The sequence below is a fragment of the Tenacibaculum sediminilitoris genome (assembly GCF_964513795.1).
Classification (GTDB): domain Bacteria; phylum Bacteroidota; class Bacteroidia; order Flavobacteriales; family Flavobacteriaceae; genus Polaribacter; species Polaribacter sediminilitoris.
In genome coordinates this window covers 1-52696 of the sequence record NZ_CAZEQR010000008.1, presented here as the reverse complement: position 1 = coordinate 52696, position 52696 = coordinate 1, and the positions used below count along the sequence as shown (strand labels likewise).

At 31.3% G+C, this 52696-nt stretch carries 48 protein-coding genes, 1 tRNA gene and 1 pseudogene; 29 read left to right on the top strand and 21 right to left on the bottom strand.

Annotation, left to right across the window (positions count from 1 at the left end):
- From ACKTSW_RS03405 to ACKTSW_RS03385, 5 genes and pseudogenes are all read left to right on the top strand, one after another.
- A pseudogene (locus ACKTSW_RS03405) lies at positions 1-2024 on the top strand (hypothetical protein); the annotation flags it as partial.
- Positions 2025-2169: 145 nt separating this feature from the next.
- Positions 2170-2328, top strand: coding sequence for a hypothetical protein (locus ACKTSW_RS03400; protein ID WP_408023867.1), 159 nt, complete (start codon positions 2170-2172; stop codon positions 2326-2328).
- 9 nt (positions 2329-2337) lie between these two features.
- Positions 2338-3582, top strand: a complete 1245-nt coding sequence (locus ACKTSW_RS03395) for a gliding motility-associated C-terminal domain-containing protein (protein ID WP_408023866.1) — start codon at positions 2338-2340, stop codon at positions 3580-3582.
- Positions 3583-3591: 9 nt separating this feature from the next.
- Positions 3592-4539, top strand: coding sequence for a PorP/SprF family type IX secretion system membrane protein (locus tag ACKTSW_RS03390; protein WP_408023865.1), 948 nt, complete (start codon positions 3592-3594; stop codon positions 4537-4539).
- A 52-nt stretch (positions 4540-4591) separates the two neighbouring features.
- The gene (locus tag ACKTSW_RS03385) at positions 4592-6460 is read left to right on the top strand and encodes an OmpA family protein (RefSeq protein WP_408023864.1); all 1869 of its coding nucleotides are present in this window, start codon (positions 4592-4594) and stop codon (positions 6458-6460) included.
- 212 nt (positions 6461-6672) lie between these two features.
- Here the strand turns inward: ACKTSW_RS03385 and ACKTSW_RS03380 are convergent, their stop codons facing one another.
- Both ACKTSW_RS03380 and der read right to left on the bottom strand, forming a co-directional pair.
- Entirely contained in the window at positions 6673-9447 is a 2775-nt protein-coding gene (locus tag ACKTSW_RS03380) for an outer membrane beta-barrel protein (RefSeq protein ID WP_408023863.1), read from the bottom strand.
- Positions 9448-9526: 79 nt separating this feature from the next.
- Positions 9527-10834, bottom strand: coding sequence for a ribosome biogenesis GTPase Der (der, locus tag ACKTSW_RS03375; RefSeq protein ID WP_408023862.1), 1308 nt, complete (start codon positions 10832-10834; stop codon positions 9527-9529).
- Between the two features lie 105 nt (positions 10835-10939).
- Here der and ACKTSW_RS03370 point away from each other — a divergent pair, with 105 nt between their 5' ends.
- Positions 10940-11452 carry a GTP-binding protein gene (locus tag ACKTSW_RS03370; protein ID WP_408023861.1) on the top strand — a complete coding sequence of 171 codons (513 nt, stop codon included), beginning with the start codon at positions 10940-10942 and terminating at the stop codon, positions 11450-11452.
- Here the strand turns inward: ACKTSW_RS03370 and era are convergent.
- Positions 11449-12330: a GTPase Era gene (era, locus tag ACKTSW_RS03365; protein ID WP_408023860.1), complete on the bottom strand. Its 882-nt coding sequence runs from the start codon at positions 12328-12330 to the stop codon at positions 11449-11451. The two genes, ACKTSW_RS03370 and era, sit on opposite strands and share 4 nt — an antisense overlap.
- Before the next feature lie 140 nt (positions 12331-12470).
- Between era and ACKTSW_RS03360 the strand changes: the two genes are divergently transcribed.
- The 10 genes from ACKTSW_RS03360 to ACKTSW_RS03315 all read left to right on the top strand — a co-directional run bounded on the left by ACKTSW_RS03360 (position 12471) and on the right by ACKTSW_RS03315 (position 22284).
- Positions 12471-12543, top strand: a tRNA-Met gene (locus tag ACKTSW_RS03360).
- Between the two features lie 428 nt (positions 12544-12971).
- Positions 12972-13418: a protein-disulfide reductase DsbD domain-containing protein gene (locus tag ACKTSW_RS03355; RefSeq protein WP_408023859.1), complete on the top strand. Its 447-nt coding sequence runs from the start codon at positions 12972-12974 to the stop codon at positions 13416-13418.
- Between the two features lie 22 nt (positions 13419-13440).
- Positions 13441-15405, top strand: a complete 1965-nt coding sequence (locus ACKTSW_RS03350) for a protein-disulfide reductase DsbD family protein (protein ID WP_408023858.1) — start codon at positions 13441-13443, stop codon at positions 15403-15405.
- A 501-nt stretch (positions 15406-15906) separates the two neighbouring features.
- Entirely contained in the window at positions 15907-16344 is a 438-nt protein-coding gene (locus tag ACKTSW_RS03345; protein ID WP_408023857.1) for a GNAT family N-acetyltransferase, read from the top strand.
- A 1-nt stretch (position 16345) separates the two neighbouring features.
- Positions 16346-17209: a sigma-70 family RNA polymerase sigma factor gene (locus ACKTSW_RS03340; RefSeq protein WP_408023856.1), complete on the top strand. Its 864-nt coding sequence runs from the start codon at positions 16346-16348 to the stop codon at positions 17207-17209.
- 56 nt (positions 17210-17265) lie between these two features.
- The gene (rpsU, locus tag ACKTSW_RS03335; protein ID WP_408023855.1) at positions 17266-17460 is read left to right on the top strand and encodes a 30S ribosomal protein S21; all 195 of its coding nucleotides are present in this window, start codon (positions 17266-17268) and stop codon (positions 17458-17460) included.
- A gap of 78 nt (positions 17461-17538) precedes the next feature.
- Positions 17539-18897: a sodium:solute symporter family protein gene (locus ACKTSW_RS03330; protein WP_408023854.1), complete on the top strand. Its 1359-nt coding sequence runs from the start codon at positions 17539-17541 to the stop codon at positions 18895-18897.
- Positions 18885-20018 (top strand): amidohydrolase, encoded by a 1134-nt coding sequence (locus tag ACKTSW_RS03325; protein WP_408023853.1) that lies wholly within the window; start codon positions 18885-18887, stop codon positions 20016-20018. The genes ACKTSW_RS03330 and ACKTSW_RS03325 overlap by 13 nt, the downstream gene beginning before the upstream one ends.
- Before the next feature lie 2 nt (positions 20019-20020).
- The gene (gene alr / locus ACKTSW_RS03320) at positions 20021-21175 is read left to right on the top strand and encodes an alanine racemase (protein WP_408023852.1); all 1155 of its coding nucleotides are present in this window, start codon (positions 20021-20023) and stop codon (positions 21173-21175) included.
- Positions 21176-21177: 2 nt separating this feature from the next.
- Positions 21178-22284, top strand: a complete 1107-nt coding sequence (locus tag ACKTSW_RS03315) for an alanine racemase (protein ID WP_408023851.1) — start codon at positions 21178-21180, stop codon at positions 22282-22284.
- A gap of 68 nt (positions 22285-22352) precedes the next feature.
- On the opposite strand, the gene ACKTSW_RS03310 is transcribed toward ACKTSW_RS03315, so the two are convergent.
- The 4 genes from ACKTSW_RS03310 to ACKTSW_RS03295 all read right to left on the bottom strand — a co-directional run bounded on the left by ACKTSW_RS03310 (position 22353) and on the right by ACKTSW_RS03295 (position 27356).
- Complete coding sequence (locus ACKTSW_RS03310) at positions 22353-23600, bottom strand: NAD(P)/FAD-dependent oxidoreductase (protein ID WP_408023850.1); 1248 nt, start codon at positions 23598-23600, stop codon at positions 22353-22355.
- A 51-nt stretch (positions 23601-23651) separates the two neighbouring features.
- Positions 23652-24659 (bottom strand): 4-hydroxyproline epimerase, encoded by a 1008-nt coding sequence (locus tag ACKTSW_RS03305; RefSeq protein ID WP_408023849.1) that lies wholly within the window; start codon positions 24657-24659, stop codon positions 23652-23654.
- 157 nt (positions 24660-24816) lie between these two features.
- Complete coding sequence (locus ACKTSW_RS03300) at positions 24817-26403, bottom strand: aldehyde dehydrogenase (NADP(+)) (RefSeq protein ID WP_408023848.1); 1587 nt, start codon at positions 26401-26403, stop codon at positions 24817-24819.
- A 32-nt stretch (positions 26404-26435) separates the two neighbouring features.
- A complete protein-coding gene (locus tag ACKTSW_RS03295) occupies positions 26436-27356 on the bottom strand; it encodes a dihydrodipicolinate synthase family protein (protein WP_408023847.1) in 921 nt (306 codons plus the stop codon).
- Positions 27357-27513: 157 nt separating this feature from the next.
- Between ACKTSW_RS03295 and ACKTSW_RS03290 the strand changes: the two genes are divergently transcribed.
- Together ACKTSW_RS03290 and ACKTSW_RS03285 are read left to right on the top strand one after the other, a co-directional pair.
- A complete protein-coding gene (locus tag ACKTSW_RS03290; protein ID WP_408023846.1) occupies positions 27514-28362 on the top strand; it encodes an AraC family transcriptional regulator in 849 nt (282 codons plus the stop codon).
- A gap of 97 nt (positions 28363-28459) precedes the next feature.
- On the top strand, positions 28460-29440 hold the full coding sequence (locus ACKTSW_RS03285) for a PorP/SprF family type IX secretion system membrane protein (RefSeq protein WP_408023845.1): 981 nt from the start codon (positions 28460-28462) through the stop codon (positions 29438-29440).
- On the opposite strand, the gene murI is transcribed toward ACKTSW_RS03285, so the two are convergent.
- The 8 genes from murI to ACKTSW_RS03245 all read right to left on the bottom strand — a co-directional run bounded on the left by murI (position 29437) and on the right by ACKTSW_RS03245 (position 37408).
- Positions 29437-30234 (bottom strand): glutamate racemase, encoded by a 798-nt coding sequence (gene murI, locus ACKTSW_RS03280; protein ID WP_408023844.1) that lies wholly within the window; start codon positions 30232-30234, stop codon positions 29437-29439. The two genes, ACKTSW_RS03285 and murI, sit on opposite strands and share 4 nt — an antisense overlap.
- A 70-nt stretch (positions 30235-30304) precedes the next feature.
- Positions 30305-30814: an OmpH family outer membrane protein gene (locus tag ACKTSW_RS03275; protein ID WP_408023843.1), complete on the bottom strand. Its 510-nt coding sequence runs from the start codon at positions 30812-30814 to the stop codon at positions 30305-30307.
- A 38-nt stretch (positions 30815-30852) separates the two neighbouring features.
- On the bottom strand, positions 30853-31674 hold the full coding sequence (locus tag ACKTSW_RS03270) for an OmpH family outer membrane protein (protein ID WP_408023842.1): 822 nt from the start codon (positions 31672-31674) through the stop codon (positions 30853-30855).
- Positions 31675-31735: 61 nt separating this feature from the next.
- Positions 31736-34279 carry an outer membrane protein assembly factor BamA gene (gene bamA, locus ACKTSW_RS03265; protein ID WP_408023841.1) on the bottom strand — a complete coding sequence of 848 codons (2544 nt, stop codon included), beginning with the start codon at positions 34277-34279 and terminating at the stop codon, positions 31736-31738.
- Complete coding sequence (locus tag ACKTSW_RS03260) at positions 34272-35024, bottom strand: isoprenyl transferase (protein ID WP_408023840.1); 753 nt, start codon at positions 35022-35024, stop codon at positions 34272-34274. The genes bamA and ACKTSW_RS03260 overlap by 8 nt, the downstream gene beginning before the upstream one ends.
- 3 nt (positions 35025-35027) lie before the next feature.
- On the bottom strand, positions 35028-35717 hold the full coding sequence (porG, locus tag ACKTSW_RS03255; RefSeq protein ID WP_408023839.1) for a type IX secretion system protein PorG: 690 nt from the start codon (positions 35715-35717) through the stop codon (positions 35028-35030).
- Positions 35718-35821: 104 nt separating this feature from the next.
- Positions 35822-36718, bottom strand: coding sequence for an NAD kinase (locus tag ACKTSW_RS03250; protein ID WP_408023838.1), 897 nt, complete (start codon positions 36716-36718; stop codon positions 35822-35824).
- A gap of 30 nt (positions 36719-36748) precedes the next feature.
- Entirely contained in the window at positions 36749-37408 is a 660-nt protein-coding gene (locus ACKTSW_RS03245) for a CBS domain-containing protein (protein WP_408023837.1), read from the bottom strand.
- Positions 37409-37467: 59 nt separating this feature from the next.
- Here ACKTSW_RS03245 and ACKTSW_RS03240 point away from each other — a divergent pair, with 59 nt between their 5' ends.
- Complete coding sequence (locus ACKTSW_RS03240) at positions 37468-38181, top strand: pyridoxine 5'-phosphate synthase (protein WP_408023836.1); 714 nt, start codon at positions 37468-37470, stop codon at positions 38179-38181.
- A gap of 2 nt (positions 38182-38183) precedes the next feature.
- Positions 38184-38951, top strand: a complete 768-nt coding sequence (locus tag ACKTSW_RS03235; RefSeq protein ID WP_408023835.1) for an alpha/beta fold hydrolase — start codon at positions 38184-38186, stop codon at positions 38949-38951.
- A 67-nt stretch (positions 38952-39018) separates the two neighbouring features.
- Here the strand turns inward: ACKTSW_RS03235 and ACKTSW_RS03230 are convergent, their stop codons facing one another.
- Positions 39019-39276 carry a hypothetical protein gene (locus ACKTSW_RS03230; protein ID WP_408023834.1) on the bottom strand — a complete coding sequence of 86 codons (258 nt, stop codon included), beginning with the start codon at positions 39274-39276 and terminating at the stop codon, positions 39019-39021.
- Between the two features lie 146 nt (positions 39277-39422).
- Between ACKTSW_RS03230 and ACKTSW_RS03225 the strand changes: the two genes are divergently transcribed.
- A complete protein-coding gene (locus ACKTSW_RS03225) occupies positions 39423-39809 on the top strand; it encodes a hypothetical protein (RefSeq protein WP_408023833.1) in 387 nt (128 codons plus the stop codon).
- A 22-nt stretch (positions 39810-39831) separates the two neighbouring features.
- Here the strand turns inward: ACKTSW_RS03225 and ACKTSW_RS03220 are convergent, their stop codons facing one another.
- Positions 39832-40281, bottom strand: coding sequence for a TlpA family protein disulfide reductase (locus tag ACKTSW_RS03220; protein ID WP_408023832.1), 450 nt, complete (start codon positions 40279-40281; stop codon positions 39832-39834).
- A gap of 103 nt (positions 40282-40384) precedes the next feature.
- Entirely contained in the window at positions 40385-40963 is a 579-nt protein-coding gene (locus ACKTSW_RS03215; RefSeq protein ID WP_408023831.1) for an NAD(P)H-dependent oxidoreductase, read from the bottom strand.
- Between the two features lie 293 nt (positions 40964-41256).
- Here ACKTSW_RS03215 and ACKTSW_RS03210 point away from each other — a divergent pair, with 293 nt between their 5' ends.
- The 4 genes from ACKTSW_RS03210 (at position 41257) to clpX (ending at position 45179) form a co-directional block, all read left to right on the top strand.
- Positions 41257-41604 (top strand): phage holin family protein, encoded by a 348-nt coding sequence (locus ACKTSW_RS03210; protein ID WP_408023830.1) that lies wholly within the window; start codon positions 41257-41259, stop codon positions 41602-41604.
- 132 nt (positions 41605-41736) lie between these two features.
- A complete protein-coding gene (gene tig, locus ACKTSW_RS03205) occupies positions 41737-43059 on the top strand; it encodes a trigger factor (RefSeq protein ID WP_408023829.1) in 1323 nt (440 codons plus the stop codon).
- A 131-nt stretch (positions 43060-43190) separates the two neighbouring features.
- Positions 43191-43850 carry an ATP-dependent Clp endopeptidase proteolytic subunit ClpP gene (gene clpP / locus ACKTSW_RS03200; protein ID WP_408023828.1) on the top strand — a complete coding sequence of 220 codons (660 nt, stop codon included), beginning with the start codon at positions 43191-43193 and terminating at the stop codon, positions 43848-43850.
- Between the two features lie 90 nt (positions 43851-43940).
- Positions 43941-45179 carry an ATP-dependent Clp protease ATP-binding subunit ClpX gene (clpX, locus tag ACKTSW_RS03195; RefSeq protein WP_408023827.1) on the top strand — a complete coding sequence of 413 codons (1239 nt, stop codon included), beginning with the start codon at positions 43941-43943 and terminating at the stop codon, positions 45177-45179.
- 70 nt (positions 45180-45249) lie between these two features.
- Here the strand turns inward: clpX and ACKTSW_RS03190 are convergent, their stop codons facing one another.
- Entirely contained in the window at positions 45250-46137 is an 888-nt protein-coding gene (locus tag ACKTSW_RS03190; RefSeq protein ID WP_408023826.1) for a leucine-rich repeat domain-containing protein, read from the bottom strand.
- Between the two features lie 130 nt (positions 46138-46267).
- Between ACKTSW_RS03190 and dnaG the strand changes: the two genes are divergently transcribed.
- A complete protein-coding gene (gene dnaG / locus ACKTSW_RS03185) occupies positions 46268-48277 on the top strand; it encodes a DNA primase (RefSeq protein WP_408023825.1) in 2010 nt (669 codons plus the stop codon).
- A 215-nt stretch (positions 48278-48492) separates the two neighbouring features.
- Here dnaG and nadE read toward each other — a convergent pair whose 3' ends face one another.
- Positions 48493-49281 (bottom strand): NAD(+) synthase, encoded by a 789-nt coding sequence (gene nadE, locus ACKTSW_RS03180; RefSeq protein ID WP_408023824.1) that lies wholly within the window; start codon positions 49279-49281, stop codon positions 48493-48495.
- Between the two features lie 91 nt (positions 49282-49372).
- Here nadE and gldB point away from each other — a divergent pair, with 91 nt between their 5' ends.
- From gldB to ACKTSW_RS03165, 3 genes are read left to right on the top strand one after another with little or no spacing between them, the layout of a single operon-like run.
- Positions 49373-50335: a gliding motility lipoprotein GldB gene (gene gldB / locus ACKTSW_RS03175; protein ID WP_408023823.1), complete on the top strand. Its 963-nt coding sequence runs from the start codon at positions 49373-49375 to the stop codon at positions 50333-50335.
- On the top strand, positions 50335-50673 hold the full coding sequence (gene gldC / locus ACKTSW_RS03170; protein WP_408023822.1) for a gliding motility protein GldC: 339 nt from the start codon (positions 50335-50337) through the stop codon (positions 50671-50673). The genes gldB and gldC overlap by 1 nt, the downstream gene beginning before the upstream one ends.
- 56 nt (positions 50674-50729) lie before the next feature.
- Complete coding sequence (locus ACKTSW_RS03165) at positions 50730-51068, top strand: hypothetical protein (RefSeq protein WP_408023821.1); 339 nt, start codon at positions 50730-50732, stop codon at positions 51066-51068.
- Between the two features lie 43 nt (positions 51069-51111).
- On the opposite strand, the gene folK is transcribed toward ACKTSW_RS03165, so the two are convergent.
- The gene (folK, locus tag ACKTSW_RS03160; RefSeq protein WP_408023820.1) at positions 51112-52242 is read right to left on the bottom strand and encodes a 2-amino-4-hydroxy-6-hydroxymethyldihydropteridine diphosphokinase; all 1131 of its coding nucleotides are present in this window, start codon (positions 52240-52242) and stop codon (positions 51112-51114) included.
- Positions 52243-52696 lie beyond the last annotated feature (454 nt).

The following is a 52696-nucleotide window of genomic DNA, read 5'->3' as shown; positions in this document are numbered from 1 at the left end:
TTGATGCTACGACAGGTGTTTTAACCTATAATGATGAAGATGGAACAGCAAACGCTATAGATTTGAGTGGAATGATTTCAAACTTTGAAACGTTAACAAGCATCTCCCAAGACGTAGCGGCAGGAACGATTAATTATGTAGATGAAGGAGGAGCAACTACTACCTTAGATATAGCAGCTTTAATAGCGCAACACGAAACGTTAACCAGTGCAAGTTTTGATGCTACGACAGGTGTTTTAACCTATAATGATGAAGATGGAACAGCAAACGCTATAGATTTGAGTGGAATGATTTCAAACTTTGAAACGTTAACAAGCATCTCCCAAGACGTAGCGGCAGGAACGATTAATTATGTAGATGAAGAAGGAATAACTACTACCTTAGATATAGCAGCTTTAATAGCACAACACGAAACGTTAACGAGCATGGTTCAAGATGATACTACTGGTGCGATAACCTATACAGATGAAGATGGAGGTATCAGTACAGCAGAGATAGTAAGTGCCGATGCAAATAACTTGGTACAAGTGGGGGTTGATGGCGGTTCGTTTATAGATGCAACAACCTTTACTGAGCCTTGGTTTGATCAAGCTACCGATACAGAAGCAACGCTTAACACCCAAAATATTTACCAAATGGGAAATGTAGCTGTACAAAAAATAGATAACCTAGCAGGCACATCCCTAGATGTAGAGGGTGTCGTACATGGTGGGACAGGACACACTGGAACTGTAGGGGCTAATTCTGCCGTTTTTGGTGAAAACAACCAAGCAACTGGAGTTAATAGTTTTGCTGCTGGATTTGGGAATATTGCTTCAGGAAATAATGCTGTTGCATTAGGTTCTGGTGCTGGTTTTGCTGCTGGTGGAGCATTTTCTAATAACGAAGCTGCAGGAGCATATTCTTTTGTCATGGGGCATGCCAATAAATTGTGGGGTACGGGTTCCGCTGTATTTGGTAATGGTAACCAAGTTGGAACTTCTTCAAATCAAGGTAACTGGAGCTTCGTAGCTGGGCTTAGAAATGCAACAAATTCAGGTAGAGCATTTATTTTTGGGATGGATAATGTGGTCAATAACACACCAAATGGTTTATACGAAGATTATTTATTTGGTGCAAGGAACACCGCTAATGGTGCGGGAAATTATTTAATAGGAAATGATTTACAAACCACCTCAGGGTTTCAAGTGGCTATTGGGCAATATAATGCGATTCAAACCACGGGTAACCCAAGGCCTGCTGATGATCAGCCAGCTTTAACAGAACCCGTATTTCAAATTGGTGTAGGTAGTACTGCCAATTTAAAAAATGCTATAACTGTATTATATAATAGTTATACCGGAATAGGTATAACCGGAACAGAAGCTACTGCTATACCTACTGAAATGCTGGATATAGGTAGTAATGGTGTAAAGATTCGCGATATTAATACGGCAGCATATACTGGTAATACCGCAACCGATAACGTGGTGGTAGCCGATGCCAATGGGGTGTTAAAAACTGTGGCTGCTGCTGGCTTAAGCAGTGTTAGTGAACCTTGGTTCGATCAGGTTACTGGTACACAAGCAACATCAAATACTCAAAACATTTACCAAACAGGTAAAGTAGGTGTTTTAACCAACAATATGTTGGGCACAACCGACTCTAATGTAGTGTTAGCAATAAATGGCGCGATGTTAACCACAACTTCTATTTATGCCGATTATGTATTTGAAGATTATTTTGAGGGTACTTCAAAATTAAACAAGGCTTATTCATTTAAATTATTAAGTGAGGTTGAAGATTTTATTAATAAAAACCGCCATTTACCAGGTATTACTAAAATAGATGCCCTGTCTAAAAATGAAAAAGGCGATTATGTTATAAACCCTACGGAATTATCTGTACAAGTGTTAGAGAAAGTAGAGGAACTTTACTTGCATACTATAGAGCAACAAAAATTGTTAGATAAAAAGGACAAAAAAATACAGGAACTTGAAACCCGTTTAGAACGTTTGGAAACCTTGTTGTTAAAAGAAAATTAATTTAATAATGGCTTTATTATAATACAGTCGAAAAACAGAACAAAAATGAAATTTAAAGTTTTTATAACTATAGTAATAGTTGTATTGAATATAGACATTATACTGGGTCAAAACAAAATTGGTATCAATACCACAACTCCAAACAATGCTTTACATATACCTCCGAACCTATACTTTTAAAGTACGCTATTCAGCCTGGGCAGGAAGTGTTATTGCAAACTATGACCCTACTGGTTATTCTGGATATAATGGTGACTTTGAAAGTATGTTGACAAAAATGAAAGTAGAGGTTTATAATAAATAATAAACAAATATGACAAAAAAAATCATTAACACAATACTCGTTATATGTATTAGCAGTGTAGCTCTAGGGCAAACTACTAATACAGGAGTATTGGTAGTTGGTAGCGGAACTATATTTTCTACGGTTGAAGATTTAGACAATACCAGCACAGGCGAATTTTTCAACGATGGTGATAGCTATATCTATGCTAATTTTAATAATAATGGCGTTGTGGATTTTTTTGATGGCGGTTTAACCCGTTTTATAGGGTTTAATAATCAAGATATTACTGGAGCTAACAGAAGTTATTTGTACAATGCCTTATTTAGTAATAAAGCTAGTGATGATCCATTCCACCTATATGGCACGATAAGCATAGCTAACGAGAGTAATTATGAAAGGGGTATTGTGAATAACGACGATTATAAGGGGCTGTTCATATACGAACAAAATGGTTACCATATTGGCGTATCAGATATTAGCCATACAGATGGTGTTGTTTTAAAAGAAGGTAATGTTGAGTTTAGTTATCCAATTGGAGATGGAGGTTATTACAGGTATACAGCTATTAGTGCTCCAGAATTGGAGTCAGATGGGTTTGATGGAAAATATACGTTCGAGAATTCCAATAACATATATCCTCATAATCAAAAAGAAGCTCATATTGAATTTATTGATAATACAGAATATTGGGTGTTAAATAGAACTTTTGGTACTTCAGATGTAGTAGTTACCCTTTCTTGGAGAGAAGAAACCACCCCTGCACAAATTTATGCACCCCCTCAAGAAAATACTATTAGAATTGTAAGATGGGATGAGCTAAACAACCAATGGGTAGATGAAGGAGGTATTGTTGATGTAGATAATAAAACCGTAACAAGCATAGTTTCAGGTTATGGTATTTATACTTTGGCTAGGGTATTAGATGTGAGTGTTTCACCTTGTGGGTTAACCATATTTAATGCTGTATCAGCTAACGGAGATGGAAAAAATGATTACTTTTTAATTGATAACCTAGATGATAGTTGTGTACAAAACCTTAGAGTTAAAATATTTAACCGTTGGGGAGTTAAAGTTTATGAAGCAGATAACTATGGGGTTGGAAATAATGTTTTTAGAGGTTATTCTGATGGCCGTTTAACAATTAATGAAGACAACAAATTACCAACAGGAACCTACTATTATATTTTGGAACTTGATTATCCTTTTGGTGATAACGAAACAAAATCGTATAAAACAACAGGGTATTTATATTTAACAAGTGATAAAAAATAAGCATTAGGCATGAATAAGGAAACAAATATAAAAAGCTATCAAACAAAATATATTTGGCTATTGGTATATGTTTTAAGTTTTGGGTATTGTCATGCACAACAAGACTCACAATACACTCAATACATGTATAATACACAAGTAATAAACCCTGCTTATGCTGGTAGTCGTGGTATGTTGTCTTTAAATGGCTTGCATCGTACCCAATGGGTTGGGTTAGAAGGCGCTCCTAGAACTTTTAGTTTCTCATTGAATTCTCCTATAGGTAACAAAGGAATAGGCTTAGGAATGGCATTCATTAGAGATGAAATAGGGCCTTCAATTGAAAACAATATTGCAATTGACTTTTCTTATACAATACAAACTTCTGAAAAAACAAAACTGTCTTTTGGATTAAAAGGAGGGCTTAATATATTAGATGTAAACTATGATAAGTTAGCTATTAATGATCCTAACGACCCAGATTTTAGAAATAATATTAATAGCAGAACTTCGCCAATGGTTGGGGTAGGGTTTTATTGGTATAATGACAATACCTGGTACATTGGTTTATCATCTCCTAACTTGTTGAGAACTAGTCATTATGATGACAACCAAGTTACAGAAGTTACAGAAGAAATGCACGCTTATCTTATGGGAGGGTATGTGTTTGAATTAAGTGAGTCAGTTAAATTTAAACCTGCATTATTAGTAAAAGCGATAACAGAATCTCCTTTAGCTATTGATGTATCGGCAAACTTTTTGTTTAATGAAAAATTTACCTTAGGAGCAGCTTATAGGTTTGATGCAGCTATTAGCGGTTTAGTAGCATTACAGGCAAGTGATAAATTGATGATAGGTTATGCTTATGACTATGATACAACTGAGTTAGGAAATTATAACTCTGGATCACACGAAATATTTTTAAGATTTGAATTTTTTACTAAAGTAAGATCAACAGTCAATCCAAGGTTCTTTTAATACAATAAACAATAACATGTTAGATAAAAAACTACTTTTTTTGTTGGTAATAATGTTTCTTTTTAGCTGGTCTAGTTTTTCACAAGAAAACAAAGTTAAAAAGGGAAATGAAAAATATAGTCAAGCAGCGTTTATAGATGCGATAGATATTTATAAAAAAGTGGCGGAATCAGGTTATAGATCAGCAGAACTTTTTGAACGCTTAGGAAATGTGTATTATTTTAATGCGAATTATAAAGAAGCTTCAAAATGGTATAACGAACTGTTTAAAGAAAATACTACTTTAGAGGCAATTCACTACTTAAGACATTCACAATCTTTACTGTCAGTAGGAGAGCAACAAAAGGCTAAAGAAAAATATGAACAATTTTTAAACCTGACAAGAAATGATGAAAAAATATCTCTTGATGCTCATGAACAACTTTTAAAAGCTTCTGGGAGGTATCATTTAACACCCTTAGAAATTAATTCCTCAGGAGTCGATTTTGGGAACACAATAGTTGATAATAAGTTTGTTTTTGCTTCTACAAGAGACACAATCTCTATGTTTAAAAGAATAAGTGCATGGGATGGTTTAGCTTTTATGGATTTATATGAAGCAAAAATGAAAGGTGATAGTATTATAGGTAAACCCGTTAAATTAAAAGGTAGTGTTAATACTAAATACCACGAAACTACCCCAGCTTTTACTAAAGATGGGAAAACTATGTACTTTACAAGGAATAATAAAACACCTGATGGTAAATCTAATCCTAAATATATAAGGTTAAAAATATACCGCGCTCATTTAAAAAATGGGAAATGGACGGATATAGAAGATTTATCTATTAATAATGATTATTTTTCTACAGCGCATCCAGCACTAAATAAAGAAAACACAAGATTGTACTTTGTGTCTAATAGACCAGAGTCTATAGGGCAAACAGATATTTTTTATGTCCCTATCCATAATAATGGAACTTTAGGAAAGGTTGAAACTATAGCAAATGGAATAAATACAGAAGGAAGAGAGTCTTTTCCTTTTATAACAGAAAATAACGAATTATATTTTTCTTCTGATGGGCATTATGGACTAGGTGGTTACGATGTATTTTATTCTAAGATCTATGAAGATAGCTTTGGAAGCCCTTTAAATGTTGGGACTCCTATAAATTCTGCTTTTGATGATGTTTCTTTTGCTATTAAGAAACACAAAGGATACATTAGTTCTAATAGACCTAATGGATTAGGTCATGACGATATTTATAGTTTTGTAGAAACCAAGGATATTAACGATTTGTTTAAAAGCAAAATTTATGGAGTTGTAACTAACCGTCATACTAAAGAGCTTATGCCTAACACAACTATAACCATAACAGATGTAAACAATAAGGTAATAACCACGATACAAACAAATGAACAAGGATATTATGACTATGAAGTAGATATCAACAAGAACTATATTATTAAGGCAACTAAGCTAGGCTTTGATGGAGATGATGTGTTTTCTAAAGCAGGTGAGAATGAACGTGAACATAATTTAGAGTTGACTCCTCATAAAAAAGTGGTGGTGCCTGGAGATGATATTGCTAAATTACTAAATATTATTATTTATTTTGATTTTGATAAGTCAAACATTAGACCTGATGCTGCAGTTGAATTGGAGAAAATAGTAGCGGTTATGAAAAAACACCCTGAAATGAAAATAGATATTAGGTCTCATACTGATAGTCGAGGAAATGATGCTTATAATTTAGCATTATCTGATAGTAGGGCTAGGTCTTCAGAAGCATATATTATAAATCGAGGTATTGATAAAAGCCGATTAAAATCACGGGGATATGGAGAAACTCAATTAGTAAATAAATGTGAAAATGATGTTTTTTGTAGTGAAGAAGAACACCAAGAAAATAGAAGAAGTGAGTTTATAATTCAGGAATAGTTTTTATAATGAAAATGCATAGAGTAAGTTAGAAACTTCTTAATACTCTTGAAATTATTTCAAGGGGGTACTGCAATAACTCAGACACATGAATACAAATTATGTTACTAGTACATTAATAAACCTTTTTTTCTTCAGGTTTTTATCACTTCAATAAAAAAAAGAAAACTCTTATCAGTTTAGATAAGAGTTTTGCTGTTTTTTAAAGAAAATTAAAAGTGGAAATTATGATCTCTAATTTTTCCTTTTTTTCCTAAACTATTAAATTTCCAGCTAAAACCTAACATAAAGTATTGTTGTAGCACGGTGCTTTCAGAGTCTTCAATATAGTTAGAGGTAGCTCTACGCTGCGCATTGGTGTTTTGATTCAATAAATCGTAAGATTTTAAGCTAATACTACCTTGGTCTTTTAGTACAGAATAGACTAAAGTAGCATTCCAAAACCAAGCAGCTTTATTAAAACCAATTACATTCGGGTTGTATGTGTATCGGATATCATTTCTCCACTCTAATTTTTTTGGAACGTTTGTTTTTGTTCTTATATTAATAGAGTGTCTGGTAAAGTTTTGATTTTGATTGTTATTTATATCGTATTTTGTATTAGAAAATGAAATTTCGTAACTCGTTTCTATCATTGCTAATTTATTCCAGTCTAACGTAACTCTAAAGTTAGGTCGTAAAGATGTGGTTTTAGCCCCTTCTTTTACATTATTTAAAATATTAAAGTTCTTATTGGCGCTTATATTTGTACGAGCTCTAAGGTTAATACTAGTAATAGAATCTAGCTTTATTTTTTTACTATAGCTAGCACCTCCCCAAATATCATAACCACCATCTGTATTTTCATAGGTAGTAGTTCTAACTAAGTCATCACTAATAGAGGTGTTGGTAATTACTTGGTTTTTATAAAGTGTACCATTTGCATAAAACCAAAATCCTGTGCGAGCTTGCCAGTTGAATTTATTGAAATTCATATATACTCTATGATTTTGTGTAGGCTTTAAGTTTGGATTACCTGTAACAATATTTGATGGATTGGTAACATCAGAAAAAGGTTGAATTTGACTAATGTTAGGAGAGTTGTTACTTAAATTATAGTCAAAATAAATAGAAGCCTTTGAGTCAAATTGATATCTGAAACTAGCATCTAAATCCAAATTGTTATACTCTTTTTGTAAGCTTAATTCAGGACGTAACTTGTCATTATTCTCTAATGTTCTATTGACAAAACCAGTTTGAAAGTTTAAACGCCATTTTTTAGTCCTGTATACCAATTCTAATGATGGAGTCTTAGTAATGTCGTTATAGGTGAAATCAGAGCTTAGGTCTGTGTTAAAATCACTGTATTGTAGCGTTGTGTTGTTAAAATCAAAAGTATTTTCTTTGTTTTCACGTTCATCACGCTGATAACGGTATTTGGTATCTAAAAAGAGTTTTTTAGTAACTAAAGGAAAACGATAAACTAATCGAGTAGTAAGCCCCATTAAATTGTTATCAATAGTGCTTTTTTGATCTCTATTTTCAGTACTAGGATTGTTTCCAAAAACTTCAATGGTAGACTTGTTAATTTCCTCAGTATCTGCTTTATCAATACGGTTGGTTATAGTAGCTTTGATAAAAGAACCTTTAGCTCCTAGTTTTTTGGTGATATCTAACCTGTTTTGAAAATTGTTTGCTAAAGATTTAGAGTATGCAGAACTTACATAGTTATTAGTAAGTATATTGTCTTCATCTAAAGACTCTTCCTGTCTGCGGCTACTTCCTTCTCTTTCATTAACAATAAAGCTGGGTTTAATATTGATTAAAAACGTAGAGTCTATTTCAATGTCAAAATCAGTGTCAAAACTATGATTATGGTTCTCATCATCAGAAGTGGTAGTTGAATAAGAGAAATATCTCCTGTCTGGAAGTGTATATTCTCTATTACTTTTCGATTCGTTGTTAGAAGTACTTCCAGAGTAAAAATAGTTGGCATTCACATCAAAACCTTTCCCGTATTTATCAGCATAAGTTGCTCCAGCTGTTTTTGATTTTATAATACCACTACCACCACCAAAACGTCTTCCGTTGATACTAAAACCACCGTTTCTGTTTATCCAAACATTACCGCCACCTCCAAACATTTTTTGAATTTCACCAAAGCTAAATCCTGGAGAATTAATGTTGTTGGTACTAGCCAATATACTAAACCGTTGATTATTATCAAAACGATTAACCATGGCAGCTCCTTCAAAGCGTTTGTCAGTTCCTGTACCACCAGATACTCTACCAAACCACCCTTTATTGTTTTCTTTTTTAATGGTTAGGTTTATGGTTTTATTGTTGGCATCTCCTTTTTCTCCAGTAAAAGCTTCAGATTTAGATTTAGTATCAGTAATCTGAACTTTTTCAATAATATCTTTCGTTAAATTTTTAGTGGTAATGCTAGGATCGTTTCCAAAGAAAGGTTTACCATTAACCAGTATTTTATTAACTTCTTTTCCGTTTACAGTAATTTTTCCATCTTCATCAACTTGAACACCAGGGAGCTTTTTTAAAAGGTCTTCAACATTAGCGTCTTTTTTAGTCTTAAAAGATTTTACATTAAACTCTAAGGTATCTTTTTTTATGGTTATAGGAGCCCTTGATTGAATAACTACTTCGCCCAGTAGGTTGCTTTCTTCTTTTAAGAATATAGTACCTAAGTTAAGACTGGAGGTTTTATCTAGTTGAATTGATTTTGAGTAGCTATCCATTCCAACATAAGAAATAAAAAGTTTTACATCTTTATTAAAAGATTTTCCTTCTAAAGAAAATTTTCCTTTGTTGTTAGAAATAGTGTACGTTACAATAGCGCTGTCTTTTACTTTTTCTAAATGAACTGTAGCAGCTTCTATGGTAGTTTTATCTTTTTCTGAGTTAATCGTACCAGTGATTTTAAACGGATATGATTGAGCAAAAATTGAATTAGTAAGTAGTAGGGTAAAAATAAAAAATAGTTTTTTCATTATGTTATAGCAATATGATTTTCAATGTGCTACAAATAAAGGGAAAAAACTACTTTTTAATAGTAAAATATTGTTAAACTTATTTCTGCCTGAAATAAATACTAATTGGCACTCCATTAAAGTTATAATGTTCACGTAATTGATTTTCAATATAACGCTTATAAGGATCTCTAATATATTGAGGTAAATTAGCAAAGAAAGCAAATTGAGGTGTATGCGTTGGTAATTGCATACAGTACTTTATCTTTATGAATTTACCTTTTGTTGCTGGAGGCGGATTATGCTCCATAATCTCTAACATTGTTTCGTTTAGCTTACTCGTTTGAATACGGCGTTTTCTGTTTTCAAAAACGTCAACAGCAGTTTCAATAGCTTTAAAAATACGCTGTTTAGTTAATGCAGAAATAAATACGATTGGAACATCAGTAAAAGGAGCAATTGCTTGACGAACTTTGGCTTCAAAATCACGCATAGTATTGGTCTCTTTTTCAACCAAATCCCATTTGTTTACTAAAATAATAACCCCTTTTCGGTTTTTCTCTGCTAACCAAAATATTTTTTCGTCTTGTCCTTCAAAATCACGAGTAGCATCAATAACCAATATAGCGACATCACAATGTTCAACTGCACGAACAGCTCTCATTACTGAGTAGAACTCTAAATCTTCTTTTACTTTCGATTTCTTTCTAATTCCAGCCGTGTCAACTAAGTTGAATTCAAACCCAAAACGATTATATTTTGTATCGATAGAATCTCGAGTAGTTCCAGCAATATTGGTTACAATATTTCTGTCTTCCCCAATTAGAGCGTTGATGAATGATGATTTTCCTGCATTCGGGCGCCCAACAACGGCAAAACGAGGTAATTCATCTTCTTTGTCTTCATTCTCATCAGGCTTAGGAATTTCTTGTGCTATGGCATCTAGTAACTCTCCTGTTCCACTTCCATTAATGGAAGAGATAGTATAGTAATCTCCTAAACCAAGGTTGTAAAACTCTACAGCATCGGCGTCACGCATTGCATTATCAACCTTATTAACTGCCATAAATAGCGGTTTTTCAACTTGGCGTAAAATTTTGGCAACTTCGGCATCCATAGGTGTAATACCTTGCTCAACATCAACTACAAAAACAATAATATCAGCTTCGTCAATAGCTAACTGAACTTGTTTACGTATTTCTCCTTCAAAAATATCATCAGAACCAACAATGTAACCACCTGTATCGATTACAGAAAATTCTTTTCCGTTCCATTCAGATTTTCCATAGTGACGATCTCTTGTTACTCCGCTAACAGAATCAACAATAGCTTCACGGCGTTTTACTAGTCGGTTAAATAAAGTGGATTTACCTACATTTGGTCTTCCTACAATCGCAATAATACTCATTTTGCAAAAAATTTGTGCAAAGATACAATTTAGTGGATGATTTGTAATGAATTTTAGAGAGTATATAGTTTTTGTTATATTGTTGGCACTTAATATGTTATTTTAATGGATGATAAATTATACAATCAGATTTTTTTAAAACCTCGTTTTCAATTAGAATATGAAATAAACTCTCAGGTTTTATTAGAAGAAATAAAGAAGCGTTTAAACGATGCTTCTAAGTACAAGATGAAGGTTGTAGATAATCATGTAGTGGTTGATGTGCCAGAAAGGGAATCGCATTTATGGTCTCCTCAATTGCATATTGAAATAGAAGAAGTTTCTAAAGAAACTTCACGTGTAAAAGGGTTATTTGGGCCTAAACCTCAAGTATGGACCTTTTTTATGTTTTTGCATTTTTTAGTAGGTACTGCGTTTTTGATTTTTGCTGTTATAACTTATAGCAATTGGTCGTTAAAAAAAACAACTATGTTACCTATAGTAATGCTGGTAGTGTTACCTATTGTTTGGATATCACTTTATTTGATTGGTAGTTTAGGAAAATCTACTGGAAAAAAACAAATGGATGAACTAAAAGAATATACCAAAGAGTTGCTACGAACAATAAAAAGGGGTTAATCTTTGTACCCAAATCGTTTTAATTGTCGTTCATTAGAACGCCAGTTTTTATTTATTTTTACATATAACTCTAAAAAAACTTTCTTGTCGAAAAATTGTTGAAGGTCTTTACGTGCTTCAGTACCAACACGCTTAATAGCACTTCCTTTATGACCAATAATTATTCCTTTTTGGGTTTCACGCTCAACCATAATAACAGAACGAATTTTTATAATGTTGTCTTCTTCAATAAAGCTTTCGGTTTCTACTTCTACAGAATAAGGGATTTCCTTTTTGTAATGTTGTAGAATCTTTTCACGTATTTTTTCATTAACAAAAAAGCGTTCTGGTTTATCTGTTAATTGGTCTTTTGGGTAAAAAGGTGGAGCCTCAGGTAAAAGTTCAATTATCTTGTAAAAAACACTATCGACATTAAACTTTTCTAGTGCAGAAATTACATAGATAAAAGAGTTAGGAACTTTCTTTTTCCAATACTCAATTTTAGTTTCAACTTCTTCTTGAGTAGATTTGTCAACTTTATTTAATAGTAAAATTACAGGAATCTTGCTATGAATTATCTTATTGAAGAAGGCTTCATTTTTTAATTCTTTTTCCCCCACTTCTACCATGTAAATAAGTACATCAGCATCATCAAAAGCAGATTTTACAAAATCCATCATAGATTCTTGTAACTCATAAGCAGGCTTAATAATTCCTGGAGTATCAGAAAAAATTATTTGATAGTCCTCATTATTCACAATACCTAAAATACGATGTCTAGTAGTTTGTGCTTTTGAAGTAATGATAGATAGTTTTTCTCCAACTAGGGCATTCATTAAGGTTGATTTCCCAACATTTGGGTTTCCAATAATATTTACAAATCCTGCTTTATGTATCATGATGCAAAGATAAGTTGTTTTAGGTAAGAATTGTTGATTTTTATAAGCTTGTTATAGAGTGTTTTAAGAAAAAAATAAAAAATAAATGTTTTTTTATTTGGATATAATGAAGAAAAGAATGTATATTTGCAACCGCAAATCGCGGGATAGAGCAGTAGGTAGCTCGTCGGGCTCATAACCCGAAGGTCGCAGGTTCGAGTCCTGCTCCCGCTACTAATTAGCAAATAGCTTCCAAGAATATGGAAGCTATTTTTTATTTCAATAAATTTACACTTTTTAATAAATAAGCTTAATTCAAGGGTTTGGTTTAGAAAATAATATTGTTGTTACTAATAACAAGCTAAAATTGATTCTACTACATGCATTATTGTTTTAAGGATGTATTATTTAAGTTCAAATGCTTTACTAAAGTATGTAGTAATCACATTAGTAAATAATGGGTTGTTCAGTTAATAATTCATTTAATATTATAATTTGATATTACAAAAACATTATTTTTTTAACTCTCGTATGTTTAATATATCAGGAAAATAGGGGGGTATAGTGTAAAAAAATAAATTATTATTTAATTATTCTTTATTAAGGATGAAACATCTTATTTTTACGGGCTTAACAAATTTTTTTCTAAACGTTTATTTAAAATGAAAAATTTAGTTTTTATTTTTTTTCTAGTGGTTTGTAACTTTTCAATGGCTCAAGTTCATGACCCAGTAAAATGGACTACCTCTGTAAAAAAAATATCTGATAAAGAAGCAGAACTTATTGTTACTGCATCTATACAAAAAGATTGGCATTTATATTCTCAAGAAATTCCGAAAGGAGGACCAATTCCAACGCTATTTACTTTTGAAGGTGATGGTAGATATCTTAAAAAAGGAAACACAAAAGAAGGAGATGGTCACGTAGTTGACGACCTAGTTTTTGAAATGAAAATTAAATATTTTGATTCTGAAGCAGTTTTTACACAAAGAATACGTTTAAAAACTGCAGATAAGTTTACTGTGAAAGGAACAGTAGAGTACATGGTTTGTACAGGAGAAAACTGTTTGCCTCCAACTGAAGTAGCTTTGAATTTTAATGTAAATTAATCCTTTTTTCAACCTAAATACGATGAAAAAAATACTAGCATTTTTGCTTTGTTTTACTGTTGGGTTTTCGGCAATGAGCCAAATTCACAATCCAATAGAATGGAAAACGAGTGTAGAGAAAATTTCTGAAACAACGTATAACTTAGTAAGTACCGCGACAATTCAAGGAAGTTGGCATTTGTATGCACAGGAAGTTCCTAGTGGAGGACCTATTCCAACAACTTTTACATATGATGATGACGGAGGAAAAATTAAAATTTTAGGAAATACTACAGAACCTGAAGGCGAAATCAAGTTTACTACACTCTTTAGTAAAGAAGGAATGAATATTAAATCCTTTGCTAACAAAGCAGTTTTTAAGCAAGAAATAGAGTTAATTGATGCTAGCGTAACTCAAATAAATGCCTTTGTAGAGTTTATTGCTTGTACTGATGAAATGTGCTTGCCTCCAAAAGAAGTAGATTTATTATTTGATTTAAACAAAACTACAGTAGCTAAAGCAGAGGAGGTAGTTTCAAAAGAGGAAGATGGAGAAGAAAAGAAAGGTCTTTTAGGAATCTTTTTTATAGCTTTTTTGTCAGGGTTTGCAGCATTGTTAACTCCGTGTGTATTTCCAATGATACCCATGACGGTAAGTTTTTTTACAAAACAAAGTAAAAGTAAATCACAAGGAATAAGAAATGCGATTATTTACGGATTATGTATTGTAGTAATATACGTGTTTTTAGGATCAGTAGTCACCACAGTTTTTGGAGCAGATGCTTTAAATGCGTTATCAACCAACGTGTGGTTTAACATCATTTTCTTTTTAATTTTGATAATTTTTGCAGTATCTTTTTTAGGAGCTTTTGAAATTACTTTACCAAGTTCGTGGGCAACAAAAGTAGACTCACAAGCAGATAAAGGAGGTTTAGTAGGAATCTTTTTTATGGCATTAGCGTTGGCTATCGTTTCCTTTTCATGTACAGGGCCAATCGTTGGAACTTTGTTAGTAGAAGCAGCTTCAAAAGGAGGAATAGCTCCAATTGTGGGGATGTTAGGGTTCTCTTCAGCTATTGCATTACCATTTGCATTGTTTGCAGCTTTCCCAGGATGGTTAAATTCATTACCAAAATCAGGAGGATGGTTAAACACAGTAAAAGTAGTATTAGGGTTCTTAGAATTAGCCTTAGCATTTAAATTCTTATCAAATGCCGATTTGGTATTGCAATTACACTTATTAGAAAGAGAAGTATTTATTGCAATTTGGATTGCTATTTTTGGAGCTTTAGCTTTTTATCTTTTCGGAAAAATACAATTACCACACGATAGTCCAATCAATCATATATCTGTAGGAAGATTAAGTTTAGGATTGATAGTATTATCTTTTACTATTTATATGATTCCTGGATTATGGGGCGCACCGTTAAATTTAATTAGTGCATTTCCACCACCACAACATTATAGTGAGTCGCCATACGGAGTAGGGTTTACGAAACAAGGAGTAATAAACTCTGGAAATCAAGAAAATATGCAAGAGAGTTTGCCAGAAGGAGCACATTTAATGCCTCCTCATGATATTATATCATTTCATGATTATGATAAAGGCCTAGCTTATGCTAAAAAAGTAGGGAAACCGGTAATGTTAGATTTTACTGGGCATGCATGTGTAAACTGTAGAAAAATGGAGCAAAATGTTTGGGTAAAACCAAAAGTTTTAGATGTGTTAAAAAACAAAGTAGTCTTAATTTCTTTATATGTTGATGATAAACGCCCATTAAAAGAACACGAGGTGGTTGAGTCTAAGTTAAACCCAGGAAAAAAATTAAAATACATTGGTCAAAAATGGAGTGAAATGCAAACCATAAAATACAAGGCAAACTCACAACCATTTTATGTGTTAATGAATCATGATGAGTCAAATATAACTAATCCTATAGCTTACACACCAGATGTAGATGAATACTATAGTTGGCTTGAAAAAGGAATTAATAGTTTTAAAAAGTAACAAAAAACACCTTAGATAAGTCTAAGGTGTTTTTTGTTATAATAAGTCTTGATAAAGTTGTATAAAATAGCATAAGAGGTTCTTTTATAGTAGTTGTTTTGAAATTACTTATAAAATTCATACCTTTGTATGATATGGTAGACACTATACACGAAAAAAAAAATCAACGAGTTTTTACATTCGACTACCTTGTGTTCCGTAATCAATCGGACAAATTTATTCCCCCAGGGAATCTAATTTATAAATAGCTTCTTTTTGAAGCTTAGATATTCTTTGAAACATTTTATAGAGTTATTTATCTATTTCTTATAAAATGTGTTCTTGCCCTTACGAATATCATTTCTTAGATAAACGTACACTTTTCGAAAAAGTATTTAATATTAAAAAAATAAAATCATAATAAATAGGCATAGTGTTTATTTATATTCTAGACTTTTAGTAGAAAAGCTAAAGAGTTTTGTAAACATTACACACTTATTCTTCTTATAAAAAATAAAAATTATGACAATAAAAACTTACGATGCTTTTAATCGTATTACCCCTTTAGAAATAGAAAGAGTAACAAACTTCCTATATAAGCATCTTGAAAATTATGGAGATGAAAAAACTGCGATTCGTAAAGCAATAAACTACGCAGCTAAAGAACGAACAGGTTTAGGAGGGTATGTTTTTACAATAGAAGATAAAAGTGAAATTGTAGGAGTTGTGGTGATAAATAAAACAGGGATGGATGAATATATTCCTGAAAATATTTTAGTATACATAGCCACTCATAATGAATATAGGGGAAAAGGAATAGGAAGGAAAATAATGACACATGCTATTGAAAACTGTAAAGGAGATATTGCTTTACATGTAGAAAAAGATAACCCAGCTAAGTTTTTATATGAAAAACTAGGGTTTACTACTCCGTATTTAGAAATGAGACTAAAGAGATAATATGAGACAGTTAAAAATAACAAAACAAGTTACCAATAGAGAGTCAAAATCTATTGAGAAGTACTTACAAGAAATAGGTAAAATAGATTTGATTACTGCTGATGAGGAGGTTGAATTAGCTCAAAGAATTAAAACAGGAGATCAAAGAGCGTTAGAGGCTTTAGTGAATGCCAATTTACGATTTGTTGTATCGGTAGCAAAACAGTATCAAAACCAAGGGTTACGACTATCAGATTTAATTAATGAAGGAAATATTGGGCTAGTTAAAGCGGCAAAAAGGTTTGATGAAACACGTGGATTTAAATTCATATCGTATGCTGTTTGGTGGATACGCCAGTCTATACTACAAGCTTTGGCTGAACAATCTCGAGTAGTTCGTTTACCATTAAATAAAATAGGAAGTATAAGTAAAATTAATAAGGCAGTTTCTAAATTAGAGCAAAGCAATGAGCGTATGCCTACACCTGAAGAAATAGCTAAAGTTTTAGATATGACAGTTTCTGATGTTAAACAGTCTATGAAAAATTCAGGAAGACATATTTCTATGGATGCACCTTTGAAAGAAGGAGAAACATCAAACTTATATGATGTGATAAGAGCTTCTGAAGCTCCTAAACCAGATAAAGATTTAATGCAAGAATCTTTAGAGTTAGAAATTAGTAGGAGTTTAGAAACATTATCTCCAAGAGAATCAGATATTATAAAATTATTTTATGGTTTAGAAAACTATCGACCAATGAGTTTAACCGAAATAGGAGAAACTTTTGATTTAACAAGAGAACGAGTACGACAAATTAAAGAAAAAGGAATAAGAAGGTTGAAGCAAAGATCTAGAACTAAAGTATTGCAAACTTATTTAGGATAAATTTCTATTTTATTCGATTGATTCAAAACCATAAAATAATTTTAAAAGATAGAATCATGTTAATAATACAGGTAAAAGAAGGTGAGAATATCGATAGGGCGATTAAACGCTACAAAAGAAAATATAGAAATACAAAAATATTACAAGAAATAAGAAAAAGAAAAGAATACAAAAAACCATCTGTAACTAAAAGAGAGCAATTAAAAAAAGCTCAATATAAAGAACAGTTTTTATTAGATCGGGAAAAATAAGACATGGATATACATTTTATTGACCTACTAATTTTTATACTCTATCTAGTTTTTATGCTTGGAGTAGGAATCTACTTTATGAATAAAAACAAATCTAAAGAGGATTACTATGTAGGAGGAAGAAATATGTCTGCAGGGCATATAGGTTTATCTGTTGTTGCTACTGATGTAGGAGGAGGTTTTTCTATAGGTTTAGGAGGTTTAGGTTTTTTAATGGGGCTCTCCGGTAGTTGGATGCTTTTTACAGGGTTATTAGGTGCTTGGATAAGCGCCGTTTTTTTAATCCCAAAAGTATACCCCATAGCTAAAAAACATCATTTTTTAACCTTTCCAGAATCTCTAGCCTTTCACTACAATGCTAAAGTAGCGCTAATGGCGGGAATTATTTCGTTAATAGGTTATATAGGTTTTACAAGTTCACAAATATTAGCAGGAGCAAAGTTAGCATCTGCTACATTTCCTTCAATATCCATAACAAAAGCAGTTTTAATTATGGGAGTAATAGCTGTTGTATATACAGTTATTGGAGGAATAAAAGCAGTGATTTATACAGATACTATTCAATGGATAATTCTTATGGTAGGATTGATAGGCATTGGAATTCCTATTGGTTATATAGAAGTTGGAGGATGGAGTGGTATTAAAGAAATTTTACCAGCCAGTTTTTTATCATTAACAAACGTAACGTTTGTTAATATGTTTAATTGGATAATTACGATTGTACCAATTTGGTTTGTTGGAATGACTTTATATCAACGAATTTATGCTTGTAAAGATGAAAAAACAGCAAAAAAAGCATGGACAATAGCAGGGTTATTTGAGTATCCAATAATGGCATTTATGGGAGTAGCTTTAGGGTTGTTTTCAAGAGTAGCCTATGAACAAGGAATGTTTGCGAGTATAGGGTATGCGCCAGGAGTTGAGTTAGATGCTGAATTAGGACTACCATTGTTGTTAAGAAGTATTTTGCCAGTAGGTTTAATGGGATTAATGATGTCGGCTTATTTTTCGGCAATTATGTCTACAGCAGATAGTTGTTTAATGGCAGCTTCAGGAAACTTAACAACAGATATTTTTGGGTATTTCAAGAAGAGTATCAGTATAAAAAACTCACAATTAATAACCTTTTTAATAGGAGGTTTAGCCATTGTATTAGCAACAAAAATGCAAAATGTATTAGAGCTAATGTTGTATTCGTATGCTTTTATGGTATCAGGTTTGTTAGTTCCTGTTTTAGGAACATTATTACTAAAAAAACCATCGCCAATAGCCGCTTTTTATGCTATGATTTCAGGAGGACTTACCACTTTACTATTAATTATTTTAGAAGTAAAACTACCTTTTGGTTTAGATGCAAATTTCTTTGGAATTACATTATCTGCTATCGTGTTTTCAATAATTCAGTTAATCAATAACCAAAAAACATGGAAAACCTAAAGGATACTTTAGAGAAGGTAAGAAAAGAATTACATAAGTTTCCTGAAGTTTCTGAAGAAGAATACGAAACTAAAAAAAGAATACAAACTTTTTTAGAACAACACACTTCTTGTGAAGTACTACCAGTAGCTAAAACAGGGTTATTAGCAATTTTTAATGGGGATAAAGAGGGAAAAATAGTTATGTTAAGAGCAGATATTGATGCCCTGCCCATTCAAGAGGTAAATACTTTTGAATATAAATCTGTAAATGAAGGGGTTTCACATAAATGTGGACATGATGGCCATACAGCAATTTTACTTGGAGTAGCAAAACTACTTACGAAAAAAACTTTGCCAAAAGGAAAGGTACTTTTGCTTTTTCAACCCTCAGAAGAAAATGGAAGAGGAGCGAAGTCAGTTTTAGAAGATTCATATTTTAAACAATTAAATATAGATTATGTTTTTGCGTTGCACAATTTACCTGGTTTTACTAAACGAGAAATAGTTGTAAAAGAAAATGAGTTTACTAGCAATGTAAAAAGTGTTGTAATTACTTTAGAAGGAAAAACAGCACATGCAGCGGAACCAGAAAAAGGATACAATCCGGCTAATGCAATTGCAGAAATTCTTCAGTTTGTAAAAAAAGAAACTAAAAATACACCCGAGGATTCTGATTTTTTCTTGGCAACACCCATACATCTAACTATGGGAGAAAAAGCCTATGGAGTATCAGCAGGATATGGAGAAGTACATCTTACTTTAAGAAGTTGGAGTACAAGTTTAATGAAAGAGAAACAAAAAAAACTTGAACAGCAACTTCAAAACCTTGAAGAAAAAGAAAATCTAAGTATTTATACTTCTTGGTTTGAAGAATTTTATGCAAACAAAAACAACAAAGAGGCTGTTGAATATATTAAATTGGCAGCAGCACAACTAAACCTAGCAATTAATGAAATAAATACTCCATTTAAATGGGGGGAAGATTTTGGTTTGTTTACGCAACAATACAAAGGAGCTATGTTTGGCTTAGGAGCAGGAAAAAATACGCCTGCATTACACAATCCAGATTATGATTTCCCTGATGAAATAACCATAACAGGAACACAACTATTTTATAATATTTTAAAAGAAGTTCAGTAATAATGACTCATACATCTTATTTAGAATTATCTGAATCAGCTATAAAAAACAATATTGATTTTATCCGTGGTATAATTGGTAATTATACCATTTTTTCGTCTGTGGTGAAAGGAAATGCTTATGGTCACGGAATTAAAGCCTACTGTATGTTGGCATACAAATATGGGGTAAGACATTTTAGTGTTTCTGATGCTAACGAAGCTTATGAAGTAAAAAAAACACTACCCTATGAAGATGTGACCATTATGATAATGGGCATGATTGAAAACAATCAGTTGCCATGGGCTATAGAAAATGAGATAGATTTTTTTGTTTTTGAAGAAGATAGACTACAAAATGCAATAGAAACTGCTAATAAATTGAAGAAAAAGGCTCGAGTTCATCTAGAAATTGAAACAGGAATGAATAGAACAGGATTTGTTCCCAGAGAAATTACAAAAATTCTTAAATATGTTGAAAAACATAAAGAGTTTATTAATATACATGGAATTTGTTCTCATTTAGCAGGAGCAGAAAGCATTTCTAATTATAAAAGAATAACAGATCAAAAGAAAAAATTTAAAAATGTAAAAAAGAGAGTAAAAGAACTAAATTTGGTTAGTCCAACATACCATTTAGCAAGTTCAGCAGCTACAATTCGTTACCCAACAACAAGGTTAGATTTGGTAAGAGTTGGTATTCTACAATTTGGTTTTTTTCCAACAAATGAAATATTAGTTCACTATTTAACCAAAGAAAAAATAGTAGAAAATCCACTAAAAAGAATTATATCTTGGAAAACACAAGTAATGGATGTTAAAACCATAAAAGCGGGTCAGTTTATTGGTTATGGCACATCATATTTTACAAATCAAGAAACTAAAATAGCGATTATTCCTGTTGGGTATTCTTCAGGATATAGCCGTTCTTTGAGTAATAAAGGAAAAGTTTTAATAAGAGGGCAAAGACATAAAATAATAGGAACTATTAACATGAATATGATGGCAGTAGATATTACACATGCTAATACTATTGAAAAGGGAGATGAAGTTGTATTAATAGGAAGTCAAGGAGATGTTGAAATAACCGTTTCATCATTCAACGATTCAATACAAATCATTAATTATGAATTACTAACACGACTTCCTGGAAATTTACCAAGGATAATAACAAAATAATTATGGCAGAATTAATTATATATTCTGAAAGAATAAAAGATAATATAAAGAAGTTAAGCAGTTTTTTTGAACAAAATCATATTGAATGGAGCTTGGTAACAAAAGTATTCTCAGGTGATAAAACATTCTTAAATGCAATTTTAACTCCTGATGTAACCGAAAAAATTAACTCAATAGGAGATTCTAGATTAACAAGTTTACGAAACTTAAGAGAGGTGAATCCAAACTTACGTACTATATATATAAAACCTCCCGCAAAAATTTATGCTGATGATGTTGTTGAGTATGCAGATATTTCTTTAAACAGTTCTTTGTCTACCATAGAGTCGTTAAATGAAGCAGCGAAGAAGAAAGATAAAATTCATAAAATTATTATTATGATTGAAATGGGAGAGCTAAGAGAAGGAGTAAAAAGAGATGATATTTTAGGTTTTTATGAAAAAGTATTCAACTTATCTAATATTGAGGTAATAGGTATAGGTTCAAATTTAGGTTGTATGTATGGGGTAGAGCCTACCTATGATAAATTGCTGCAATTATCATTATATAAAGAACTCATTTCAGCAAAGTTTAATAAAGATTTAAAATATGTTTCTGGAGGAACATCAATTACGTTACCGTTGGTAGAAAATGGAGTAGCTCCTAAAGATATTAATCATTTTAGAATAGGTGAAGCTGCCTTTTTTGGCGTAAGCCCGTTAGAAAACAAACGATTTCAAGATTTATACACCAAAACATTTGAGTTTTATGCCAATGTAATAGAGTTAGAAAAAAAGAAAATAGTGCCCGATGGTATTATTAGTGAAGCAAGTATTGGTCATACCTCAAAGTATAATGAAAGTGATATACAAGAAACATCTTACAAAGCTATTTTAGATTTTGGCTTATTAGATGTAGATAAAGATGATATTGAAGTAGAAGATAAAGACATATCTTTTGTAGGAATAACCTCTGATATGTTAGTAATTGATGTAGGCTTAAATAAAGATGCATCAGGAAAAGTAAAGTATAAAGTAGGAGATAAAGTTAAGTTTAGCCTCAGTTATATGGGAGTAGCAAGACTTTTAAGCTCTAAATTTATAGATAAAGTTTATGTAAAAGAGATTTAAAAATCTGTTTTTTATTGTTTGTTTTAAAATACTCAAGAGCTATTATTTTTGTGTCTTGAGTTTTTATTTTAGTTAAAACGTTCAACATTAAATGGAGTGGTATCTAAACTTGTTTTTTTATTAACAACAATTTCAGAAACTAATTTACCAGAAGCAGGCCCTAAACTCCACCCCATCATGGCATGTCCTGCAGCTACAGTTACATTTTTAAGATTTGAAAGCTTACCGATGTAAGGCAAACCATCAGGAGAGCATGGGCGTAAGCCACTTTCAACACTATCTATTTCTTTTTGAGAAATATTTAAATTGTTGTAATAACTTTTGCTAGCATTAACTATAGCATTTACTCTTTTTGAGTTAATTTTATTATTAATACCAGCAATTTCCATCATGCCACCAAAACGTGTAAACCCATTCATTGGAGTTACCGCAACTTTAGCCTCCGTTAAAATAGCTGGAATAGTAATGCCTGTATTACTTTTTACATTAATACGATAACCTTTACCTGCTTGAACAGGAATATTGATTCCTAATTTTTTAGCTAGTTTTTGTGTCCAAGACCCAGTAGTCAAAATAAATTCATCAGCAACAATTGTATTGTTTTTTGTACTGATCGATTTTACTTTACCATTAGAAACATAAAAATCTAGAACTTCTTCATTAAATAAAAAGGTAACATTATTTTGTTCTAAATACGACTTTAATTGTTTCATATATTCACTTGGGGTCATGTGAGCATCTGAATGGTAGTATACAGCCCCTTTTATATTCAATTGAATGTTAGGCTCAAGTTTTTGAGTTTCTTTTTGAGTTAAATGTTCAACCTTTAATCCTTCTTTTATACCAAGTTTTCCCACGTTCCATTCCTCTTCCCCCATTTTATCAGTTTTATAATACATCATCAATCCTTTATGCTGATAATGAAAATCAAAATCATTGGAAGCCTGTATTTCTTCATATAATTCTTTACTGAATAAATTAATATCTTTAATAATAGAAATAGAATCGGCAACTTTCTTATGTGTTGCTGATTTTTTAAAAAACCAAGCCCATTGTAGAAAATCGTAATCTAAACGAGGTTTAATAGATAATGGACTAGTAGAACTAAGCATCCATTTTAGCCCTTTAGTAATCATTCCCGGAGCAGCTAAAGAAACGATATGGCTAGGAGTAATAATACCTGCATTGGCAAATGAAGCCCCCGATGAAAAATCAGATTTTTCAATTACAGTTACTTTGTGTCCTTCTTTTTGAAGGTAATATGCAGAACTTAAACCTATAATTCCACCACCAATAATAATAATTTCTTTATTCATAAAAGAATATCTCGATTATATTCGAGATAAGATATTGCTAATTATATAATATTAAATAACTTGAAAGCCATGAGCATAAGGATCATCTTCATCATCAATAATAATAGTATTGTACCCGTATACTTTAGCCCATCCTTGAATACTTGGAACAATGGCTAATTTACCATTTAACGTAGTTTCTTTTTCTACTCGACCAATAAATTTACTTCCAATAAAACTTTCATGAATAAATTTTTCACCAAGCTGTAGTTTCCCTTTAGCATATAACTGTGCTAAACGTGCAGAGGTTCCAGTACCACATGGACTTCTGTCAATTGCTTTGTCGCCATAAAAAACAGCATTTCTTCCAGAGGAATTAGAATCAATAGGATTGCCAGTCCATAAGATATGAGTCACATCTCTAATAGTATCATTTTCTGGATGAATAAATTGATTAGGATATTTTTCATTGATTCGTTTTCTAACTATTTGTGAGTATTGAATAATTTGAGAAGCAGTAAAATCATGAACCCCTGAAAAGTTTTTTTGTGGATCTACAATAGCATAATAATTTCCGCCGTAGGCAACATCAAAAGTAATTTCTCCTAATTCAAGACAATCTATTGTTAAACCCTGAGCAGCCAAATAGCTTTTTACATTGGTTAGCCGAACCCAATCTACCTTTTTACCAGTTTGTTGGTATTCGATTTCAACTAATCCAGCAGGGGTTTCCATTTTAATTTTCCCCGGAACTTTAGGAATAATTAACCCCTCTTCAATAGCGATAGTAATAGTTCCAATGGTTCCATGACCACACATAGGTAAACATCCAGAGGTTTCAATAAATAAAACAGCAAAATCGTTTTCTAGATCGTGAGGTGGAAATAAGATAGAGCCACTCATCATGTCATGACCACGGGGTTCAAACATTAGCCCTTTACGAATCCAATCGTATTCTTTTAGAAAGTGCTGACGTTTTTCACTCATGTTGATACCTTTTAGGTTTGGACCTCCTCCGGTAACCACCCTAACAGGGTTTCCACAAGTATGTGCATCAACGCAAAAAAAAGTTTTTTTCATCTTAAATTGAATCGCCAGTTTGTATTCTGTAGTAGAAAAAACCCTTCACAATTTCTCTATTTAGGAAAAACAAAACTGGCTTTGTTTCAATTTCTTTAGATGGTCCAAAAGTAATACTTTGAAACCAGAGATTTTCTAAAGAAAATATTAATTTTTATTATACTATTCCTTTTTTTGTTAATATATTGTTAACAGAACGCAAAATATGCAAAGGATTTTCATTTTTTAGTTCTTTAGGTAATATTTCGTTGGGCCAATCTTGATAACTAAAAGGACGTATCCAACGTTTAATAGAATTAATTCCTACAGCTGTAAATCGACTATCTGTTGAAGCAGGATACGGACCTCCATGAACCATAGACGGACAAACTTCTACTCCTGTAGGCACCCCATTAAAAATAATTCGTCCCACCCTGTTTTGTAAAGAAGCAATTACAGCTGGATAATTTGCTACTTCATTAGCATCAGAAATTACTGTTCCAGTAAGCTGTCCTTCTAAACTTGAAATAATTTTTTCTAATTGTTCTTCGTTTTCACATTGAACAACCATGGAGTATGGACCAAATATTTCTTGATGTAAGGTTGGATTATCTAAAAATGTTTTTCCTTCAACAGTTGTAACTACTTGCGATGCATAGTTAGGCTTTATTTTTCCTTCATAATTAGCAGCTATTGTTAATCCTTCTTGGTTTAACGCTTTAGTTTTACTACTCTCGTAGGCTCCAACAATATTTGGATGTAGCATACAAGTAGGATTGATTTCTGTAATTTTATGAGCTAGTGAATTGATGAATGTTGTTAAATTTTTTCCTTTTAATCCTAAAATTAAACCTGGATTTGTACAAAATTGGCCTGTACCTAACGTAATAGACCCCGCATAAGTACTAGCTAAACTTTCTGCTCTATTTTTTAATGCTTTAGGAAGCATAATTACAGGGTTAATACTTCCCATTTCAGCAAAAACAGGAATTGGCTCCTCTCGTTTTGCAGCTAAGTCTAATAAAGCTCTACCACCACGAATACTACCTGTAAAACCAACTGCTTTTACTTTTGGGTGAGCAACTAACTGTTGTCCTACTTCAATACCACTAGAGTTTAAGTTAGAAAAAATACCATTAGGCATTCCAGTTTTTTCTGCGGCTTTAATAATTGCTGAAGCAATGAGTTCACCAGTACCCGCGTGCATCGGATGCGATTTTACTATTACAGGGCAACCTGCAGCTAATGCAGCAGCTGTATCTCCGCCTGCTGTAGAATAAGCAAGAGGAAAATTACTTGCACCAAAAACAACTACAGGACCTAATGGAATATTCATTTTACGTAGGTCAGATTTTGGATTTGGTTCTCTATCAGGAATGGCAGTATCAATAGTAGCTTCTACCCACGAACCTTCTTTAACTAAATCAGCAAAAGAGCGTAATTGAAATATGGTTCTTCCGCGTTCTCCTTTAGCACGGCCCTCTGGCAACCCAGATTCTGAACAATAGATTTGTATTAACTCATCACCTAACGCTACAATTTCGTTAGCAACAACGTTTAAAAACTCAGATTTTCTTTTACCAGAAATAGTTCGATACTCTTTAAATGCTTTTGAAGCTAACTCGACAGCTTTATTTATTTCTTCTTGAGCTGCTTCGGTAAAAAGGTACTTATTTTCCTGATTTGATTCAGGATTGAATGTTTTGTACGTTTTATTTCCCGATGCAATTAATTGATTTCCTATATAATTTTTTCCTGTAATCATGTTCGATGAATTAATGAGTAAATGATAAAATTTTAAACAGCTAACAATTTATAATCGGGTAGGGTTGGTCTGTTTTTTAAACCAGTCTCTATTACGTTTAAAACATATTTACGTTCTTCTCCAATTAAAGGTAGTCTAGGAGCTCTTACGTTTTCAGTACCAATACCTGTAGCTACTTCTGCTAGTTTTATGTTTTGTACTAATTTAGGGTTTATATCTAACTCTAACAACGGTAAAAACCAACGGTAAATTTCTAAAGCTTCTTGTATGCGACCTGCTTTCTGTAATTCATAAATAGCAACTGTTTCTTTAGGAAAAGCACAAACTAAACCAGCAATCCACCCATCAGCACCCATTAATAGACTTTCCAAAGCCAATGTATCAACACCAGTCATTATTTTTAAACGATCACCAAAACGATTTTTAATTCTTGTAATATTAGAGATATCTCTGGTAGATTCTTTAACGGCTTGAATATTATTACATTTTAATAATTCTTCAAACATGTCTAGTGTAACCTCAATTTTATAATCAACAGGATTATTATAAACCATAATAGGAAGTGAGGTATTGTTCGCTACAGCTTTGAAGTATTCAACGGTTTCTCTATCACCAGATTTATAACGCATAGGTGGTAGCATCATTAACCCTTTAGCTCCATCTTCTTCAGCTTTTTGAGCTGCCTCAATAGCTCCTTTAGTGGTTTGTTCTGCTATATTCATTAATACAGGAACTTGATTGTTTACTAGATTAACAGTGGTTTTTGTTAATGTTCTTTTTTCTTCATTACTTAGAGTACTGGCTTCACCTAAAGTTCCTCCTAACACTATACCATGAACACCTGCATCGAGCTGTGCTTTTATATTTACTTCAAACATATTAAAGTCTAAAGTATCATCATTTGTAAACTTTGTAGTTACTGCTGGCATTACACCTTTCCAATTTATACTCATTGTAATATTTGTTTTTCATTGCAAAGTTATAGGGAAGACTGTATAGGTTTTAATTTCAAATTACCTTAAACTAATACTATATTAACTTATACATGATTATTGTGTATATATATTAATAGTATTTGCATATTTTTGAGTCAGAATAGTAGTTTTACGAATGAAAGCTTTACCTTTTAAAATACCAAAAACTCAAAATATTGGATTAATTTATCAGGAAGATAAAGAGCAATATTTTTACGATAAATTTCATCAGCATGAAGAAATACAGTTATGCGTAATAGTTAAAGGAGAAGGTACATTGGTTGTAGGAGATACTATTAATAAATATTTGTCAGGAGATGTTTTAGTTATTGGAAGTAATTTACCGCATGTTTTTAAAAGTGATGCTTCATTAATTAAAGAGTCTTTTATGATTTCATTATTTTTCACAAAAGATTCTTTTGGAAAGGATTTTTTCTTGCTCGATGATTTTAATGAATTAACTCCTTTTTTTGAAAAATCAAGATTTGGATTCAAACTCTTAGAGAACAGAGAAGATGTGATTGATATTTTTTTGAGTATACAAAATTCTACGAACCTTAATCGTTTCTTAGGGTTACTAGAACTTTTAAAGATCTTAGTAAGGTCAAAAATAGTTGAGTTAGCGAGTTTTGTATATCCAAAGAGGTATACTGATAATGAAGGTAAGAGAATGCGTGATGTAATGGATTTTACGATGAATAATTTTGAAAAAAATATAGATTTATATAAAATAGCTGAAAAAGCAAATATGACACCCAATGCTTTCTGTAGGTATTTTAAACAACGAACTAATAAAACGTATTTTACTTTCTTAAATGAATTACGAATTGAGAATGCATGCAAATTATTAACTTCAGATAAAAGCTTGTCAATTAGTGAAGTTGCATATCAGTGTGGATTTAATAATTTATCGAATTTTAATAGGAAATTTAAAGAGGTAAAAAGTATGAGTCCTTCTATATTTAGAAGAGAAAATTACAAATAATACCTTTTTTACACATAAGAATTCTCTTATTTATAAAATTTAACACAAAATATAGCATGACTTACCTATATTTGGTGTCTTTATTATAAGACAATTTATGAGAAAAAGAATTGCTACTCTTATTTTTTTGTTTTCTTGCGTTATATGTAAAATTAAAGCACAGGAGACACTACCAATTTATGCTGATTATTTGTCTGACAATGTGTATTTATTACATCCTGCAGCAGCTGGTATTGGAAGTTGCGGTAAAATAAGATTAACAGCACGTCAGCAATGGTTAGGAGTTCAAGATGCTCCTTCGTTACAAACAGCAAGTTTTCACTCAAAACTTGGAGAATATTCAAACACAGGAGTTGGTGTAATACTTTTCAATGACAAGAATGGATATCATTCTCAAAAAGGGGTTCAAGGTACTTATGCGTATCATATTAATATGGGTAACGAAAATGTATTCAACCAATTATCATTTGGTTTGTCTTTTTCTGTTGTGCAAAACGAAAGAGATCAGAGAAACTTTGTAAACGATCCTACTGTAAGTCAAGTAATCGAAAGTGATTTTTACTTTAATGCCGATTTTGGTATGGCATACCATAAAAACGGATTGTCTTCATATTTTACTGTCAAAAACTTATTCTTATCAGCAAAAAATAATCTAAACCCTGATTTTGAATCGTTCAACCTTAGAAATTATATTTTAGGAGGAGGTTATTTCTTTGGTGATAGAGAAAAACTTCAATTTGAACCATCTGTTATGTTTCAATATAAAGAGCAGACAGGAGAAAAAATAGCAGATGTCAACTTTAAAGTATATAAAACTTTAAATTCAACTCAATTATGGGCTGCACTATCTTATAGAAAGAATTTTGATGGGAGTGTTTTTGGAGATGCACAATATTTAACACCAATAGTTGGGGTTAATTATAAGAAATGGATGTTTGCCTACACTTATACTCAACAAACGGGTGATATCGTTTTTTCAAACGGAGGATTTCATCAATTATCTTTAGGAATTAATCTATTTTGCATTAAAAGAAGAGCTGCTGCTTGTCCTAATATCAATGGGAGTCTTACGTATTAAAAATTTAAGAAGCTAATCTCACAGTTTTCATAGTCTTTAAGCATGGCTTCCAAAACACGAACATCTTTGTTGATATAGAATGTGTTATTAGGTTGTTTGCTAGTTATACTGTTAAGAAGGTTTTGTTGTTGTAAAATTTTTTTCACTTGTTTAGCAACAGCCTCACCAGAATCAATAATTTTTACTTTATTCCCTGTGATTTTTTGTATTTGAGGAAGTAGGTATGGATAATGAGTACACCCCAAGACAATATAATCGCATTTTTCTTCTAGCATGGGGGTTATATACTTTTTTAACAAAGTAGTCATTTTTTTTGAGTAAATATCGCCATTTTCAATAAGTTCAACTAAACCTTCACCAACTCGCTCTACAATATTAATTTCATTATTAAGGCTAGAAGTTGTTTTTTCAAAGAGAGCACTATTTAAAGTACCTTTAGTAGCAAGTATACCAATAGTACCTGTTTTGGTATTTAATGAGGCAGGTTTAATAGCAGGTTCTATCCCTATAAATGGAATAGCGTAATTGTTTCTTAAAAATTCAATAGCGTTAGTAGTGGCAGTATTACAGGCAACAACAATAACTTTTGCACCTTTTTTTATCAAAAAATCCGTGTTTTTAATTGATAAATCAATTATTTCTTTCGTTGATTTTTGACCATAAGGGGCATGTTTACTATCAGATAAGTAAATAGTGTTTTCATTTGGTAAAAGTTGATGAATCTCTTTCCAAATAGATGTACCACCAATACCAGAATCAAAAATACCTATGGGTTGTTGTGTAATAGCTTTCATACTTATAACAAAAGTAAAAATCCTGCTGTTTATACAGCAGGATTTTTATATAAAATAGTGTTGTATTCTTCTAGAATCCTAATTTAGCTCTTACAGCATTGTAAATATCTTCACCTTTATCATAAACGATTAAACCTTTTCCAGGCGCAGCATCTAAAACATAAATAATTCCTTTTTCTGTAGCAACAGCTTTGATAGCTTCTTCAGCTTTCTTTAAAATAGGAATAGTTTTTTCTTGATATTTTTTTTGCATCTCTTGACCAGCAGTTTGTTCTGCTTGACTAATTTTTAATCTTTCTTGTTGAACCTCTACAGCTCTCTTTTGGTTTATTTCTTGCGTTTGACTTTTACCTTCAGCTTCGTATTTTTTAATTTTAGCTTCTAGTTTTTTATACATTGTTTCAATATCGTCACGGTATGTTTTGTTTAGCTTTTCTAATTCCGCTTTCATAGCTTTTGTAGCAGGCATTTCAGCTAATAATTTATCAGTGTTAATATGTGCAGTTTTTTGTGCATTTGCCACACCACCTAATCCAATCGTAAAAATTGCAACTAATAATAACGTTTTTAAATGTTTCATTTTTGTTCTAATTTAATTAATGTTCTTTTATTCTTGATTTATTTGTTTTCCTCTGTTTTTTCTTCTTCTTTCTTTTTTTCTTCTTCTTTCTTTTTTGCTTCTTCTTGAGCTTTTCTTAATGCTTCTCTTTTTTCTTGTAAAAGTTTTCTTTTATCAGCTCTTTCTTTTAATCGTTGTTTTCTTTTCTCTTCAATTTGTTTAATTTTAGCTAACCTATCAGCTTCTTTTTGTTTCTTAATTTCTTCTCTTTTAGCAATTATTTCTTTTTTCTCATCACTTAAATTATCACCTTTAAGTAATTCTTTTTTAGCTTCAATTTTATCTTTTTTTGCTTGCCTTTTTTGATCAATATTAATCATTTGTACAACAAGGTCGCTAATATCGTGTTTTTTGTTGGAATACAACATAACCAAATCGCTAGATTTGTCAAATACGAAATCATATTTTTTCCTAGAAGCAATTGTTTGTACAGCATTATAAACTTCATCTTGTACAGGTTTTACTAGCTGCTTTCTTAGGTTGTACATATCTCCGTTAGGACCAAAGTACAAAGACTCTAATCTTCTTAAAGATTCTTGCTTTATACTAATATCTTCTTCGCGTTCTTCAATTAATTCTTTAGTTAAAATTGCTTTTTCGTTGCTTAAGTCTGTTTTTAAAACTTCTATTGCACGAGCTTCCTTATCTAGTCTTGTTTTCCATTTTTCAACCTTTGCATCTAATGAGTTTTGAGCTTCTAAATATGCAGGGATATTTTGAAGAATATACTCCATATCAATATAAGCAATACGTTGATTTTTTTGGGCAACAGTTATACTTGTTATAAGTAAAAGAACGATTGATAAAATGTTTTTTTTCATCTTGTATAATGTATTTAGAAAAAACCGTGCCAAAATCGAGATGCATTACCAATGCACGATTTTAGAACTGTCTTCCAATTATAAAATGTGTTTGCCAACCTGACTTTTCATTTAAGCCTGGTAGTGGATCGAAACCATGTGCGAAATCTATACCTAATAAACCAAATGCAGGCATAAATATACGAACACCTAATCCAGCTGAGCGTTTTAGTTTAAACGGATTAAACTCACTAAAATTGTTATAAGAATTACCTGCTTCTAAAAAACCTAAAGTATAAATAGAGGCAGAAGGTTTATCTGTTATAGAGTAACGTAATTCTAGTTGAAATTTGTTATAAATAGCCCCTCCATCAATAGAAGAGATTCTATTGTTTTCATACCCTCTTAAACCGATAGTTTCACGTCCATCTAATTGTCCTTGAGCAATACCATCTCCTCCAACAAAATATCTTTCCACAGGAGTTAATCCAAGTTCATTATTATATTTTCCTAAATAGCCCATTTCAAAATTAGACATTAAAACTAATTTATTAGCCAAAGATGTATACCACTTACCTTTAGCAGATATCTTATAGTATTCTAGCCATTTATATTTATCAGCTAAAAAAGCTTGTCTTTGCTCTGAAGTAGGGTTATCTGGCTCAGTGTAATCTTTTTCGTTAACTAATGAATAAGGGAAAGTAGCTTTTGCTCTTAAGGTAAACTCAGAACCATAGGTTGGAAAAATTAAACTAGGACCTGCAGAATTACGGCCTAAAGAAACTGTATAGGCTAAATTATTTAGGTCTCCTTCACTAAGAATATTATTAGATGAACCTACCCTGTATCCATAATTTTGCAACTCAATTCTTTGATAACTAATATTTTGTGAAAGCGTAAAATAATCGTCAGGCCATTTTAAACGTTTTGCTAATCCAACTGAAGCACCAATAATACTTAGGCTTTCATCTTTGTTTACATTGTTGGTAGTAAAATCAAATCGATATTGGTTCGATAAGTATACAGAAAAAGATAAAGATTGTGGTGTTTTACCACCTAACCAAGGCTCAGTAAACGAAAAGCTATAGGTATTATATGTTCTACTAGCTTGCAAACGTAAAGACAAACTTTGTCCATCGCCCATAGGTAATGGCTTATAAGCTTCTTTATTGAAAATATTTTTAATAGAGAAATTGTTAAAAGAAAGACCTAAGGTACCAATGAAAGATCCACCACCGTAACCACCTTGCAGTTCAATTTGACTCCCTCCTTTTTCAACTACAGAAAACTCAATATCTGCTGTTTTATTTTGATAGTCAGGCTTAACATCAGGGGTTACATTAGTATCGAAGAAACCTAATTGTCCTATTTCACGAATAGAACGAATGATGTTTTCACGACTAAATAAGTCTCCTGGCTTAACACGTAACTCTCTGTAAATTACATGATCGTTTGTTTTATCATTTCCTACTACAGATACTTTTTTAATAGTAGCAGGTTCGTCTTCTCTAATACGGACTTCAACAGTAATTGAGTCGTTTTTCACCTTGGTTTCTATAGCATTTACTTGTGAAAACAAGTAACCGTTATTGTGATAAAGTGTTTGGATATCCACAGAAGATGGTGTACCATCACCAGAAATTCGTTCTTTTAAAACTTTTCCGTTGTAAATATCACCTTTGTCAATTCGCAGTATATTACTCAATTGCTCGTCTGTATATCTTTTGTTTCCAATAAAAAGAATTTCATCAAAACGATATTGACGACCTTCCTCTACTTGTATTTCAAGATTTATGGTATTATCGTCATTCCAAACAACATTATCAGATAAAACTCTAGCATCACGATATCCTTTTTCACTATACTTTTCAAGAATGTTTTTTAAATCTTCTTTATAATCATCTAAAATATATTTTGAAGCTTTCCAAAAACGACCAAAAACTTTACGCTTAGTGTTTTTCATAGTACCTCGTAAAGTGGCATCCGACATTGCTTTGTTACCAGTAAAATTGATGCTTTTAATTTTTATACGCTCACCTTTGTCAATAAAAATAGCCATACTAACGGTATTAACGTCAGAGGTGTCTTTTTTGGTGTCTACAGATACTTTAGTTTTTAAAAAACCCTTATCGGTATATTTTTTTTGAATATAGTTACGTGTAGTTACAATAAGGTTATCAGTAACCATGACACCTTTTTTTAAGTCTGTTTCTTTCTTTATTTCTTTAACCTGAGACTTTTTAATCCCAGAAATAGCTACATCGGTTAATTGAGGTAATTCAGTAACATCAAACTGAAGATATACTGTTTCTCCATCACGTTTAGATAAATAAACATCTACCTCACTAAACTGTTTACTCTCGTATAGTTTTTTAATAGCACTAGTAAGTTTGTCTCCTGGTAACTTTATAGGTTGTCCTTCAACTAAACCAGTATATATTTTAACTGTTTGTTCGCTAAATTTTTGTAAACCAGTTACTGTTATTCCACCCAAGATATACTCTTTTCCTCTTTCATAGGAAATAATATTGGTGACAGTGCTGTCTTTAGGAGTTGAGTTTTGTGCTTGAGTATTCACCGAAAAAAGGGTGATAAAAAATACTAGTAAATACGAATATTTATTCATTGGTTTCAATCTGTTCACTGGTTTTTCCAAATCTTCTTTCTCTGTTTTGATAATCGATAATTGCGTCGTAAAGATGTTGTTTTCTGTAATCGGGCCATAATACGTCGGTAAAGTACAATTCAGCATAAGCCATCTGCCAAAGTAAATAATTACTTATTCTTTGTTCTCCACTTGTACGTATCATTAAATCAACATCGGGCAAATTAAACGTATATAAATGATTATTTATAACTTTATCGTTAATTTTTTCAATTTCTATCTCGTTATTAACAACTTTTTTTGATATGTTTTTGATTGCATTAACAATTTCTTCTCTTGAGCCATAACTTAAAGCAAAGGTTAATGTAATTTTAGTATTGTTTTTGGTTTCATCAATAACTTTATTTAAAATTTTCTGAGCGTTGTTAGGTAAGTTTGCTAAATTACCAATGGCGTTAACTTTTACATTTTTACGTTGAAACTCGGGAAGTTCTTTTTTTAAAGTACTTACTAGCAAGCTCATTAAAGTATCTACTTCGAATTTAGGGCGGTTCCAATTTTCAGTAGAAAAAGCATATAGAGTTAGAAACTTAACACCAAGCTCAGAGGCGGTATCTGCAGTTTCTCTAATAGCAGTTAAGGCATTTCTATGCCCAAAAACACGTTGCATTCCTTTACTTTTTGCCCATCTACCATTACCATCCATAATTATGGCGATGTGTTTTGGTACGTTTTGTAAATCAATGCGCTGTAGTTTTTTCTCCATAATTTATTCAGCTATTCCACCAAAACAAGGTGGTCTTCCAAAGGTATATACGATAGAAATACCAGAAAATACATACCAGTCATTTCCATTACCTCCAAAATCTAATGAGTTTATTTTATCTGTTGTAAAGTCTATATCATCTACAAACGTGAATCTTACACCGGTTTCAAAAGCAATAGCAAAATTATCTGCTAATCTTCCTTTGATACCTATCCCTACAGGCAAGGTGTATGAAAAAGTATTTTTTAAAAGTATTGTGTTATTAGAAGAAGAAGGTTCTGGACTTTTGTAGTTAAAAGCAGCAACCTCAGCCATTATATAAGGGGTAAATGTGGTTCTATAATCGTTAATATTATATTCAAAGAAGTTAAATTCTACTCCAGCAGCAAATTCGTGTATAGTGTTAGAAAACGAAAACTGTCCACGAGGTCTATTTTTGCGAAATGAATTATCAGCATCTTCATCATTGCCAGAGACAGGAATGTAAGTGTACGTTCCTCGTAAGGCAATTCTTGGGTTTAAATTATACTTATATATAACCCCACCAGAGATTTTGTTGGGGTATATGTAGTTTGTTCTACCTATATCTCCAACATAATTTGAGCCGCCAGCAAAAAACCCGACTTCATGAGTTTGTGATTGTAATGGTGTTACTACACAAGCTAATAATATTAATAAAATAAGTCTTCTCATTGTAAAATAGCGTGCAAATATAGGGAATTGAATTTGCTTTAAAAAGTTAATATTCTGTCTTTTTGATTAACTTTTTTTTTGCAGTTTTATTGTAATTACTATTGTTATAAGCTTTCATTTCGTGTGTCTTCTCCCCATAAGAGTTTTCCCCGCAAGGTTTTTAAGTAAGATTGATTTTTTGGTAAAATACTTTTTATAGTAAAAGGAGCCTTCTGTATTCTAATTTTAGTTTCTAAAGAAACTGTAGTAATACGAGAGTCTAAAGAGATCAAAAAATCTTTTTCACGAGCACTTACTTCAAGATGTATATATGTGTCATCAGGAATAACCATAGGTCGTGCGCTTAAGTTATGTGGTGCTATAGGGGTTATTACAAAACTTTTAGAGTTTGGTAAAATTACAGGGCCATCACAACTTAAAGAATATCCTGTAGAACCTGTTGGTGTTGCTATAATTAACCCATCAGCCCAGTAATTAGTTAAATATTCTGTGTTTAAAAAAGTTTTAATACCAATCATAGAAGTTGTATTCCTTCTAGCAATAGTAACTTCATTAAGTGCAAAATTAAGTTCAGAAAAATCTTCTGTAGCTGGTGAGGTTTCTATTTGTAATAAAAAACGTTCTTGTAAAGAATACTCTTTTTTAAGTATTAAATCAATTGTTTCTTCAATTTGATTTTTTTGAACGGTAGCTAAAAAACCTAAGCGACCAGTATTAATTCCCACAATAGGAATATCTAAATCACGTATATAGGTAACGGCTCTTAAAATAGTACCGTCTCCACCTATAGTAAACATTACGTCAAAATTATCCGACAAGTCGTTAAAATGTGTGTAGGTAGGGTACTTTTTATATAGTGAATTATGTTCTATAAATAAATTATAGAATTGTTGTTCAAAAAAAACAACTATATTATGTTTTTCTAATACCGCTAAAAGAATTTTCACTTCCTTTTCTGCAGTATTTGTGTAAGCTTGTCCGTAAATAGCGACTTTTTTCACTTCTGAAGTTTTTGTTTGGTTATTGATAAATTACATATCTAAGTACTTTCTTAAATAAGCAGCTCTATCTTTAAGTTCTTCTAAATAAAAATCATCTTCGTGCTGTGTAATAACATTATAGTCATACCTACGAAATGTTTGAATAATTTCATTCACCTCTTCAGATATAATTTTTAGTGTTATTTCAATATTATTCATGTTTTCAGAAGAAATATAAGCACCCAGTAATTTACCGTTATTAGTTTCAACTATTTGTGCTACTTGGCTCATTGAATAATCATTCTTATTCTTGTCGATAATTAGTGTATCACTTTCGTTGTGTAAGAACGGGCTATCGGCAAAAGCATCTAAAATATCACTCAATTCATAATACCCAACATATTGCATGTTTTTATCTAAAACAGGAACTAGGTTTGAATCATTATCAGCAAAAAGTGTAATCAAATCTAGAAGCGTAGCACTTTCATCAGTGTAAAAATGGTCGAGTAAATAAGAATACTCATTAAGAGAACGGTTTTTATTCTCGATCGTTTGAATGTCACTTTCAGGTAAACAACCTACTAACTTGTTGTTCTCAACAACAGGAATATGGGTTATTGGTAAATCTTTACATAGTTGTTGAGCGCTTTTAACAGAACTGTTTAGCGTTAATGCTTTAATCTCTTTTAGTATAAATTCGTTTACTTTCATTACTACGAATATAGTTTAAAATGTTCGAATGCGTTATCTTTGTAGTCTAATTTTACAACATGACAAAGTTAAGTGTTAATATTAATAAAATAGCTACACTTCGTAATTCTAGAGGAGGAAATGTACCTGATTTATTACAAGTAGCAAATGATATACAAGAGTTTGGAGCAGAAGGAATCACGATTCATCCAAGACCCGATGAGCGTCATATTCGTTACCAAGATGCATATGATTTAAAATCAATTGTAAGAACCGAATATAATATTGAAGGAAATCCAATTGATAAATTCAAACAAATGGTATTAGAAATTAAGCCTACACAGGTAACGTTGGTGCCTGATGGTGTAGATCAACTTACATCAAATGCTGGTTGGGATACCATAACGCATCAATCGTATTTAAAGGATGTGATTGCTGAATTTAAAAATGCAGGTATTAGAACATCGATTTTTATAGATACTGATTTAAAGCTGATTGAAGCAGCTGCAAAAACTGGAGCCGATAGAGTTGAGTTATACACTGAAGAGTTTGCTATACAGTATGAAAAAGGGAACAAAGAAGCAGTAAAAAAATATACAGAAGCAGCTGTTTTAGCAAATGAAGTAGGTTTAGGTGTTAATGCAGGTCATGATTTAAGTTTGCAGAACATTAAATTCTTTAAACAAAATATTCCTCATTTAGCTGAAGTTTCAATAGGGCATGCATTGATATCAGAAAGTTTGTATTTAGGCTTAGAGAATGTTGTGAATATGTATTTACATCGTTTGCAATAATTATGGAAGTATTATATTCAAAAATAATTGGAGAAGGACAACCGTTACTTATTTTGCATGGGTACTTTGGTATGGGAGATAATTGGAAATCGCATGCTAATAAATTTGCAGAAGATGGTTTTGAGGTACATTTAATAGATCAGCGTAATCATGGACGAAGCTTTCATTCAGATGCTTTTGATTATGAGTTGTTGGTGGGTGATTTATACAACTATATTCAATATCATAATCTTGAAAAAGTAGATTTACTAGGACATTCCATGGGAGGAAAAACAGTAATGTTGTTTGCCACAGAATATTCTGAGCTGGTAAACAAGTTAATTGTTGCTGATATTTCTCCAAGAATGTATCCACCACATCATCACGAAATTTTAGCAGCCTTAAATTCTGTAGATTTTTCCAAACAAACCTCACGTAAGTTGGTTGATGAAAAACTAGCGGAACTAATTGGAGAAAAAGGAATTCGTCAGTTTTTAGCTAAAAACGTATATAGAAAAACAAAAGATAAGTTAGCGTTTCGTTTTAACTTGAAATCATTAACAGAAAACAACAGTGAAGTTGGAGTAGCGTTACCGTCTTTTACTGTTTTTGAAGGAGAAACATTGTTTTTACGTGGAGCAAATTCAGGATATATTTCAAAAGAAGATGAGCCGTTAATTCAAGTACATTTTCCAAAGTCTAAAATAAAAACCATAGCTAATACAGGGCATTGGTTACATGCAGAAAACCCAAAAGATTTTTACAAAGAAGCTCTGTTGTTTTTTAAATAAAAAAGCGAGGTAGAATACTATATTCTACCCTCGCTTAGGAATTCGCCCCCCGCGAAAAACAAAATTATTAAGAATAATCACTGTTTATTTCATTAATTAAGCTATTTATATTACTATCAATGGCTTGTTGGTGTTTCATGTAGTTATAAAAAACAGCCACAATTGCTTTTTCAATAGTTAAGTTTTTTCTTTTACCAGAATATACTTTTTGTATGGTTTCTAAAGAAAAATTATAACCATTTTGACTTAAGTAGTTTTTTACCTTTTCTCTGTATTTAGGAGGTTTAATTTTTTCTAATTCTTTTCGTTGTATAGCAGTTATCATAAAAACTCAAGTTGTTTTTTAGAAGTTGATAGCACTTTTTAATTTATATTTGTACGTATCCTGTACTTATTACGAAGTAAAAATACAAACAAAAATCTAAATATAAAAACAAAATTAAATAAAATTTAGAAAAAAGTTATTTTTTAATGAGCGATTTTGTAGATGAAACATATAAGAGAGTAGAAGAAATAATTAACTATAAAAGGTTAAATATTAGGTCTTTTGAGGAGGTTATTGATGTGTCTAACAATTCAATTGGCACAGCAATTAGAAGAAAGTCATCTTTTAAAAGTAATGTATTAAACAAAATTCTACATTCTTTTCCAGAGATTAACCCTACTTGGTTGCTTACAGGTAAAGAAAAAATGCTTTTAACAAATAACAATGTAACAAAAGCTAATGAACCAGCTTTAAAATACAATTTGTTAGATATAAAAAGTAAGGTAAAAGATAATTTAATATACTTGTTGTTAGAGGATAAAGAAGTAAAAGAAGCAATCGCAACTCAAGTATCAGAAGTTCTGAAAAAATAATTACCAATAGTTACTTTTAAATTTAATCTCCATTTTCAGTCAAGCTTTCTAAAGCATAATACAGCCTGTTTTGTGCATTATCTTGAGATCCAAAGATAGATCGATATACTTCACCTTTAGGGGTTAGTAGTACCCACTGTGGCGTTCCTTCCGAATTAAAAAAATCATACACTTTATGGTTATTGTCTATATAAATAGGGAAGGGGAGTTCGTTAATAGTAAAAATATTTAGAATATCACCTTTGCTAACAGTATTACTACTAAAATTACTATGAATACCAATAACCTCAATATCCTTGTAGGTCTGTTTAAATTTATAAGCTAATGGAATAGCTCTTCCTGTACAACCTAAACAAGCATTGTTGTAAAATAAAAGTAATAGAATTTTGTTAGCATACTTTTCAAATAAATCAACTTCGTTTTGGTAAAAGTCGGTAACTTTTATAGAGGTTACAATTTTGCTAGTATCCATTTTAAGCTTTTTAATTGAAGTTTTAACAAATTTATTTAAAAAAAGAAGCTTTTGATTCTCTACAAGTTAAAGAATGTTTTTTTAACTTGTAGAGTAGAATTTGTTATTGTAGATTTTTACCTAAAGTGTATACTTTTTGTAACCACAAATTTCTTTGTTCAGAAGTTGAGTTTTTTATTACTGAAAGGAAAGTGATTTTAACAGGTTTAATACCACAAAACTCCAACGTTCCTTTTTTAAACTGTCTAATAGCAGGTCTTTTCATAAAAAGATAATCATACCAACCAGGGGTGTCAGAAGTTATAATGAGTCGAGAGGTTTTACCTTTTAAAAGCTTTTCAGGAAAAGGTTTTCCTTCAATAGGTTGAAAAGTAATTCCCGGTAAAAAAGTTCTGTCAATAAAACCTTTCATTATTGCAGGGTAACTTGCCCACCAAACAGGAAAGACCCAAACAATATGATCAGCTTTTTTAATTTTAGCCAAAGATTCTAATAAATCTGGTTCAAGCTCAGTTCTTTTTCGGTAACCATACTTAAGAGTTGGGTTAAAGTTTAAATCAACAATAGTAATTTCTTCAATTGTAGCATTGGTTTCTAAAGCACCTTTTTTGTAGGAAGCCGCTAGCGCATGATTAAAACTTTCTTTATCAGGATGTCCGTTGATTAATAAAATATTTTTCATAATATATTTGAGATTATGTAGTAAAGTACGGTATTTTTACAAGCTTAAAAAGGACCTTGTTTATGTCATTTTTGTCTACTTTTTTCTTTGCTCTTAATTTTTTAATTTAGGCTCAATTTTATTTTTTTTGTTAAAGTTATAGGGCTAAATTACTATTAACTTTTCTGACTGCCAAAACAGCAGGTTTCTGTTTTTGGTATGGTTGTGGTAAAGTATATGAAGTGTTACGAATTAATGGTTTTAGTGAAAAAGAGTAAATTTATAATTCATAACCAATTAAATAAAAAAGAAAAATGAAAACATTTTTAAAAGTATTATTAACTGCATTGGCAGTAATTTTGTTGGCAAATATTTTACCAGGAGTAGCCGTAGCAAGTTTTACGACCGCAGTAATTGTGGCTGTAGTAATTGCTTTATTAAATTTATTTGTACGTCCGTTGTTGGTGTTTTTTACATTGCCAGCAACCATCGTTACACTAGGGCTATTTTTATTTGTAATCAATGCGGTTATTATATTGTTGGCAGACAAACTAGTGTCAGGTTTTGCAGTTAACGGATTTTTCACAGCGCTCTTGTTCAGTGTATTGCTGTCAATTTTCAGATCATTAATGTTTTCACTATTAAAAGAAGAAGACGAATAAGTAACCTAAAACATTAAAAACTATAAAATAAGGGAGGTAAAAAAGATAACATTCTTGTGGTTAAAAGTCTTGGTTATCAATAAATAAAGTAGTAATTTTGCACCCGATTTTTTAAGAAACAGAATTTTTAAGATGAATATAACAAAAGAAAACGTAGACGCATTAAATGCAGTTGTAAAAGTTGATATTGTTGCAGAAGATTATCAAGATAAAGTAACAAAAGTATTAAACGATTACCGTAAAACAGCTAACATTCCTGGGTTTAGAAAAGGTAATGTACCAATGGGAATGGTAAAGAAGCAATACGGAAAATCAGTAATGATTGATGAGGTAAACAAGCTTTTACAAGAGTCGTTAAACAAATTCTTAGTTGAGGAGAAATTAGATATTTTAGGTAATCCGTTACCAAGAGTACAAGAAGATTTCAATTGGGATGCTGATAAATTCTCTTTTGAGTTTGAATTAGGATTGGCTCCTGAATTCGACGTAAACTTACAACCAAAGAAAAAAGTAACACAATATAACATTGTTGCTACTGACGAGTTAATCGAGAAAGAAATTGAAAATATTCAATCTCGTTACGGTAAAATGTCTGCTAAAGAAGAAGCTACTGAAGAAACTAACATAACTGGTACTTTTGTAAACGAGGAGAAAGAAATTAATAAAAAATCTACAATTTCTGTAAAAGATATCAAAGGAAAAACAAATTTGAAAAAGTTTGTAGGAGCTAAAGTAGGTGACGTTTTAGAATTAAAAACTAAAAATTTATTCAAAGACGAGCATAAATTACAAGGAGCTTTAGGTGTATCTCACGATGAGGTTCACGATTTAGATATCCCCGTAACATTTACTATTGAAGAAATTACTGAAATAGAGCTAGCAGAATTAGATCAAGAATTATTTGATAAGTTATTTGCTGACGGAAGTGTAAAAACTGTAACTGAATTAAAAGATAAAATTAAAGAAGACGCAGAAAAGCAATTCCAACAACAAGCAGATCAACAATTGTTAAACGCAATTACTGAGAACTTAGTAGATAATACAAAGTTTGATTTACCTGCTGAATTTTTACAAAAGTGGTTACAAACTGCGGGAGAAAAAGAATTAACTGCAGAAGAAGCTAACGAAGAGTACAACAAGTCTGAAAAAGGATTACGTTACCAATTAATCGAAGGAAAGATTATGAAAGATAACGATATCAAATTAGAGTATGCAGAGTTAGTAGACTATGCAAAAGGATTTATTAAAGCTCAAATGGCTCAGTTTGGAAACATGAATCCAGAAGAAAAAGAATTAGATGATATTGCTGGAAGAATCTTGCAAAACCAAGATGAAGCTCAAAAATTACAATCTCAATTAATAAGCCAAAAACTATTAGCTTTTTATAAAGAAAACATGAGCTTTGACACGAAAGAAGTTTCTTACGAAGATTTTATTAAAGAAGTATACAAGTAACATTTAATTACCAATGTTATAAAGAAAAACCTGAATAAACATTCAGGTTTTTTTAGTCATAAACTGTAACAAAATACTAACGAAATAGTTCTTATATTTACATCCTTTATAACCCAAAAAACATTTTAAAAATGGATTACGGAAAAGAGTTCGAAAAATACGCCACAAAACACCACGGAATAAATAGTACCTATCTAGGTAAGATAACTAGTAGTTTAACTCCATACATTATGGAAGAACGTCAAATGAATATTACACAAATGGACGTTTTTTCTCGTTTAATGATGGATAGAATTATCTTTTTAGGTACAGGAATCAATGACCAAGTAGCTAATGTAATTCAAGCGCAATTATTATTCTTAGAAAGTGTAGATGCTAATAAAGATATTTCAATATATATTAACTCACCAGGAGGAGGTGTATATGCTGGTTTAGGTATTTACGATACCATGCAGTTTATTAAACCAGATGTAGCAACGATTTGTACAGGAATGGCAGCTTCTATGGGAGCTGTATTAATGTGTGCAGGAGAAAAAGGAAAACGTTCAGCGTTACCACACTCTCGTATTATGATTCACCAACCATTAGGTGGAGCACAAGGGCAAGCATCTGATATTGAAATTACAGCTCGTGAAATATTAAAATTAAAAGATGAGTTGTATGAAATTATTGCAAAACATTCAGGACAAACTACAGAAAAAGTAAATCAAGATTCTGATAGAGATTACTGGATGAAAGCCAATGAGGCGAAAGCTTACGGAATGGTAGACGAAATTTTAACTAGAAAATAAATTTTTGCCTTAAGTATTAAGCCATATGTCATAAACTCTTTAAAAAGTATTTACATAAAGCCTAAAGCTTAAAGCCTAAAGCTAAAGATAATGTCGAAAGAAGAAAATTTACAATGTTCCTTTTGTGGGCGTAAAAAACCAGAAACCGATTTATTAATCGCAGGTTTAGATGCGCATATATGTGATAAATGTATTGAGCAAGCTCATGGAATTGTAGAAGAGGAAATAGCTGAAGCTAAAACCAGTGATTTATCAAAAGACCTTACCCTAAAAAAACCAAGAGAAATTAAAGATTTTTTAGATGAATATATCATAGGGCAAGATCAAACAAAAAAAGCTATGTCTGTGGCAGTATATAATCACTATAAAAGATTATTACAAACCAGAGATGATGAAGATGAAGTTGAAATTGAAAAATCAAACATTGTTTTAGTAGGAGAAACAGGAACAGGAAAAACCTTAGTAGCTCGCACAATTGCTAGAATGCTAAACGTACCATTTTCTATTGTAGATGCTACAGTGTTAACACAAGCAGGTTATGTAGGGGAAGATGTGGAAAGTATTTTAAGTCGTTTGTTACAAGCAGCTGATTATGATGTTGAAAAAGCAGAAAGAGGTATTGTATTTATTGATGAAATAGATAAAATAGCTCGTAAAGGAGACAACCCATCAATTACACGTGATGTTTCTGGAGAAGGTGTGCAACAAGCTTTATTAAAGTTATTAGAAGGTGCAGTCGTAAACGTGGCTCCTAAAGGAGGTAGAAAGCACCCAGAACAAAAGTTTATTGAAATAAATACAAAAGATATTTTATTTATTGCTGGTGGAGCTTTTTCTGGAATAGATAGGTTTATTAGCAAGCGTTTAAATATGCAAGCGGTTGGTTATAGTGCTTCGGTAGAAGAAGATAAAATCGACCACGAAAACTTATTACAGTACATTACACCATTAGATTTAAAATCTTTTGGATTAATTCCAGAAATTATTGGTCGTTTACCAGTATTAAGTTATATGAATCCGTTAGATGAAGAAACACTTAGAGCCATTTTAACAGAGCCTAAAAACTCCATCATAAAGCAATATACTAAGTTGTTTTCAATGGATGATGTTAAGTTTTCAATGACTGAAGAAGCATTACAGTTTATTGTTAATAAGGCTGTAGAGTATAAGTTAGGAGCTCGTGGATTACGTTCGTTATGTGAAGCTATTTTAACCGATGCTATGTTCGATTTACCTAGTTCTGATGAAAAAGAATTTAAGGTAACGAAAGAATATGCAGAATCTAAGCTAACAAAATCAGCATTAAAGAAATTAAGAGCAGCCTCTTAAGGAAATTCTTAAATTATACATAAAAAGAGCCATCAATTTTGATGGCTCTTTTTATGTGTTAAATAAGTTTTTAGTTAGTTTTATGAAGCTTACTATATTGCTGTATCCACTTAGTAATTTCTTCATCTTTAATGTTGTACTTATACATAAGGTCTTCTCTTATCTGCTTTAAGTAGGCTTCATTTAATACGCTTTTTTCATATTCAGAAATAACTAGTTGCTTAAAGCTTTTAGTATACTTTTGTACAGGTTTTTTAACCTCTTTAGGCTTGTTGTATTCTGTAGTAGCTACTATCTTTTCTGTAACTTTGTTATCACCACCATTACTTGTCGTATAAGTGGTTTTTTCGTCTTTATACCATCCTTCAGGAATATTAGCTAATTGTTCTTTACTAACTATGATAGTTTGAATTTTGTTCCCAGTAACATCCATACTTTTCAAATTTTGGCAGTTAGATACATCTAAAGAAGTAAGTTTGTTAGAGGCAGCATATAAACTTTCAAGATTTAAATTTTCACCAAGTATTAACGAACTTAACCTATTATAGTCACAACTTATATAAGTTAAGTTAGTGTTGTTGCTTACATCTAAACGTTCAATTTTGTTTTCACTACAATTTAAAAAGCTTATAGAAGAGCTTTGAGATAAATCAATCTTTGTAATTTCATTACCAAAACAATCTAAACGCCTTAAGTTAGGGAAACTCTCTAAACCAGTTAGGTCTTTAATTTTAGAATAGACATTAGGTAAATCTTTGTTTGTAACAGGGTCGTTAACATTTAAGTTGGTAACATATTCGGCATCACTAACAGTAATACTTCCGTTTAAACCATTTGAATCAATTTTTAAATTAATTAAACATTCTTCTAAACCAATATCAGGAATTCGAATAGTTTCTTGAGAATAAATATTAAATGTAAATAGTGTTGCAAAACAAAAAGTGGTAATTGTTTTCATAATAAGGGGGGGTTTTTAGCAAAATTATATATTTATATATTTATAGCAAATTAAATTGTATAGAGTTTTCGTTATAACAAGATAACTTTTAAAACTAGTAGTATATTTGTTTGCTGTATTTGTATAGTATATGATAACCCAACAAACCATAGATAGAGTTTTTGAGAGCGCTCGAGTAGAGGAAGTGATAGGAGAATTTGTGCAGTTAAAAAAGTCGGGAAGTAACTTTAAAGGGTTAAGTCCGTTTACTGATGAACGTACTCCTTCTTTTATGGTGTCGCCAGTAAAACAAATCTGGAAAGACTTTAGTACTGGAAAAGGAGGCAATGCAATTTCCTTTTTAATGGAGCATGAGCTTTATACTTATCCTGAAGCCATACGTTGGTTAGCAAAAAAATACAATATTGAAATTGAAGAAACTGAGCAATCTGATGAGCAAAAGGAACAGATGAATGAGCGTGAAAGTATGTTTTTAGTTTCTAAGTTTGCTAAAGATTACTTTCATGATGTGTTAATGAACACTCAAAATGGTAGAGCTATTGGACTGTCTTATTTTAAAGAAAGAGGGTTTAGAGAAGATACTATTGAAAAATTCGATTTAGGGTACTGTAAAGATGAGTGGGATAATTTTACTAAAGCAGCTCTAGCTAAAGGATATGATTTAAAATATCTAAAATCTACTGGTTTAACCATAGTAAAAGAAGGAGGAACAGAAGATAGAAAGTTCGACCGATTTAAAGGGCGTGTGATGTTTCCTATCCATAGTATGTCAGGACGTATTTTAGGTTTTGGAGGAAGAATACTTACCAACGATAAGAAGGCCGCAAAATATCTTAATTCACCTGAGAGTGATATTTACCATAAAAGTAAAATTCTTTACGGATTATACCAAGCCAAAAAAGAAATAGCAAAAGAAGATAATTGTTTTTTAGTAGAAGGATATACCGATGTAATTTCGTTTCATCAATCAGGAATTGAAAATGTAGTAGCATCTTCTGGTACTGCGTTAACACCCGATCAAATTCGTTTAGTAAACCGATTAACTCAAAACATTACAGTACTTTTTGATGGTGATGCAGCTGGTATTAGAGCTTCAATTCGTGGAATCGATTTAATTCTTGAACAAGGTATGAATGTTAGGGTAATAGCTTTTCCACAAGGAGAAGACCCTGATAGTTTTGCGAAAGCACACTCTAATGCTGAATTAAAACAATACTTAGAAGAGAAATCAAAAGACTTTATTGAGTTTAAGGTTTCTTTATTGATGGAAGAAGCGGCGAATGATCCTGTTAAAAAAGCAGGATTAATTAGAGATATTGTTACTAGTATATCTAAAATCCCTGACGGTATTCAACGAGAAGTATATGTGCAAGAGTGTGCACGTATTATGGATATATCTGAAAGAGTACTATTTAGCGAGCTTGCTCAATTACTAAAAAAAGGAGGAGTAGTAGCAAGAAAAAGTAATGTAGGACAAGACCCTAATCAACCGCCTCCAGAATACTTTCAAGAACAAGGGCAAGCTTCAATGGAGCCTATAAAAGGAGGGAAAGGAAAATTAAAACAAAGCATCAATCAATTAAATATTCTAGAAAAAGAAATTATTAGAATATTGTTGTTATACGGTAACGAAATTGTTGATTTTGTAAACTGGGTAGAAGCAATTGATGAAAGAGGACGTCCTTTTTTAGAAAAAGAAGAGTATCAAAATACGGTTTCAAACGAGTTGTACTTAAACTTACAAGAAGATGAAATAGAATTTACCAATGAAATATTTCGATTAACTTATTATGAATTAATTCATCAATTAAACCAAGATGAAAAAATTAAAGTAGATCATTTGGTAATGCATAAAAACCCTCAAATATCTAGTTTGGTAACTAATATTTTGATGGATGAAGAAAAATATAATTTAAGCGACTGGGAACGTAAAGAAGTTTTTGTAACAGAAACAGTTAAAGTTCTTCCAAAGTTGGTAACAGATGCTATCTTAAATTTGCGTAGAGTTTTAATTGAAGAAAAAATTAAAGAAATTATGCAAGAGAGTCAAGAAGAGAAAGCGGCTCCTAATTTAGAAGAAATAACTAACTATACAGGTTTAAAAAAACGCCTTTTTGAAAAATTGAATCGTGTGATTTAAGATTAATAAATCGCTAATAGTTTATAGTTTTAATAATTTCAACATTTTTTTGTAGTTTAGCTCGTGAAAAAGAACAAGAAATCAAAGAAAAAATGAGAAAGTTGCTACAAATTCTAGAGTTGCTTAGGTTGTTAGTTATATTACCTTTTAATATGTCTAATGGGCAAAAAAAAAGTGCTTACCAAAGAATTAAACGACAAATGATGTCAGTTAATTTACTTTAATTCTTTAGGAATTTCACAAATAGGAATAGGAACCATTTTATGCTGATTAATTCTGTTGAGACGCGTATATATTTTATATACTTCTAATTCTCTTCCAGAAAAATCATTCACAGTTTTTCCTATATCTTGCATTTTCATGGCCCATTCAAGTTCGTCATACGAAGCCCCTATTTGATCTTCATCGGTTCTATCGTCACCAAATAAACCATCAGTAGGTTGTGCTTTTTGAATAGAAGAAGGAACATTTAAATAATCTGCTAGCTGATATACTTCAGACTTTACTAAATCTGCAATTGGACTTAAATCTACGCCACCATCACCATATTTTGTATAAAACCCTACACCAAAATCTTCTACCTTATTACCAGTTCCTGCAACTAGTAAACCATGTAGTCCAGCAAAATAGTATAAGGTTGTCATGCGTAAACGAGCTCTGGTATTAGCTAAAGCTAAATCAACTTTAGTAGATGATTCAATTTTTGGCACTACAGTTTTAAAATCTTCAAAAGTAGAGGTTAAGTTTACCTCAGCCTCACTCACATTACTGTAACGCTCTTTTAATTGCTTAATATGTTCATTAGCTCTATTTACTTGGCTCTTTGCTTGATGAATTGGTAATTCAACGCACAAAGTAGGTAAACCAGTTTTAGCACATAAAGTAGAGGTCACAGCACTATCAATACCTCCAGAAATGCCTACAACAAAACCATTTACTTTGGCATTTTTAGCATAATCTTTTAACCAGTTTATAATGTGTTCAGAAACCTTTGGAGTATTCATTTTTGTGATATTTTAAGGATTTACAGTTAAGTGTAAAAACTAATTTAGTAATTTTGACGTTGTAATTTAGAATGTAAATATACTAAAGTTCATGAGAAAAATTTTAGCACTTGCTACCTTAATTGTTGTAAGTTTTTCGTGCAAAAAAGAAGAAGCTGACAAATTAAAAGTTGATGTGTCGAATATAGAGCTCAATTTGGAATTAAAACGTTTTGATATTGATTTTTATACAACAAAACCTGACCAACTTTCTACAACAAAAGAAAAATACCCAATGTTATTCCCTCCACAACCCGACAGTGTTTGGATAAATAAAATAAATAGCAAAGATGAACAAGAGTTGTTTGCAGAAACACAAAAAGTTTTTTCTGATATCACAGAAGAAAAAGAGCAGTTAACATCATTATTCAAACATGTGAAATATTACAATCCTAAATTTGTAAGTCCTAAGGTAATAACAATGTTAACAAATATTGATTATAATAACAGAATTGTATATACCGATAGTTTGTTGTTAATCTCTTTAGATGCTTATTTAGGAGAAAAACATGAGTTTTATAATGATTATCCAGAGTACGTAAGACAGAATAATACTAAGGAACATATCGTAGTTGATATTGCTAAAGCTATTATAGGTAAGCAAATGTTACCTAATAGTACGAGAACTTTTATTAATAAAATGATTTATCGCGGAAAAAAAATGTACTTGCTTGATGCTTATTTACCGAAGACTCCTGATGCCTTAAAGATAGGATACTCTCAATCAAAATTAGATTGGGCAGAAAATAATGAAGAGCAAATTTGGAAGTATTTTATCGAAAAAGATTTATTATACAGTACAACTAAAGATGTTGATAAGCGCTTTTTAGATTTAGCTCCTTTTTCTAAGTTTTATATGGAAGAAGATAATCAATCACCTGGTAGAATAGGAGAGTGGATTGGTTGGCAAATAGTACGTTCATACATGCAAAAGAATGATGTATCTTTGCATCAATTATTACAAACAAGTGAAGAAGAAATCTTCAAAAACTCAAGATATAAACCAAAAAAATAATGGCGATAGAGCATACATCAAAAATAACATTTAAAGTAGGGTTAGACGAAAACAAAATTCCTGAAGAAATTACTTGGAATGCAGAAGACGGTGGTATAAAAGATGAAGCATCAAAAGCAATTATGCTATCTGTTTGGGATCATAAACAAAAAGATACTTTACGTATGGATTTATGGACGAAAGATATGCCTGTAGATGAAATGAAGCAATTCTTTCATCAAACCTTAGTGTCGATGGCTAATTCGTTTGAAAGAGCTACAAATGATGAAAAAATGAGTGCTACGATGCGCGATTTTTGTGATTACTTTGCTGAAAAACTAGAGTTAATTAAAAAATAATTAGTTCTGAAAAAGAACAAGATAAAATAATCAGAAAGAAACTATGGTTAGGGTTTATGCCTATTTTAATAATTTCTGTTATTGCTTTTTATTTTAAAACTAATTCACTAAATCATAAAAGGAAAATTTATTACAAAGCAAAAAGTATTTCTTACTCTGGAGTAATTATAAGAAAAAGAATAGACAAAGATTTTGGAGATATAGGTTATAGAACACCTAGAATAATTACATTAAATTCAAATTATGAAAGAGGTGTTTTACCAAATCTATTTGATAAATTGAAAATAGGAGATTCTGTTGTAAAAAAGCAAGGGTCAGATTCAGTTTATTATTACAGAAATAATAAAATTTTACAAATAGTAGATGGGTTAATATATTTACGAAAAGATTTTTAGAAAATATAGAGTAATAAAAAAACAGCTTTTAAAAGCTGTTTTTTTATGGGGTATAGTTTTTTATTTTATTATTAATAATTTCATAATCATCAGGATTATTTACAAAATCCAAATTAGAAACATCAACAATTAGAATATTTAGGTCAGGTTGTGTTTTTATAAAATTGCTATATCCATCGTGGATTTTCTTCAGATAACTAGCCTCAATGTTTTGCTCATATTCACGTCCACGTTTTTTAATATTTTCTAACAAGCGTTCTGTGTTTTGATATAAGTACACATACAAATCAGGCTTAGTGATTTCTTTGTACATTAAATCAAACATTTTTCTGTACAATTGATACTCATCACTATGCAAAGTTACTTGTGCAAAAATGAGCGATTTAAAAATGTAGTAATCAGAAACAATAAAATTTTTAAATAAATCAAATTGTGCTAAATCATCAGAAAGTTGTTGATAGCGATCAGCTAAAAAACTCATTTCTAAAGGAAAAGCATAACGTTCATTATCGTTATAAAACTTAGGTAAAAATGGATTGTCAGCAAAACGTTCTAAGACAACTTTAGCATTAAATTCATCAGACATCATATTAGCTAATGATGTTTTTCCAGCACCAATGTTGCCTTCAATAGCAATATAATTATACTTTTCGGTAATGGGAATAGGTCGCTCTAGTTTAACATTAAGTTTGGTAATTTCTGAAGTATCAGTACAATTCTCTAGGCAGATATATAAATGTTTTTTTTCTATAGGATGAATAACATTACATGCAATTTCAACCAAAGGAACTAATGCAAACTTACGTTCTAACATTCTAGGATGTGGTACAATTAATGTTTTTGAGAATATAATTTCATCATCAAATAATAAAATATCTAAATCAATCAATCTGTCTGAGTATCCATCCTTGTTTTTTCTCGTTCTTCCTAATTCTTTTTCTATAAAAAGTAAACTACGTATTAATTGTTCTGGAGGAAGAGAAGTTGATACTTTAATGCATGTATTGTAAAAATTACTACTATCAAAACCCCACGAAGCAGTTTCGTATACAGATGCTATTTTTAATACAGCGCCTACTTTATCAGCAATTAAGTTAATTGCTTGCTGAATATTTGCAAGCTTATTTCCTTGATTGGTTCCTATAGATATGTATGTAATTCGTTGTATTTTCATGAATGGGATGTAAAGAAAACTAAAACTAAAAAAAGAAAAGCTATAAATAGATTTTTTATTTAAATAAATTTCTCAAAAAAAAGTAGGGTGTTTTATTTTTCAACTGTTATAGTGTTAGATTTCTTTATAGAGTAAGATTTTTATATGATTATTGGGGAATGATCTGAAATAACTCTAAGTAAAAGGCTACTAATTTAAATTGGTAGCCTTTCCTTTTTTTAGAAAAAAGATTAGAGAAAAACATTATTAAAGTGCTTTAGTATTGAAAAATTAGTTATTAGACTGAAATTTCAATTTTCTTTAAGAAAAAGAATGATACTTGATAGGTGAGTCGTCCTAAAATAGGTTGACAGTTATTTAAAAAATTATATTGAACCAGAGAAGTTAACTTCTCTGGTTTTTTTGTTATGTACAAAGTTAGGTGTTTTCATGTTAAGACTTAAATGTGGTCTTT

What these genes read in the sequence shown, in the direction of transcription:
- ACKTSW_RS03295 (WP_408023847.1), bottom strand. Translation starts at nt 27,356, where the DNA reads ATGAGTATAAATTGGAAAGGTGTAATGCCAGCAGTAACTACAAAGTTT.
- ACKTSW_RS03215 (WP_408023831.1), bottom strand. Translation starts at nt 40,963, where the DNA reads ATGAAAAATATTTTATTAATCAACGGACATCCTGATAAAGAAAGTTTT.
- ACKTSW_RS03390 (WP_408023865.1), top strand. Translation starts at nt 3,592, where the DNA reads ATGAATAAGGAAACAAATATAAAAAGCTATCAAACAAAATATATTTGG.
- ACKTSW_RS03210 (WP_408023830.1), top strand. Translation starts at nt 41,257, where the DNA reads ATGAAAACATTTTTAAAAGTATTATTAACTGCATTGGCAGTAATTTTG.
- ACKTSW_RS03235 (WP_408023835.1), top strand. Translation starts at nt 38,184, where the DNA reads ATGGAAGTATTATATTCAAAAATAATTGGAGAAGGACAACCGTTACTT.
- ACKTSW_RS03290 (WP_408023846.1), top strand. Translation starts at nt 27,514, where the DNA reads ATGAAAGCTTTACCTTTTAAAATACCAAAAACTCAAAATATTGGATTA.
- alr (WP_408023852.1), top strand. Translation starts at nt 20,021, where the DNA reads ATGACTCATACATCTTATTTAGAATTATCTGAATCAGCTATAAAAAAC.
- der (WP_408023862.1), bottom strand. Translation starts at nt 10,834, where the DNA reads ATGAGTATTATTGCGATTGTAGGAAGACCAAATGTAGGTAAATCCACT.
- ACKTSW_RS03315 (WP_408023851.1), top strand. Translation starts at nt 21,178, where the DNA reads ATGGCAGAATTAATTATATATTCTGAAAGAATAAAAGATAATATAAAG.
- ACKTSW_RS03350 (WP_408023858.1), top strand. Translation starts at nt 13,441, where the DNA reads ATGAAAAAAATACTAGCATTTTTGCTTTGTTTTACTGTTGGGTTTTCG.
- clpX (WP_408023827.1), top strand. Translation starts at nt 43,941, where the DNA reads ATGTCGAAAGAAGAAAATTTACAATGTTCCTTTTGTGGGCGTAAAAAA.
- ACKTSW_RS03285 (WP_408023845.1), top strand. Translation starts at nt 28,460, where the DNA reads ATGAGAAAAAGAATTGCTACTCTTATTTTTTTGTTTTCTTGCGTTATA.
- ACKTSW_RS03260 (WP_408023840.1), bottom strand. Translation starts at nt 35,024, where the DNA reads ATGGAGAAAAAACTACAGCGCATTGATTTACAAAACGTACCAAAACAC.
- ACKTSW_RS03245 (WP_408023837.1), bottom strand. Translation starts at nt 37,408, where the DNA reads ATGAAAGTAAACGAATTTATACTAAAAGAGATTAAAGCATTAACGCTA.
- ACKTSW_RS03230 (WP_408023834.1), bottom strand. Translation starts at nt 39,276, where the DNA reads ATGATAACTGCTATACAACGAAAAGAATTAGAAAAAATTAAACCTCCT.
- clpP (WP_408023828.1), top strand. Translation starts at nt 43,191, where the DNA reads ATGGATTACGGAAAAGAGTTCGAAAAATACGCCACAAAACACCACGGA.
- ACKTSW_RS03400 (WP_408023867.1), top strand. Translation starts at nt 2,170, where the DNA reads ATGCTTTACATATACCTCCGAACCTATACTTTTAAAGTACGCTATTCA.
- ACKTSW_RS03385 (WP_408023864.1), top strand. Translation starts at nt 4,592, where the DNA reads ATGTTTCTTTTTAGCTGGTCTAGTTTTTCACAAGAAAACAAAGTTAAA.
- ACKTSW_RS03225 (WP_408023833.1), top strand. Translation starts at nt 39,423, where the DNA reads ATGAGCGATTTTGTAGATGAAACATATAAGAGAGTAGAAGAAATAATT.
- rpsU (WP_408023855.1), top strand. Translation starts at nt 17,266, where the DNA reads ATGTTAATAATACAGGTAAAAGAAGGTGAGAATATCGATAGGGCGATT.
- gldB (WP_408023823.1), top strand. Translation starts at nt 49,373, where the DNA reads ATGAGAAAAATTTTAGCACTTGCTACCTTAATTGTTGTAAGTTTTTCG.
- tig (WP_408023829.1), top strand. Translation starts at nt 41,737, where the DNA reads ATGAATATAACAAAAGAAAACGTAGACGCATTAAATGCAGTTGTAAAA.
- dnaG (WP_408023825.1), top strand. Translation starts at nt 46,268, where the DNA reads ATGATAACCCAACAAACCATAGATAGAGTTTTTGAGAGCGCTCGAGTA.
- nadE (WP_408023824.1), bottom strand. Translation starts at nt 49,281, where the DNA reads ATGAATACTCCAAAGGTTTCTGAACACATTATAAACTGGTTAAAAGAT.
- folK (WP_408023820.1), bottom strand. Translation starts at nt 52,242, where the DNA reads ATGAAAATACAACGAATTACATACATATCTATAGGAACCAATCAAGGA.
- ACKTSW_RS03240 (WP_408023836.1), top strand. Translation starts at nt 37,468, where the DNA reads ATGACAAAGTTAAGTGTTAATATTAATAAAATAGCTACACTTCGTAAT.
- ACKTSW_RS03395 (WP_408023866.1), top strand. Translation starts at nt 2,338, where the DNA reads ATGACAAAAAAAATCATTAACACAATACTCGTTATATGTATTAGCAGT.
- ACKTSW_RS03370 (WP_408023861.1), top strand. Translation starts at nt 10,940, where the DNA reads ATGGATGATAAATTATACAATCAGATTTTTTTAAAACCTCGTTTTCAA.
- era (WP_408023860.1), bottom strand. Translation starts at nt 12,330, where the DNA reads ATGATACATAAAGCAGGATTTGTAAATATTATTGGAAACCCAAATGTT.
- ACKTSW_RS03355 (WP_408023859.1), top strand. Translation starts at nt 12,972, where the DNA reads ATGAAAAATTTAGTTTTTATTTTTTTTCTAGTGGTTTGTAACTTTTCA.
- gldC (WP_408023822.1), top strand. Translation starts at nt 50,335, where the DNA reads ATGGCGATAGAGCATACATCAAAAATAACATTTAAAGTAGGGTTAGAC.
- ACKTSW_RS03270 (WP_408023842.1), bottom strand. Translation starts at nt 31,674, where the DNA reads ATGAAAAAAAACATTTTATCAATCGTTCTTTTACTTATAACAAGTATA.
- ACKTSW_RS03325 (WP_408023853.1), top strand. Translation starts at nt 18,885, where the DNA reads ATGGAAAACCTAAAGGATACTTTAGAGAAGGTAAGAAAAGAATTACAT.
- ACKTSW_RS03190 (WP_408023826.1), bottom strand. Translation starts at nt 46,137, where the DNA reads ATGAAAACAATTACCACTTTTTGTTTTGCAACACTATTTACATTTAAT.
- murI (WP_408023844.1), bottom strand. Translation starts at nt 30,234, where the DNA reads ATGAAAGCTATTACACAACAACCCATAGGTATTTTTGATTCTGGTATT.
- ACKTSW_RS03340 (WP_408023856.1), top strand. Translation starts at nt 16,346, where the DNA reads ATGAGACAGTTAAAAATAACAAAACAAGTTACCAATAGAGAGTCAAAA.
- ACKTSW_RS03220 (WP_408023832.1), bottom strand. Translation starts at nt 40,281, where the DNA reads ATGGATACTAGCAAAATTGTAACCTCTATAAAAGTTACCGACTTTTAC.
- ACKTSW_RS03330 (WP_408023854.1), top strand. Translation starts at nt 17,539, where the DNA reads ATGAATAAAAACAAATCTAAAGAGGATTACTATGTAGGAGGAAGAAAT.
- ACKTSW_RS03300 (WP_408023848.1), bottom strand. Translation starts at nt 26,403, where the DNA reads ATGATTACAGGAAAAAATTATATAGGAAATCAATTAATTGCATCGGGA.
- ACKTSW_RS03275 (WP_408023843.1), bottom strand. Translation starts at nt 30,814, where the DNA reads ATGAAACATTTAAAAACGTTATTATTAGTTGCAATTTTTACGATTGGA.
- ACKTSW_RS03380 (WP_408023863.1), bottom strand. Translation starts at nt 9,447, where the DNA reads ATGAAAAAACTATTTTTTATTTTTACCCTACTACTTACTAATTCAATT.
- ACKTSW_RS03165 (WP_408023821.1), top strand. Translation starts at nt 50,730, where the DNA reads ATGCCTATTTTAATAATTTCTGTTATTGCTTTTTATTTTAAAACTAAT.
- ACKTSW_RS03345 (WP_408023857.1), top strand. Translation starts at nt 15,907, where the DNA reads ATGACAATAAAAACTTACGATGCTTTTAATCGTATTACCCCTTTAGAA.
- ACKTSW_RS03310 (WP_408023850.1), bottom strand. Translation starts at nt 23,600, where the DNA reads ATGAATAAAGAAATTATTATTATTGGTGGTGGAATTATAGGTTTAAGT.
- ACKTSW_RS03305 (WP_408023849.1), bottom strand. Translation starts at nt 24,659, where the DNA reads ATGAAAAAAACTTTTTTTTGCGTTGATGCACATACTTGTGGAAACCCT.
- porG (WP_408023839.1), bottom strand. Translation starts at nt 35,717, where the DNA reads ATGAGAAGACTTATTTTATTAATATTATTAGCTTGTGTAGTAACACCA.
- bamA (WP_408023841.1), bottom strand. Translation starts at nt 34,279, where the DNA reads ATGAATAAATATTCGTATTTACTAGTATTTTTTATCACCCTTTTTTCG.